The sequence below is a fragment of the Thermodesulfitimonas autotrophica genome, from assembly GCF_003815015.1.
Classification (GTDB): Bacteria; Bacillota; Desulfotomaculia; order Desulfotomaculales; family Ammonificaceae; genus Thermodesulfitimonas; species Thermodesulfitimonas autotrophica.
This window is the reverse complement of record NZ_RKRE01000001.1, coordinates 115,344-173,014: the sequence shown is the minus strand read 5'-3', so window position 1 is coordinate 173,014 and position 57,671 is coordinate 115,344. Positions and strand designations below refer to the sequence as shown.

General features: G+C 60.6%; 49 protein-coding genes, 1 tRNA gene and 1 riboswitch (1 of these 51 only partly in view). Of the genes, 22 read left to right on the top strand and 28 right to left on the bottom strand.

The genetic code is table 11. The features are described from left to right. Both EDD75_RS00855 and rodA read right to left on the bottom strand, forming a co-directional pair. Window positions 1-23, bottom strand: partial view of a class I SAM-dependent methyltransferase gene (locus tag EDD75_RS00855; protein ID WP_123926671.1) — the 5' end (the start) only. 661 nt of this gene lie to the left of the window's left edge; the window shows 23 of its 684 coding nt (coding positions 1-23); the start codon lies at window positions 21-23; the stop codon falls past the left edge of the window. Window positions 24-35: 12 nt separating this feature from the next. Next, the gene (rodA, locus tag EDD75_RS00850) at window positions 36-1,172 is read right to left on the bottom strand and encodes a rod shape-determining protein RodA (protein ID WP_123926668.1); all 1,137 of its coding nucleotides are present in this window, start codon (window positions 1,170-1,172) and stop codon (window positions 36-38) included. 283 nt (window positions 1,173-1,455) lie between these two features. Between rodA and EDD75_RS00845 the strand changes: the two genes are divergently transcribed. Beyond that, complete coding sequence (locus EDD75_RS00845) at window positions 1,456-2,358, top strand: manganese-dependent inorganic pyrophosphatase (RefSeq protein WP_123926665.1); 903 nt, start codon at window positions 1,456-1,458, stop codon at window positions 2,356-2,358. Between the two features lie 134 nt (window positions 2,359-2,492). On the opposite strand, the gene secG is transcribed toward EDD75_RS00845, so the two are convergent. From secG to EDD75_RS00785, 12 genes are all read right to left on the bottom strand, one after another. Beyond that, entirely contained in the window at window positions 2,493-2,720 is a 228-nt protein-coding gene (gene secG, locus EDD75_RS00840; protein ID WP_123926662.1) for a preprotein translocase subunit SecG, read from the bottom strand. 69 nt (window positions 2,721-2,789) lie between these two features. Then, on the bottom strand, window positions 2,790-4,070 hold the full coding sequence (gene eno / locus EDD75_RS00835) for a phosphopyruvate hydratase (protein WP_123926659.1): 1,281 nt from the start codon (window positions 4,068-4,070) through the stop codon (window positions 2,790-2,792). Window positions 4,071-4,103: 33 nt separating this feature from the next. After that, window positions 4,104-4,865: a triose-phosphate isomerase gene (tpiA, locus tag EDD75_RS00830; RefSeq protein ID WP_123926656.1), complete on the bottom strand. Its 762-nt coding sequence runs from the start codon at window positions 4,863-4,865 to the stop codon at window positions 4,104-4,106. 1 nt (window position 4,866) lies between these two features. Further along, window positions 4,867-6,057, bottom strand: a complete 1,191-nt coding sequence (locus EDD75_RS00825; RefSeq protein WP_123926653.1) for a phosphoglycerate kinase — start codon at window positions 6,055-6,057, stop codon at window positions 4,867-4,869. A gap of 69 nt (window positions 6,058-6,126) precedes the next feature. Further along, on the bottom strand, window positions 6,127-7,164 hold the full coding sequence (gap, locus tag EDD75_RS00820) for a type I glyceraldehyde-3-phosphate dehydrogenase (RefSeq protein WP_123926649.1): 1,038 nt from the start codon (window positions 7,162-7,164) through the stop codon (window positions 6,127-6,129). A 54-nt stretch (window positions 7,165-7,218) separates the two neighbouring features. Further along, window positions 7,219-8,625 (bottom strand): RNA polymerase factor sigma-54, encoded by a 1,407-nt coding sequence (gene rpoN / locus EDD75_RS00815; RefSeq protein ID WP_123926646.1) that lies wholly within the window; start codon window positions 8,623-8,625, stop codon window positions 7,219-7,221. Continuing rightward, complete coding sequence (gene whiA, locus EDD75_RS00810; protein ID WP_170157644.1) at window positions 8,622-9,548, bottom strand: DNA-binding protein WhiA; 927 nt, start codon at window positions 9,546-9,548, stop codon at window positions 8,622-8,624. Before whiA ends, rpoN begins: the two co-directional genes overlap by 4 nt. 137 nt (window positions 9,549-9,685) lie before the next feature. Continuing rightward, window positions 9,686-10,513 carry a polysaccharide deacetylase family protein gene (locus EDD75_RS00805; protein WP_245963015.1) on the bottom strand — a complete coding sequence of 276 codons (828 nt, stop codon included), beginning with the start codon at window positions 10,511-10,513 and terminating at the stop codon, window positions 9,686-9,688. A gap of 89 nt (window positions 10,514-10,602) precedes the next feature. Beyond that, complete coding sequence (xerD, locus tag EDD75_RS00800) at window positions 10,603-11,490, bottom strand: site-specific tyrosine recombinase XerD (RefSeq protein ID WP_123926637.1); 888 nt, start codon at window positions 11,488-11,490, stop codon at window positions 10,603-10,605. Window positions 11,491-11,626: 136 nt separating this feature from the next. Then, window positions 11,627-11,896: a hypothetical protein gene (locus EDD75_RS00795; protein WP_123926634.1), complete on the bottom strand. Its 270-nt coding sequence runs from the start codon at window positions 11,894-11,896 to the stop codon at window positions 11,627-11,629. A gap of 13 nt (window positions 11,897-11,909) precedes the next feature. Beyond that, on the bottom strand, window positions 11,910-12,572 hold the full coding sequence (spoIIM, locus tag EDD75_RS00790) for a stage II sporulation protein M (protein WP_170157643.1): 663 nt from the start codon (window positions 12,570-12,572) through the stop codon (window positions 11,910-11,912). A gap of 138 nt (window positions 12,573-12,710) precedes the next feature. Further along, a complete protein-coding gene (locus tag EDD75_RS00785; RefSeq protein ID WP_123926628.1) occupies window positions 12,711-13,817 on the bottom strand; it encodes a DUF3866 family protein in 1,107 nt (368 codons plus the stop codon). A gap of 105 nt (window positions 13,818-13,922) precedes the next feature. Here EDD75_RS00785 and EDD75_RS00780 point away from each other — a divergent pair, with 105 nt between their 5' ends. Continuing rightward, the gene (locus tag EDD75_RS00780) at window positions 13,923-15,704 is read left to right on the top strand and encodes an Rqc2 family fibronectin-binding protein (protein ID WP_123926625.1); all 1,782 of its coding nucleotides are present in this window, start codon (window positions 13,923-13,925) and stop codon (window positions 15,702-15,704) included. Window positions 15,705-15,738: 34 nt separating this feature from the next. Here EDD75_RS00780 and cbiQ read toward each other — a convergent pair whose 3' ends face one another. From cbiQ to EDD75_RS00760, 4 genes are all read right to left on the bottom strand, one after another. After that, window positions 15,739-16,674, bottom strand: coding sequence for a cobalt ECF transporter T component CbiQ (gene cbiQ, locus EDD75_RS00775; RefSeq protein WP_123926622.1), 936 nt, complete (start codon window positions 16,672-16,674; stop codon window positions 15,739-15,741). A gap of 17 nt (window positions 16,675-16,691) precedes the next feature. Next, entirely contained in the window at window positions 16,692-17,012 is a 321-nt protein-coding gene (locus EDD75_RS00770) for a PDGLE domain-containing protein (RefSeq protein WP_123926619.1), read from the bottom strand. Between the two features lie 26 nt (window positions 17,013-17,038). Then, a complete protein-coding gene (cbiM, locus tag EDD75_RS00765; RefSeq protein ID WP_123926616.1) occupies window positions 17,039-17,710 on the bottom strand; it encodes a cobalt transporter CbiM in 672 nt (223 codons plus the stop codon). 299 nt (window positions 17,711-18,009) lie between these two features. Further along, the gene (locus EDD75_RS00760) at window positions 18,010-18,837 is read right to left on the bottom strand and encodes an energy-coupling factor ABC transporter ATP-binding protein (RefSeq protein WP_123926613.1); all 828 of its coding nucleotides are present in this window, start codon (window positions 18,835-18,837) and stop codon (window positions 18,010-18,012) included. A gap of 195 nt (window positions 18,838-19,032) precedes the next feature. On the opposite strand from EDD75_RS00760, the gene EDD75_RS00755 reads away from it, so the two are divergent. Beyond that, a complete protein-coding gene (locus EDD75_RS00755) occupies window positions 19,033-19,941 on the top strand; it encodes a PLP-dependent cysteine synthase family protein (RefSeq protein WP_123926610.1) in 909 nt (302 codons plus the stop codon). 25 nt (window positions 19,942-19,966) lie between these two features. After that, complete coding sequence (locus EDD75_RS00750; protein ID WP_123926607.1) at window positions 19,967-20,860, top strand: PP-loop family protein; 894 nt, start codon at window positions 19,967-19,969, stop codon at window positions 20,858-20,860. A 40-nt stretch (window positions 20,861-20,900) separates the two neighbouring features. Here the strand turns inward: EDD75_RS00750 and paaI are convergent, their stop codons facing one another. After that, the gene (gene paaI, locus EDD75_RS00745; RefSeq protein WP_170157642.1) at window positions 20,901-21,332 is read right to left on the bottom strand and encodes a hydroxyphenylacetyl-CoA thioesterase PaaI; all 432 of its coding nucleotides are present in this window, start codon (window positions 21,330-21,332) and stop codon (window positions 20,901-20,903) included. Window positions 21,333-21,504: 172 nt separating this feature from the next. Between paaI and malQ the strand changes: the two genes are divergently transcribed. From malQ to treY, 4 genes are read left to right on the top strand one after another with little or no spacing between them, the layout of a single operon-like run. After that, on the top strand, window positions 21,505-23,538 hold the full coding sequence (malQ, locus tag EDD75_RS00740; protein WP_123926601.1) for a 4-alpha-glucanotransferase: 2,034 nt from the start codon (window positions 21,505-21,507) through the stop codon (window positions 23,536-23,538). Between the two features lie 20 nt (window positions 23,539-23,558). After that, window positions 23,559-25,388 carry a malto-oligosyltrehalose trehalohydrolase gene (gene treZ / locus EDD75_RS00735; RefSeq protein WP_245963014.1) on the top strand — a complete coding sequence of 610 codons (1,830 nt, stop codon included), beginning with the start codon at window positions 23,559-23,561 and terminating at the stop codon, window positions 25,386-25,388. Window positions 25,389-25,398: 10 nt separating this feature from the next. Further along, window positions 25,399-27,831, top strand: coding sequence for a DUF3536 domain-containing protein (locus tag EDD75_RS00730; RefSeq protein WP_123926594.1), 2,433 nt, complete (start codon window positions 25,399-25,401; stop codon window positions 27,829-27,831). Further along, a complete protein-coding gene (treY, locus tag EDD75_RS00725) occupies window positions 27,824-30,601 on the top strand; it encodes a malto-oligosyltrehalose synthase (protein ID WP_245963013.1) in 2,778 nt (925 codons plus the stop codon). The genes EDD75_RS00730 and treY overlap by 8 nt, the downstream gene beginning before the upstream one ends. A 20-nt stretch (window positions 30,602-30,621) precedes the next feature. Here treY and EDD75_RS00720 read toward each other — a convergent pair whose 3' ends face one another. Beyond that, the gene (locus EDD75_RS00720) at window positions 30,622-31,908 is read right to left on the bottom strand and encodes a glycosyltransferase (RefSeq protein ID WP_123926591.1); all 1,287 of its coding nucleotides are present in this window, start codon (window positions 31,906-31,908) and stop codon (window positions 30,622-30,624) included. Window positions 31,909-32,099: 191 nt separating this feature from the next. Then, window positions 32,100-32,286, top strand: a riboswitch (cobalamin riboswitch). Between the two features lie 164 nt (window positions 32,287-32,450). Here EDD75_RS00720 and EDD75_RS00715 point away from each other — a divergent pair. The 14 genes from EDD75_RS00715 to EDD75_RS00650 all read left to right on the top strand — a co-directional run bounded on the left by EDD75_RS00715 (window position 32,451) and on the right by EDD75_RS00650 (window position 48,780). Then, window positions 32,451-34,010, top strand: a complete 1,560-nt coding sequence (locus EDD75_RS00715) for an S-layer homology domain-containing protein (protein ID WP_123926588.1) — start codon at window positions 32,451-32,453, stop codon at window positions 34,008-34,010. Between the two features lie 17 nt (window positions 34,011-34,027). Then, the gene (locus tag EDD75_RS00710) at window positions 34,028-36,829 is read left to right on the top strand and encodes an S-layer homology domain-containing protein (RefSeq protein ID WP_123926585.1); all 2,802 of its coding nucleotides are present in this window, start codon (window positions 34,028-34,030) and stop codon (window positions 36,827-36,829) included. Between the two features lie 468 nt (window positions 36,830-37,297). Next, window positions 37,298-38,020 carry a DUF4430 domain-containing protein gene (locus EDD75_RS00705; RefSeq protein WP_123926582.1) on the top strand — a complete coding sequence of 241 codons (723 nt, stop codon included), beginning with the start codon at window positions 37,298-37,300 and terminating at the stop codon, window positions 38,018-38,020. Between the two features lie 99 nt (window positions 38,021-38,119). Next, window positions 38,120-39,049: an energy-coupling factor transporter transmembrane component T gene (locus tag EDD75_RS00700; RefSeq protein ID WP_123926580.1), complete on the top strand. Its 930-nt coding sequence runs from the start codon at window positions 38,120-38,122 to the stop codon at window positions 39,047-39,049. Then, a complete protein-coding gene (locus tag EDD75_RS00695; RefSeq protein WP_123926578.1) occupies window positions 39,022-40,704 on the top strand; it encodes an ABC transporter ATP-binding protein in 1,683 nt (560 codons plus the stop codon). Before EDD75_RS00700 ends, EDD75_RS00695 begins: the two co-directional genes overlap by 28 nt. Then, complete coding sequence (locus EDD75_RS00690; protein WP_123926575.1) at window positions 40,701-41,339, top strand: ECF transporter S component; 639 nt, start codon at window positions 40,701-40,703, stop codon at window positions 41,337-41,339. The genes EDD75_RS00695 and EDD75_RS00690 overlap by 4 nt, the downstream gene beginning before the upstream one ends. Further along, window positions 41,336-42,502: an outer membrane protein assembly factor BamB family protein gene (locus tag EDD75_RS00685; RefSeq protein ID WP_123926573.1), complete on the top strand. Its 1,167-nt coding sequence runs from the start codon at window positions 41,336-41,338 to the stop codon at window positions 42,500-42,502. The genes EDD75_RS00690 and EDD75_RS00685 overlap by 4 nt, the downstream gene beginning before the upstream one ends. Before the next feature lie 138 nt (window positions 42,503-42,640). Further along, complete coding sequence (locus EDD75_RS00680) at window positions 42,641-42,904, top strand: hypothetical protein (RefSeq protein ID WP_123926569.1); 264 nt, start codon at window positions 42,641-42,643, stop codon at window positions 42,902-42,904. Between the two features lie 6 nt (window positions 42,905-42,910). Then, on the top strand, window positions 42,911-43,105 hold the full coding sequence (locus EDD75_RS00675; RefSeq protein WP_123926566.1) for a spore coat protein: 195 nt from the start codon (window positions 42,911-42,913) through the stop codon (window positions 43,103-43,105). Window positions 43,106-43,412: 307 nt separating this feature from the next. Then, complete coding sequence (locus EDD75_RS00670; RefSeq protein ID WP_484421915.1) at window positions 43,413-44,645, top strand: phenylacetate--CoA ligase family protein; 1,233 nt, start codon at window positions 43,413-43,415, stop codon at window positions 44,643-44,645. Further along, window positions 44,642-46,414: an indolepyruvate ferredoxin oxidoreductase subunit alpha gene (gene iorA / locus EDD75_RS00665; RefSeq protein WP_123926557.1), complete on the top strand. Its 1,773-nt coding sequence runs from the start codon at window positions 44,642-44,644 to the stop codon at window positions 46,412-46,414. Before EDD75_RS00670 ends, iorA begins: the two co-directional genes overlap by 4 nt. Then, window positions 46,407-46,991, top strand: coding sequence for an indolepyruvate oxidoreductase subunit beta (locus tag EDD75_RS00660; RefSeq protein ID WP_123926554.1), 585 nt, complete (start codon window positions 46,407-46,409; stop codon window positions 46,989-46,991). Before iorA ends, EDD75_RS00660 begins: the two co-directional genes overlap by 8 nt. A gap of 19 nt (window positions 46,992-47,010) precedes the next feature. After that, on the top strand, window positions 47,011-48,312 hold the full coding sequence (locus tag EDD75_RS00655) for a phenylacetate--CoA ligase family protein (RefSeq protein ID WP_123926552.1): 1,302 nt from the start codon (window positions 47,011-47,013) through the stop codon (window positions 48,310-48,312). A 36-nt stretch (window positions 48,313-48,348) separates the two neighbouring features. Further along, window positions 48,349-48,780, top strand: a complete 432-nt coding sequence (locus tag EDD75_RS00650; RefSeq protein ID WP_123926550.1) for an ACT domain-containing protein — start codon at window positions 48,349-48,351, stop codon at window positions 48,778-48,780. Here the strand turns inward: EDD75_RS00650 and ytxC are convergent. The 8 genes from ytxC to EDD75_RS00610 form a co-directional block, all read right to left on the bottom strand. After that, entirely contained in the window at window positions 48,773-49,582 is an 810-nt protein-coding gene (gene ytxC / locus EDD75_RS00645) for a sporulation protein YtxC (protein ID WP_123926548.1), read from the bottom strand. The genes EDD75_RS00650 and ytxC overlap by 8 nt on opposite strands. A gap of 482 nt (window positions 49,583-50,064) precedes the next feature. Then, on the bottom strand, window positions 50,065-51,306 hold the full coding sequence (locus EDD75_RS00640) for a S8 family peptidase (protein ID WP_211328027.1): 1,242 nt from the start codon (window positions 51,304-51,306) through the stop codon (window positions 50,065-50,067). Window positions 51,307-51,757: 451 nt separating this feature from the next. After that, window positions 51,758-53,104 (bottom strand): S-layer homology domain-containing protein, encoded by a 1,347-nt coding sequence (locus tag EDD75_RS00635; RefSeq protein ID WP_123926546.1) that lies wholly within the window; start codon window positions 53,102-53,104, stop codon window positions 51,758-51,760. A gap of 1,080 nt (window positions 53,105-54,184) precedes the next feature. Next, complete coding sequence (locus EDD75_RS00630) at window positions 54,185-55,036, bottom strand: LuxR C-terminal-related transcriptional regulator (protein WP_245963012.1); 852 nt, start codon at window positions 55,034-55,036, stop codon at window positions 54,185-54,187. 301 nt (window positions 55,037-55,337) lie between these two features. Continuing rightward, window positions 55,338-55,413: transfer RNA gene (locus EDD75_RS00625), tRNA-Trp, on the bottom strand. A gap of 124 nt (window positions 55,414-55,537) precedes the next feature. Then, window positions 55,538-56,470, bottom strand: a complete 933-nt coding sequence (gene mdh / locus EDD75_RS00620) for a malate dehydrogenase (protein WP_123926540.1) — start codon at window positions 56,468-56,470, stop codon at window positions 55,538-55,540. 19 nt (window positions 56,471-56,489) lie between these two features. Then, window positions 56,490-57,278, bottom strand: a complete 789-nt coding sequence (gene tatC / locus EDD75_RS00615) for a twin-arginine translocase subunit TatC (RefSeq protein WP_123926537.1) — start codon at window positions 57,276-57,278, stop codon at window positions 56,490-56,492. A gap of 57 nt (window positions 57,279-57,335) precedes the next feature. Beyond that, a complete protein-coding gene (locus EDD75_RS00610) occupies window positions 57,336-57,554 on the bottom strand; it encodes a twin-arginine translocase TatA/TatE family subunit (RefSeq protein WP_123926534.1) in 219 nt (72 codons plus the stop codon). Window positions 57,555-57,671: the final 117 nt, after the last annotated feature.

Sequence of the window (57,671 nt, the reverse complement as noted above, 5' to 3'; positions counted from 1 at the left end):
GCGTACGCGTCGAAAAGCGCCACTTTACCACCGCGTTAAAAGATGATCTGCTGTCTGCGGACGTAAATGTTTTCGAGGAGCCCGATGGCGGCCAGGTTCGTAAGCAGGGCGCTGCCGCCGTAACTGAAGAGAGGCAGCGGAATGCCCGTTACCGGCATGATGCCCATGGTCATACCCACATTGACCAGGATGTGAAAAAGGAGCATCGTCACGATACCCGTGGCTAACAGCCGGCCGAAGGTATCCTTCGCGGCCGCCGCAATCTTTATCCCCCGGAAGATAAGCACGAAATAAAGCAGCAGCAGCGCGGCCGCCCCAACGAAGCCTAACTCTTCGCCGACCACCGAAAAAATGAAGTCTGTGTGTTGCTCGGGCAGGAAATTCAACTGGTTCTGCGTGCCGTTGTAAAGCCCCCGTCCCAACAGCCCCCCGGAACCGAGAGCAATCTGGGACTGAATCATGTGGTAACCGGCTCCCTGCCAGTCTTGCCAGGGGTTGAGAAAAATCGTCAGCCGCGTAACCTGATACTCCTTCAGGGGCAGCCAGACGCCGAACTTCAGGTGGGCCCAGATCCAGGCTCCGCTCCCCAAAAGCCCCGCGCTCCCTAAGAAGGCAAGCACGCTCGTCCGCGCGCCGGCCATATAGAGCATAGCGAACGTTATGGCGATAAAAACGAGCGAGGTCCCCAGGTCAGGCTGCTTGAGGATAAGTAAGAGCGGCAGGCCGACGTAAAGAAACACGGGCACCAGCTCCCGGAAGCTCCTGAGCTTTCCCTCCCGTCGGGCGAGAAAGTTTGCCAGCGTTACGATGATAATCAGCTTGGCGAACTCGGACGGTTGCAGCAGGAAGGGGCCAAGCCTGATCCAGCGCTGCGCCCCGAGGGCCGTATGCCCCACAAAGAGCACCGCCGCTAAGAGCGCTAAATTCACTATGTAAAGGGCCGTAGCGTAGCGCGGCAGCTCTTCGTAGCGCCAGCAGACCAGGAGGCCCGCCGCCGTGAAGCCGATGAGCGCCCAGAGCGCCTGCCGCTTCATAAAGAGAAAAGGGTCCGTTGCGGCAGGGTTTGTAACGTGGGTAGCACTCGAGATCGCCACCAGGCCGTAAAGAACAATGAGGATGGCCGTAACCAAAAGCGTGTAGTCAAGCGTGCGTAATATTTTTCTGGCGCGCAACCTATCACCCTGAAAATTATAATTTTTTACGCCGGGCGCAGACAACAGATAAATTTTCATTTCTTGCAGGAAAAATTGGGACGATAGCGAAAATATTCACTAACTATCCAACTCAGGCTCAGAAGCATAACCAATAAGGAGGTGACCACCAGCCAGTAAAAGCGCCAGACCTTTTCCACTTAAGCGTTCGCTTCCTTTTTTCTTGATGCCGCAGGTTCAGGGAAAGTTTGTGCCTGCAAGAACTACTTCAAAGAATTAGCGAAAAACGGGAGGTCCAAATACAATGAGTGAAGTTTACGTAATTGGCCATAAGAGCCCCGACACCGATACCGTCTGCTCGGCGATCGTTTACGCCGCACTCAAAGGCTACACCCCCGCCCGGCCGGGCGAGCTCAACGAGGAGACCGCCTACGTCCTCGACTACTTCAAGGTTCCGGCGCCGGTGCTCCTCGAGAACGCGGCGGGCAAAAAGCTGGTCCTTGTGGACCACAACGAGCCGGCACAGGTGGTCAACGGCGGCGACCAGGCCGAGATCATCGAGGTCATCGACCACCACAAGATGAATTTCGTCTGCAACAAGCCGATCTACGTCCATGTTGAGCCTGTTGGGAGCACCGCTACGGTCATCGCCAAGCAGTACATGGACAAGATCAAGACCAATCCTACCTGGGCCGGGCTCCTGCTCGCGGCAATTCTCTCGGATACCGTTATCTTTAAGTCCCCCACCACCACCGACGAAGACAAGGCGATTGCGGCAGAACTGGCCAAGGTAGCCGGCATCGCCGACGTCCAGGCTTTCGGCATTGATATCAAGAAAGCTAAAGCGAGCATTAAGGGCAAACCGATAGCCGACGTGATCCACGTTGACTTCAAAGATTTCGACTTCGGCGGCAAGAAGGTAGGCATCGGGCAGACCGAGCTTGTGGACATTAACGAGGCCTACGACCGGAAAGACGAAATCGTGAACTATCTCAACGAGCTAAAGGCTAACAAGGGCTACGCGATGGTAGTCTTCATCGCCACCGACATCATCAAGGAAGGTTCCGAGCTCTACTTCGCCGGCGACCCGGCGATGATGGAGAAGGCCTTTGGGGTCAAGCCTGAAGGGCCCTCCTTCTGGCTCCAGGGCTGCATGTCCCGGAAGAAGCAGGTTGCGCCGCCGTTGGAGAAAGCCTTCACTTCTTAAAGTAGATAGCGCGCAAAAGACGAAAATTCAAGCCCGCCCTTGCTTGTAAGGGCGGGCTTTTTTACTTAAAACCACAGGCTTTTCGAAAGGGCTAGCCTGTACCTTCCGCGCGGAGAGGGAAACCTGGCGCCTTCTTACCGCCAGATGACCAGCAGCAGGGAAAGCGCCCCGAAGAGAACCGCCACCCACACGGTCACCTTCGCGAGCCATTCGTCAAGCCCCTTCTTCTTGCCGAAAAGGCTTTCTGCTCCCCCGCCGATAGCCCCGGAAAGCCCGGCGGCCCGGCCCGACTGGAGCACAACCACAGTGATGAGCAACAAGCAGATAAGCACGTAAACGGCGGTCACAATCCCCTTGAGCATCAAACTCCCCCTTTAAGTCCGGCAGCATTATAGCATAGTTCCCCCGGGCTGGCAATCAGTTTTAAAATATCAAAAGCGCCGGAAGGCTGCCTTCCCTGCATAAACCGCCGCGTCGCCGAGCTGCTCCTCAATCCTGAGGAGCTGATTGTACTTCGCCACCCGTTCCGTGCGGCAGGGAGCACCCGTCTTGATCTGGCCAGCGCCGGTCGCCACCGCGAGGTCCGCAATGAAGGTGTCCTCCGTTTCGCCGGAGCGGTGGGAAATGACGGTGCTGTAACCCGCCCGGCGGGCCAGCGCAATCGTATCCAGCGTTTCGGTGAGGGTGCCGATCTGGTTGAACTTGATCAGGATCGAGTTTGCCACACCGAGGGAGATGCCACGGCTTAAGCGTTGCGGGTTGGTCACAAAGATGTCGTCGCCAACGAGCTGCACCGTTTTGCCAAGCCGCCGGGTCAAGGCCTCCCAGCCCTCCCAATCCTCTTCCGCCAGGCCGTCTTCAAGCGAAATGATGGGGTAACGCCCTATCAGGTCCGCATAGTACTCGGTCATTTCGGCCGCCGCCAAACTCCGCCCCTCACCCTCAAGGTAGTAGCTCCCGTCACGGAAAAACTCGCTCGCGGCCGGGTCGAGCGCAAGGGCGACATCCTCTCCCGGCTTATAACCGGCGCCCTCAATTGCCGCCACCAACAGCTTCAACGCCTCCTCGTTCGCCTCTAAGTAAGGCGCAAAGCCCCCCTCATCGCCAACGGCGGTGCTGAGTCCCCGCTCGTGGAGAATGCGGCGCAGGGAATGGTAAACCTCCGCTCCCATCCGCAAGGCGTCGGCGAAGGTGGGCGCCCCGACCGGCACGATCATGAACTCCTGAAGGTCAAGGTTGTTGTCGGCGTGCCGGCCCCCGTTAAGGACGTTCATCAGCGGCACCGGGAGAAGGTTTGCTCCCACGCCGCCGATGTAACGGTAGAGGGGCAGGCCGACCCACTCGGCCGCCGCCCGGGCCACCGCCAGCGAAACACCCAGGATCGCGTTCGCTCCTAGGCGGGACTTATTTTCCGTACCGTCAAGCTCGATCAGTGTTCTGTCGATTTCCCTCTGCTCGAGCGCGTTGAGCCCTACAATTTCGGCGGCAATCTCGTTATTCACGTGCTCTACCGCCTTAAGCACCCCCTTGCCGCCGAACCGCCCTTTATCCCCGTCCCGTAGCTCCACCGCTTCGTGGGTTCCCGTCGAAGCTCCCGAAGGTACGGCCGCCCGGCCTACCACCCCGTCTTCAAGCACCACTTCAACCTCTACTGTGGGGTTACCCCGAGAATCAAGAATTTCTCTGGCCAAAACCTCTTCGATAATGCTCAAATTTCGTCCCTCCTGTTCGGGATTCAGGTGAATTTATCTTCTTTTTGCCGCGTTAATGATCGCGGTAAAACTCTCTACCTTAAGGCTAGCGCCGCCGACCAGGGCGCCATCGATATCCGGCTGCACCAGCAACGCCGCCGCATTCTCCGGTGTTACGCTCCCGCCGTACTGGATTCTTATCCGGTCAGCCACCGCCGGCGTGTAGAGCCTGGCAATCAGCTCCCGGATAAAATGGTTTACTGCTTGGGCGTCTTCGGGGGCCGCATTCCTACCCGTACCAATCGCCCAAACCGGCTCGTAAGCAAGTACCAGGCTGGCAACCGCTTCACCCGCAACCCCCGCAAAGGCTCCCCGCACCTGCCGCTCGATAACCGCGAAGGTTTCCCCTGCCTCCCGCTCGGCCAAGCGCTCGCCCACGCAGACGATCGGCGTGAGACCGTGGCGGAGGGCGGCCTTAACCTTCCGGTTCACCGTTTCGTCCGTCTCGCCGAAGTACTGCCGGCGCTCCGAATGGCCGATGATCACGTAGCGGCAGCCCGCGTCGCGAAGCATGATGGGCGAAACCTCCCCGGTGTAAGCGCCGTAGTCCTCCCAGAAGAGATCCTGCGCGGCCACGCTGATCCGGGTTCCCGCAACCGCCTGGGCTACGGCTGCCAGCGCGGGAAAAGCCGGGCAGAGAACCACCGCCACGCCCGCAAAATCGCCGGCCGCCGCAAGCTGTTCCGCAAAGGCTACCGCCTCCGGAATGGTTTTGTTCATTTTCCAGTTAGCCGCGATCACTTGCTCCCGCGCCACTCTATCCCTCCTCTTTCTCCTGCAGAACAGTCACACCAGGAAGCTCCTTCCCCTCAAGAAGCTTCAGGGACGCCCCCCCGCCGGTTGAGACGTGGGTAATCTTGTCGGCAATACCCGCCCGTTTCACCGCCCGCACGGTGTCACCGCCGCCTACCACGGTGGTTGCCGTCGCCACGGGCAGGGCCCGGGCCACGGCGACCGTGCCCGCATCGAAAGGCGGCTGCTCAAAATAGCCGAGCGGACCGTTCCAGAAAACGGTCCTGGCCCTCGCAAGCTCCGCCGCAAAGAGCTTGACCGTCTCCGGGCCAATATCGAGCGCCATCCAGCCGCCGGGAACCGCGTTGACCGGGACAACCCGGTGGACCGCTCCCGGCACCTGGCTCTCCGCCACCACCAGGTCAACGGGGAGGACAAGCCTGCACCCCTGCCCGGCCGCCCGGGCAAGCAGGTTCGCAGCTACTTCGAGCTTGTCCGTTTCGACCAGCGAGAGCCCCATATCGTGCCCCTGCGCCGCTAGAAAGGTGTTGGCCATCCCGCCGCCTACAAGCATGGCTTCGACCCGCGCCAGCAGGTTTTCCAGAACGCCGATCTTGTCGGAGATTTTGGCGCCGCCGATTACGACGACAAAGGGGTGCTCCGGGGCGCTCAGAAGTTTCCCCAGCACTTCAAGCTCCCTTTCCAGCAGAAAACCGGCCACCGCCGGACGTAAAGCCGCGACGCCGACGACCGAAGCGTGCGCCCGGTGAACCGTACCGAAAGCGTCGTTAACGTAAATGTCACAAAGGGCGGCTAACTGCCGCGCCAGTTCGGGGTCGTTTTTCTCCTCCCCAGGGTGAAAACGGATGTTCTCTAAAAGCAGAACGTCGCCCGGACCGAGCGCCGCTACCGCTGCCTCCACCGCCGGCCCGGTGCACGCGTCGACCTTGTGGACCGGGCGCTGGAGAAGTTCGCCCAGGCGAACAGCTACCGGGTCGAGACGCAGCTCATCCACCGGGACCCCCTTCGGACGCCCCAGGTGGGAAACGAGGATCACCCGCGCCCCCTGCTCGCAAAGGTAACGGATCGTCGGCAGCGCCGCCTTCAGCCGCGCGTCCTCCGCTACCCGTCCCTCCTTGAGCGGCACGTTAAAATCGACCCGCACCAGCACCCTTTTCCCCGCTACATCAATATCACGGACCGTTTTTTTCGCCAAGCAAAACCCTCCCCGGACTCCTTTGCCTTGCAGCCTGGCGTATTCCCGTGGGCTGCCGCACTTTTAAGATTACTTTAGCCCTTTTTGCGCGATATATTCGGCCAGATCGACAAGCCGGTTCACATAGCCCCACTCGTTATCGTACCAGGCGACCACCCGCACGAGGTTGTCGCCGATAACCATCGTGGAGAGCCCGTCCACAATGGCCGAATGCGGGTCCCCGTTGTAATCGTGCGAGACAAGAGGCAGCTCGTTATAGGCCATGATGCCCTTGAGCTCGCCCGCGGCGGCTTCCTTCAGCGCCGCGTTCACCTCCGCCGCACTAACCGGGCGCGCCAGCTCCGCCACCAGGTCAACCACCGAAACGTTGGGGGTCGGCACCCGGAAGGCGAGGCCGTTGAGCCGGCCATCGAGTTCGGGAATGACCCGGCCGATGGCGCTGGCCGCTCCCGTGGTGGTGGGGATGATCGAAAGGTTGGCCGCTCGACCGCGGCGGAAGTCTTTATAGGGCATATCGAGAATCTGCTGGTCGTTGGTGTAGGCATGGATGGTATTCATGAGGCCTTTAACGATACCGAAGCGCTTGTGGAGGGTTTTGGCCACCGGGGCGAGACAGTTGGTGGTACAGGAGGCATTGGAGATGACGTGGTGCCGCTCCGGGTCGTAAAGCTCGTGGTTCACGCCCATGACGATAGTGATGTCCTCGTTCTTCGCCGGCGCCGAAATAATCACCTTCTGCGCGCCGCCCGCCAGATGTTTGGCCGCTTCCTTCCCGTCACGAAACTTGCCTGTCGACTCGATAACGATCGCCACCTGCATCTCCCCCCAGGGAATCGCGGCCGGATCCGCCTCGGAAAAAACCCGCACCTCCCGGCCGTCAAGCCGGAAACCTTGCTCGTAACTCGTCACGTCGCCGGGCAGCGTGCCGTGAACCGAGTCAAACTTCAAGCTGTAAGCGAGGTGTTTCATGAAATCGACTCCCGTAACCGCCAGCCGCCGCGTCTTGTGGTTAACCGCCACCACCTCAATCCCTTGCCGCTGCGCGGCCGCGCGCAGAAAGAGACGTCCAATGCGGCCAAAACCATTGATCCCTACCCTGACAGCCACCGAAATCAACCCCTTCCCAAAGGAATTTAGCGGTAACCCTGTTAGGATTTCTGCCTATCGTACCCGGTTTCGTCTCGCCGCGCTCCCGGGAATGCCAAGCTCGCTCCGGTACTTCGCCACCGTCCGCCGGGAGATGTTGATCCCCTGGCGCGACAAGCGCGCCGCAATATCCTTATCGCTCAGCGGTTGGCCTCTGGGCTCCTCACCTATCAGCTGCTTAATCAGCTCTTTAACCGAATGGGCGGAAACCTTCCCGCCGTCTGCCGCGCCCACCCCGCTACTTACGAAGAAGCGGAGCTTGAAAACCCCGCGGGGACACTGCAGGTACTTGTTCGCTATCGCCCGCGAAACGGTCGATTCGTGCAGCCCTACCGCTTCTGCAAGGTCCTTTAGGGTCAGTGACCGCAACGCTACCAGTCCCTCGTCGAAAAAGCCACGCTGCAGCTGAACCAGCGCCACCCCAATCCGGTAAAGGGTAGCCCCCCGCTTTTCTATCGCCTTGACCAGCGTGAGGGCCCGCTTCAACCGGGATAAAAGAAAAGACCGCGCCTCACCGGAAAGGTCTTTGCGGTTAAGGAACTCGCGGTAGGTCTGGCTAAGACGGAGCCGCGGGCCGGCGCTATCGTTAAGCAAAACGACGTATTCGTCACCCACCCGCTCGATGATCAGGTCAGGGACGACGTAGGGAACCGGACCGCCGGCAAAAATGCTTCCGGGTCTGGGGTTGAGCGAACGGATCTCTGCCGCCGCCGCAAGAATCTCGTCCGTCGAAACACCAACCAGCCGGGCGATGCGCGCAACCTCGCCCGCCGCCAGCGCCTCCAGGTGCTCCTCAATCAGCATCCGGCTGAGAGCACCCAGCCCGCGCCGCTCGGCCTGCAGGCGGAGGCACTCTTTTAAATCGCGCGCCCCTACGCCCGGCGGATCGAAGGACTGAACCAGCTGCACCATCCTTTCGGTTTCGTCTGGCGCAACGCCCAGCGCCGCAGACAACTCCGCCACACTAAGGGACAGGTAACCGGTAGGACTGATATTACCGATGATGTACTCGCCGATCAGCCGCTCCCGCGGCGAAAGGCGTAACATCCCAAGTTGCGCCAGCAGGCTTTCGTAGAGGGTTGGGCCGGCAGGGGAAAGCTCGGGTGCAAAATTGGCGGGTTCAACACCACCCGGGGCATAGCCGAGATCGCTCGCGTCACAAAAATATTCGAGCCAGTCCCCCACTTCACTCCGGCCCTCACCTGCCTCGTTTCGCTCCGCTTCGTTGCCCTCACTCCAGCTATCTCTGGAAGAGGCCGCCTCCTCTTCCAGCTCGACCAGAGGGTTTTCCATCAACTCTTTTTCGACGTAAGCTGATAGTTCTTGGGCCGAAAACTGCAAAATCTCCAGGTTCTCTTTTAGTTCGCTGCGCAAGACTAACCTCTGGCTCTGGCGCAGCCGGAGATCGTGCCGCACACTCATAAACCCTGCCCCCGCACCTGCTCGGCCTCCTGTGCCAGTCGCCGGGCAATGGCAGACAGGCGGCGCAGCCGGTGGTTGATACACGATTTCGAAACGGGCGGCCGCATCATCTCGCCCAGCTCCTTCAACGTCGCCTCGGGATGGGACAGACGCAACGCCGCTAATTCCTTTAGTTCCTGGGGTAGATTCTCCAGCCCGATCCGCGCGCTGATCAACTCGATTTCGTCCTTCCGCTGGAGCGCCGCCTCTACCGTCTTGTTGAGATTAGCCGTATCGCAGTTTACCAAACGGTTGACCCGGTTTTTCACATCCCGCAGAACACGCTGGTTCTCGAAGTCTAACAGCGCGCCCGAAGCACCCATTAACCGCAGGCAATCGCTGACCGCGCCGCCCTTCTTAAGGTAAACTACGTAGTTGTTCTTACGCACGTTAATCCGGCCGGTAAGACCAAATCCCGCGAGCAGCCGCAAAAGATCGCCGGCCAAGGCTTCGGAGGAAGCCACAAACTCTAGGTGGTACGAAGGGGCCTTGCCGCTGACCCAGCCCCGCCCGAGGAAAAGGCCGCGCAGATAAGCCCGCCGGCAGCACGCGCGCCGCACGAGGGCGCGCCGGATACCGGCAAGCGGGTGGCCGAAGCGGTCCGTCAGCCCCAGCGTCGCCATCGTCACCGCAAAGTCCTCCGGCAGCACCAGGCAGAACAGCCGCCTCCCGCGAAGCCGCCGCTGGTGCCGGACAATAAGGGTACCCTGCACGCCGAAAACGGCCCGCGCAAGGCGCAAAGCCTTCCGCGCCACCGCTGGATTCTCGGTGTGAATCTCGAGGCGGGGGCCCTCCGGCCGTTTTACCACCTGGCCGGCAGCCCGCGCCAGCCCGGCTAACTCGCTGCGGAGACAGCACGGGCGTTCCGCCGTAACTTGCGCCAACTCGCTTTTTGTAAGCAGCGAAAAGGATGGTGCGCTCTTCATTCCCGGTCGAAACTATTATACATCATAGGCAGCTAAAAAGCTTTAATTTCCGCCACCCGGGCAAAAGTTATCAGCCGGCACCAACTTCTCCCGGCTTAAACATCGTCCGCCGTCCCCTTAATGTAGCGATCGAGTTCATGAGCAAAGCGCTGCAGGCTGTACTTCCCAGTGACCCGGATCCGCTTGAGCGTGAAGGGGTTCGCGCCCGGGTAGTTTACCCCTTGCCGGCTGGTCACCGCGGTCTTGTAACCCGCCGCAGCTACAATGGCGGCCACCTGGGAGTTGAAATCCCCGTAAGGATACGAAAAATGCTCCACAGGCCACCCGAGTTTTTCCTCCAGGAATTTTTTCGCGCCGGCGATCTGCCGTCGCGCCTCTTCAGGGGGAATATGCGTCAGGTGTGGATGATCCAGCGTGTGCGCGCCGAAAGTAATGCCCTTCGCCCGCATCTCCCGGATCTCCTCCCAAGTGAGCATTTCGTTCCGTGGCTGCACACCCCGATCGGCATCAAAAAAGTTGTACCGCCCGACGGCGTGCGCGACCAAATAAATTGTTGCCGGGTAGCCGTACTCCGCCAAGATTGGTAGCGCGTAAAGGTAATTGTCGCGGTAACCGTCATCGAAGGTAATCACCACCGGTTTCGGCGGCAGCGACTTGACTCCTTTTAAAAAGGCTGCCGCATCATCAAGGCTTACCACCGTGTAGCCGTGCTCCCGCAGGTACCGCATCTGCGCCGCGAATTTTTCCGGAGAAACGCGCAGGCCTAGCCCGCCGCTTCGCGGGTCCGGCGTTACCTTATGGTACATTAGGATGATAAGGGCTTGCGGCGTGCCGGACACAGAGTATCCCGTTGGTCCAGCGCAGACAAGCCAAAGGAGAAGCAGGAGCAAAAAACCACCAAATGCCCACCAGACAGGGCGCAAGAAAAAACCCCCTCCTGGCATTACGAGATATTACCTAACCTATGAACCTACTATCATCCTGCAGGGCGGCGGTAAAGGCGTTCTTTCCCCTACGCCCGGGGATGGGCGAGTTCATAAATCTCGCGGAGCCGCCTCCCTGTAAGGTGGGTGTAAATCTGCGTGGTGCTAATGTCCGCATGGCCGAGAAGTTCCTGGACCACCCGCAGATCCGCACCGTTTTCGAGCATATGGGTGGCAAACGAATGGCGTAGCGTGTGGGGCGACAGGTTCTTGTTGATGCCGGCCGCCTGCGCATAGTGTTTGAGGAGCTTCCAGAAACCCTGGCGCGTCATCCGTTCGCCCCGCCGGTTGAGAAACAGGGCTTTGCCCCTGCATCTGCCGCAGAGGATCGGACGGCCCCGCCGCAGGTAGTCGCGGAGTGACTGCCGGGCAGCTCGCCCCACCGGCACCACCCTCTCCCGCGCCCCCTTGCCAAAGACGCGAACGTAGCCGGCCTCCAAATTGACACTGTCAATATCGAGGCCCACAAGTTCCGATACCCGGAGCCCACTGGCGTAAGCCAGCTCCAGCATCGCTCTGTCCCGCAAACCCGCCGGAGTATTGGGCCGCGGGGCGGTAAGGATCCTCTCCACCTCCTGCGGGGTCAGGACCCGCGGCAGGCGCTGGATCAGCTTGGGGGAACTGAGTTCTGCCGCCGGATCATCCGGAAGGTAGTCGAGACGGGTAAGAAAACCAAAAAAGGACTTAAGCGCTGCCGTTCGCCGGGCCACCGTTGCCGCGCTTAGGCCCATGCGCTGCAGCTCTAAGAGATAAGCGATCATCCCGTCTCGCAGGCCGGCCGGGACCGCGAAAGAACGTTTTTGTAAGAAGGTGAGAAAGTGCGCGATATCGGAACGGTAGGCGAGGATGGTGTTCCGGGCTAGTCCCCGCTCAACCCGGACGTAATCGAGAAACTCGTTAAGCCAGGTCTGAAGCACGGCACCGCTCCCTCTATCCCTTTTATTACCTTACTTCCGAAGCTGCAAATTACGGCAGCCCTGTAGTAAATTCGCGCCGTGGCGGCGGAACTCCTTCTTGCTGCCAAAGACAACCATATAGGCCTGGCAGCGCATATTACTGCAGTTCGCCGCGGTAATACCTTTTAAGCAGTTCTACCAGCCGGTCAAAAAAACTCCCACTCTGAACGATGGCCTCCTCTACCCTTTGCCCGGCCTGAACCGGTAGCCCGCTCGCTCCAGTATGCAGCGAGTCTCCGGCCGCCTTTTTGGGGATAAGCGTTTGAATAGGCCTGCCGGTTACAAAAAAGAGGAGAAGCAATAAAACGAACCCGGTCAGCGTTTTCCGGACCAGCCGGCGCCCGTGCGTAACCCAAAAAACAACCAAGGTATCCCTCCTGCTATTTTACAAGGGAAACTATCATCTGCGCCATTCCCGGAACCACGTACGCCTCTACCAACCCCGCCCCTACAGCCGCCGCCGCCAGCAACGCCATCAGTCCCGTGTAACGCAAGAACCACGGCAGAACCGCAACCTCTGAATTAAACCAGCGCTGCAGGAGCAACAGGGAGAAGGAAAACGAGGCTACCGCACCCACAACGAATACCACAAGCAGGATGATATTCTGCGGTAAGACCGCCGCCAGCAAGACTCCCAAGCCGTAAAGGCCCTTGCGGCAGACCAGGAAGCTACCGGTAAAACCGAGAGCGTAGCCGCGCAGCAAAAGAATCCCGGCAACGACCGGCATCCCGATCACCGTAAGCCCGGCAAGGTACATTGCGCCCAACGGGAGGGTGTTGCGAAGGGCGGCCCGGTGAAAAACGCTCCGCCGGTCCCGGCCGCCATCCACTATCACCGGTGCTATATACTCCTCAAGCCGCAGGGCATCCCGCGCGTCGAGCTGGCGGGCGTCCCGCGCCCCCCAGCCGCAACCCGCACCAAAGACCAGAAGGGCAAGGAAGTAGAAGAGCCAGCAGCGGCGCAAGGAGGAGAGCCAGAAACCCCGGCGGAGCTCGCCGACAGTGAGTATTGAGCGCAGCACAAGCCCGTAGCGTTGCCGCAACCGCACCCCTCCCGCAACCCGTTCGGTCCCCGCCCGTTTAAGCTTAAGCCGACTACTCTGCCCAAAATCTTATGCCGCTTATTTAGGCGATATGCCGTCACTGCCAATTCCCGGGCCGCTCAGGTTGCCCCTGCTTCTTCACGGTTCCGCCAAGGCAAATTCCGCGGCCACCAGGCCGGCGGCGCCCGCCGCGAGGAAGAACTCCGGGTCCATATCAAGACCGCGTCCCATTGTGCTCACCTGCAGCCCTAATTCGTCCAGCGCGCTAAAAACAGAAGTGGCGTCAACAGTCACCAGCCGGTGGCGCTGCGCTATTCCCGCCTGTTCGAGCTGCTCCCATACCACCTCTGCCCGCTCCGGCGCCAGCACCGGCACCGCCACGGTGGCTGGCGCTAGGGCCACCCGGCCAAGCGCCGTGATGGTATGGTGGCTCACCCCCCGGTGGCGCGGCCGCAAATCGGCGAAGCTCAGCCGCAGCGCGGCAACCGGTCGGCCGCCCAGGACATGGGCCGCGTTGACCACTTCGCCCTGTTCGATAGCGGTGGTGCCGAAGCGCGTGCCTGTTCCCACCACCCCGGGGCCCATCCCTACCACGATCACGTCCGCACCCGCCGCGTGCTTGGCAGCGAGCAAGCCGCTGTAAACGTTTACCGCTTCGAAATCCCCGCCAAACGCGTGCCCCACCGTCACCGTTGCCGCCAAGACGCCCTTCTCTTTCAACTCGCCTGCCGTTCGGGAAAAAGGAAGCGGCAGCGCCGCGCCGTCGGTCATCACGTAAACGAGGCGCAGGCGCCCCCGACCCTTCTGCCAGACTGCCGCCGCCACCGGCGCGAGCTGGCTGTGCAGCTCCAGCGCTACCACCGGAGTTCCGCCCAAGTTTTCCGTTTCCCGAAGTTTTTCGTGGTGCGAACTCTCCGGCTCTTCCACCGCTAACACCTTAATCTGCGCCGGCGTATAACGGAGCTTTATGATGTGGCCCGCCGCCGGAGCATCGAGCTCCGGCCGGGTCAGGTTGGCCACCACGAAGTGGTAGCCGCCGCTCCCCAGCCCTTTAGCTACGGCGGTCGTGTTAAGCAGCACTGCGTCTCCCGGACGCAACTCGCCGGTGAAGGCCGTATAGCCGACCGCCTTCTCCTCCCGGCCTTCCACCAGCACCGCCGCTTCTACCAGCCCCGGCCGGGAAGTGATAATCCTAAGGACCTTCCCCGGCCGCAAACGCACGAGTGGTCCCTGGTTCCCCTCCATTGACCGTCACCCTCTTCTCTGCTATACTACGCTTCGTAGCTCAAATTTCAGGAATACCCGGCCCCGACCCGGGGCCTCGTTTGCACCCAAAGGAGTCCGGATAATTTGCCCTTCGATGGTTTGACCCTCTACGCGGTAACCCGCGAGCTGAAGGAGCGGCTGACCGGCAGCCGGATCGAGCGCGTTTACCAGCCAGCGGCCCTCGAAGTAATCCTGGTCTGCCGCCGCTACCGGGAGAAGTACCACCTGCTCGCCGCCGCGACCGCTGACGCCGCCCGGGTTCACCTCACTGAGACGGACCGCCGCAACCCCGCCAAGATTCCCTTTTTCTGTTCTACCCTGCGGCGCCACCTCGAAGGTTGCCGCGTAAGCGAGGTCGCCCAGCCCGGCCTGGAGCGCATCTTACATCTTACCCTTACGGGGACCGACGCGGCCGGGCGCCCGGTCACTTACCGGCTCGTCGCGGAAATAATGGGCAAACACAGTAATATTATCCTCGTTGACGCCGCGGAAAACAAGATTCTCGACGCGATCAAGCGCTACTCCCACGCCCTCAGCCGCTACCGGGAGGTCCTCCCCGGACAGCCCTACGTCCCGCCGCCGCCTACCGGCAAAAAAGACCCCCGCGAACCAGGCGCGGAAGAATTCACCGTCGCCCTCACGGCGTATGGTCCGGCTACCGAAGTAGCCGCCGCCATTCAGCGCACCTACGAGGGCTTCAGCCTCTTTTCCGCCCGCGAGGTCGTCTGCCGGGCTGAACTTCCGCCCGACGTAACCCTTGGCGAGTGCGGCGTCTACGAGTACAGGCGGCTCTACGCCGCTTTCCGCGACCTGGTGACTGGCGTAACTCAAGGAACGGCCGTACCGGCGCTCGTTGTCGCGAACGGGCTGCCGGTCGATTTTGCGCCCTTCACCCCTGCCCAATACGGCGGCGAGCAAATTCAGGGGCCGCTTAACCGGCTTATTGATCGCTTTTACACCATCAAAGCCGAAATAACCACCTTCCGCACGCAAAAGCAACGCCTCATGGAGACCGTCAGCCGGGAAATAAAGCGGCTTAACCGTAAGTTAGATGAGGTCACGGTTCTCCTTGACGACCCCGATGCCGACCGCTACCGCCTTTACGGCGAGCTGCTCATGGCCAACCTTTACCGCCTCGAAGCCGGGGCCAAAGAGGCGCTGCTGGAAAATTTTTACTTACCCACTTTACCCCTGGTGGCCATCCCGCTCGACCCGGCGCTTACTCCGGCGCAGAATGCCCAGCGTTATTTTAAAAAATACGCCAAGGCCCGCGCCGCCCGTGCTTACGCCGCGCAGGAAAAGGAGCGGCTCGAGGAGGAACTCGCTTACCTATCGGGGGTGACCACCGCCATCGAGCAGGCCGGAGAGCTTAGAGACCTTGACGAGATCGCGGCGGAACTCGCCGAACAGGGGTATCTCCCCGCGCGGCCGCCCGCCCCGAAAGAAAGAAAAGCCCACCCGGTACCGCTGCAGCTTTCTTCCACCGAAGGCTACACTATCCTGGTGGGCAAAAATAACCGGCAAAACGACTATGTTACCTTCAGGCTGGCCGCCCCCGGCGACATCTGGCTGCACGCCCGCGGTGTCCCCGGCGCCCACGTCATCCTCAAAACCGGCGGGCAAGACCCTTCTCCTCAGGCGCTCGCCGAAGCCGCCGCCCTTGCGGCCTATTTCAGCCAAGCTCGCGGTGCCCGCAGCGTCCCGGTAGACTGGACCCGCCGCGCGAACGTCCAGCGGCCCAAGGGCGCGCGCCCCGGCTTCGTCACCTACACCAGCGAGAAAACCCTGTACGCCGATCCCGCTGCCGCCGCGGCCTTGCTGCACCGGTCTGGCGCAACTCCCGCTGCGCCCGACCCTACAGAGTAACTCTTTTCCGCCCGCCAGGCCGAACCGGTAAAAATCAGCAGCCGAGCCGGTCCCAAGAAAGGAGCAAAACCGCTACCACACCAACGCCGGCCAAGAAAAGCCCGTCCTGCAACCTAAACCGAAACGGACTTAGCAGCCGGGGCTCACCGGTATACCCTCGCGCAAGCATCGCCTGGTAAACTTCTTCGCTCAACCGCTGCGTTTTGGCGATAATGGTGCCGGCCGTGGCGCCGATGAAACGCCTTCCTGTCTTCCCCGTAGCGGGGCCGACAACACGGACTTTGTAAGCCTCAAAGGCTTCGGTGGCTATACGGAGGAAAAGAAAGATGTAGCGCAGGGTCATCTCCAGCGTAAGGACAAAGATTTGCGGCAAAAGGAAAACCCGCAGCGCTCTGAGGAGCGCCGGCCACGGCGTAGTCAGGGTAAGGATAAGGGCGAAAGAAACCGATGCCCCCGCCCGCAAAATAATAGTCGCCGCGCCCTGAAGGCCCTGGGCAGTAATAGCAAGGGGGCCGCCAAAATGGTACGGTCCCAGGTGAAGGTTTGCCTCGGGCACCAGCATCACCAGAGGCGTGCCGGGAGTGAACCAGTTGAAAACCGCCGGGAGAACCATGATCCCCGTAAAAAGAGGGACGAAAGAGACCCTTTTCAGGAAAACGCCCAGCGGCAACCGGCAGGCAGCGGCCAGCAAAAGCGTCAACAAGCAGGTCACAGCGAGCGTTCGGAGGCTCTGCTCGCACCCCACCACCCCGATCAGCACCACCGTGGCGAACACCTTCACCCGGGGGTCAAGCAGCTGGTAAAGCCCCGGCTTCCGGGCCATAGAGGTGGTGAAAAGTTCGTCTTCGAAGATGCGGGTCAGGTCCCGCAGGTTCTTTTCGATAAAGTCCGCGCCCCAGCGACGCCGGGGCGCGGCCTCTACAAGCGCTTCGGACGTTTCCTCGCTAAGCCAACGGGGAAGCGTATCCACAGCGTTTTTCCTCTTCTCTACTCATGCTCGCCCTTCGCCAGGGCACGGCCAATGAAGTAACTGAGAATAACGATTACCGCAAGCCCCACTACCGCCGAAATGATGTAACCAACGGCCTGCTGCGCAAAGGTCTTATCCAAGCCGGGGACGCTGTAATCAGGCAGAACCGCGTGCCAGGTTTCCCCTAGCTTCGCCAGACCCTGCGGCACCATACCTAACATTTCCTTAAGTTCGTCGGTCCCCCATTCACCCCACGCTGTCCCTTGAGCCAGAAGCCCTAAAGGAGAAAGGATGGTAAGGACCACGATCCAGAACCATAACTTCCGGTAAACAGGCACGCCCAAACCCCCCTCTGCTTTACGTTCTAAGCCGTAGCGTTATAAAAGAGAGACTCTTCGGCAGAGCGCTGCAGGTAATAGACCACGATTCCGGTTATAACGGCTTCAATCGGCCCAGCAACCGTAAGGTGCGCAAACATCATCGCCGGAATGGCTTGGGCAAGGCCGTACGGGCAATAAAGCGGCGCTCCGGCTGCGGTATGGAAAAGCGCTGGTTGGATACCGAACTCCACCGCGGCACAGAAGGCAGCGGCGTTAAGCCCCACGTAGCTCCCAATAACGCTTCCCAAGACGCGGTTTCGGCCACCGGCACTGATCGCCCGGTAAACGGCGTACCCTAAAAAGGGTAAAACAAAAGCCATATTAAAACAGTTAGCCCCGATCGCCCATACACCGCCGTCGCCAAAAATAAGCGCCTGAATGATCAAGGCAATCGATACGGCGATGCAGGCCGCCCAGGGACCTAAAACAATAGCGGCCAAGGTCCCGCCAACGGCGTGCCCCGTAGTCCCTCCCGGGATGGGCACGTTGAACATCATGATTACGAAGCTGAAAGCAGCAGCCAGAGCCAGAAGCGGCACCTGCTTACTTTTCAAGGTTTCCTTAACCTTTTTTACGGCCATGCCCCAGACCGGTACCATCGCGGCGTACATCACGACCGAAGTCGAAGGGCTTAAATAACCATCCGGAATGTGCATTTCATCCCCTCCCCAAAAGCCTTTTTGGTCGGTGCAAACGAAAATTCCTACTTAAACACCCGTGTCTTTGCTCACCCCCTTCAAAAACAAAAAGACCACCTTCCCGGGTTCTCCGGAACCCCACCGGTGGCCTCCGTGGCCGTAAAGCCAAACCGTTTAGGGAAACCCAGACGCCTTATCCGGGCGTCGTTTACCCCAGTGGCCTTCGCCTGCTCCGTGCAGACTTTTCGACAAATATCATTCTCGTTTATCCGGAAAAATCCTGCTCCCCCGCCAGAATGGGGCGCAATTTTCGCGCTTTATTCTTCCAGTCCCAAATGCACGTGCGGGTAAAGATGCTCCTTCCCCGTACCTAACTGGTGGAGGTGGTAATCTGGATGCACCAGGTTGGCCCGCAAAAGCAATTCGCGGTCGGCGAGAACCGCTTCCGGCTCCCCTGCCGTGACCAAGCCGTGGTCCTCGCCCAAAACCAGCACACGCTGGGCCAGCACCGGAACGGTTACCAACTCGTGGGTAGCGACTACGATCGTCTTGCCGACTTGAGAGAGCGCGCGCAAAAAATTGAGCAGCCAGTGTTGCGAGCGCGGATCAAGATTGGCGGTGGGTTCGTCTAAAAGCAGCACCTCCGGGTTAACCGCCAGCACCGCGGCCAGCGCCACCTTTTTCTTCTCCCCGTCCGAAAGCTGGTGCGGCGGGCGGTCGCGCAGGTGGGTAATCCCTAAAAGCGACAGCGTCTCGGCAACCCGTTCCTCGACCGCCACCTGCGAGAAGCCGAGGTGCAGCGGCCCGAAAGCCACCTCGTCCCGGACCGTCGGGCAGAAAAGCTGTGCCTCCGCGTTCTGCAGCACGAGACCCACCCGCCGGCGAAAAGCGAAGTTGAAGCCTTCGTTTTTAAAGGCGGCAGGTGTGAGCGCCGTCCCGAAGGCCCGCACAGTGCCGCTCGTAGGGAAAATAAGCCCCGCCAGCAGCTTCAGCAGGGTGGATTTCCCCGAGCCGTTAGGTCCGAGCAACACCAGCCGCTCGCCCCGGAAAACTTCAAGGCTGATATCTTCGAAGACCGGCCGCTTCTGGTTGTAAAAAAAACTCACGTTTTCAAGCGTAAAGATGCGCTCTTTATCCTGTCGCAAGAGTAACCTCCTTATTTTCTTTTCAGTTTAACACCACCTCCAGCCAAAAGAAACCCTCCGTAACGATTGAAATAAGGGTCAACTTAAGGAGATTTTCGCTTCTGACTTGACAGATGCCAGTAGGATTATCTAAGCTGGTGCAAGAGCGGTAACCGTACCCACGACGCAACGAAACAAGCCACGGAGGCGAGATAAATGAGCATCTTAACGGCTATCGGCAACACGCCGCTGATCGAGCTCGTTAACCTGCGTCCCAACCCTAAGGTGCGGATTTTCGGCAAGTTCGAGGGGGCCAACCCCGGCGGCTCGGTTAAGGACCGCCCGGCGTACTATATGATCAAAAAGGCCGAGGAATCGGGAGAGCTGACCCGCGACAAGATAATCCTTGAACCGACCTCAGGTAATACCGGAATTGCCCTCGCGATGATCGGCGCCGCCAAGGGCTACCGGGTCACCCTTTTTATGCCGGAGTGCGTTAGCAGCGAGCGGCAGCGGACCCTGCAGGCTCTCGGCGCGGAGGTGATTCTCACCCCGGCCAAAGAGGGGACAGACGGGGCGATCAAGCGGGCGACCGCACTCCTCGAAAAGGAGCCGGAGCGTTACTATATGCCTAACCAATTTGCCAATCCTTACAACGTGTTCGCGCACTACGAGACTACGGGACCGGAGATTTACGCCCAGACCAACGGCGAAATCGACGTCTTTGTCGCCGGCATGGGGACTACGGGTACGCTGATGGGTACGGGAAAATACTTAAAGGAAAAGAAGCCGGGCGTGAAAGTTGTGGGGGTGGAACCAACGGTGGGGCACGCCATTCAGGGGCTGAAGAACATGACCGAATCCACCCCGCCGGAAATCTACGACCCGCGCCAACTCGACGCCAAGATCGTGATTGAGGATGGCGAAGCCTTCGAAACAACCAGGCTGTTGGCAATCCGGGAAGGTATTTTCGTAGGCATGTCGAGCGGTGCTGCCATAGCGGCAGCCCTCCGGCTGGCCAAAGAAATGGAAAGCGGTATCATCGTGGCCATCCTCGCCGACCGGGGCGACCGGTACTTAAGCACCACCCTCTTCCGGTCGATATGCGCCAAGTGCCCGCCGTAAGTCTCGCCAGGTCAAGGTGAGCAAAATGAAGTGTCGCGTTTGCAGAGGAGAGGCTTTCGTCAAGCTGCCGGCGCATAACGCTGCCTTTTGCCCGGAGCATTTCGACGCCTTTTTTCTCCGGCAGGTCGCCCGGGCGATTAAGAAATACCGGATGTTGCCTCCCGGGGGACGGGTGGTAGTAGCCCTATCTGGAGGTAAGGATTCCTTAGTCACCGCGCTGGTGCTGCACCGCCTCGGCTATCAAGTCGAGGGGCTTTTCGTTGATCTGGGAATTCTGGAGGGAGATTTTTCTCCCGCTTCGCGGCAAGCCTGCGAAGAGTTTTGCGCTGCCCACGGGGTACCGCTTAGAGTCTACAGCTTGGCGGCGGAATTCGGCCGCGGCATCCCGGATATCGCGCGGCGCTACCCGCGAATCTGCGCCCTCTGCGGGGTGACCAAGCGCCACGTCATGAACGAGTACACGCTGGCCGTCGGCGCCGACGCCCTCGCCACTGGCCACACGCTCGACGACATGGCCGCGGCGCTTTTTGCTAACCTCCTGCGCTGGGACCTCCACTACCTGGCGAAAGGGCTACCCGTCCTGCCGGCGGAGGAGGGCTTTGCCAAAAAAATTAAACCCTTGGCGCTCCAAGCCGAAAACGAAATCCGGGCTTTTGCCGCGCTTCACGAGATTCGTCCGGTGGAGGCAGTATGCCCTTACGCTGCGGAAGCCAAATTCAAGCGCTATAAGCGCGTGCTCAACGAACTCGAAGAAAAGTCGCCCGGGCTTAAACGCGCTTTTTACGAAGGCTACACGCAACAGGCGCACCGCTTTAAAGAAGAGACCGCCCGCCCGCCGCTCGTCACTTGCGCGGTTTGCGGCCTTCCCGCTACCAACAGCCCCTGCACTTTCTGCCGGATCTGGCGGGATGCAACTTAAGCGTGAAAGTGGCCGCGGCTTGCCCCCGCGAAGACGGGTTTTAGCCTTTCTTAATATACGCTATCCCCCGGAAAAGGGCGATCAACCGCCCCTCATCATCTTCGACGGTGACCCGGTAATGGGTGAGCCGCCCGCCCCGCGACTCCTCCACCGCCCGCGCGGTCAGCACCGCGCCGGCAGTGGTTGCCCGCAGGAAGTCGATATCGGCGTGGATGGCAAGGGCCGTAGCCCCGTAGGCGTTGCTGGCGAGGCCGAAAACCGTGTCGGCAAGGGCGAAAATCACCCCGCCGTGAGTGACCCCCGCAAAGTTGAGCATCTCCTCCCGGACGCGGAGCGTAGCCTCCGCGTACCCGGGTGCCAGGCGCGTTACCGCGACGCCGAGAGCTTTCGGGAAGGGATCCCCTTCGACTAAAGTGCGGTAAAGGTCGCCGCCTTGTTCCGTTACTTGGTCAGCTGGTGGTTTGTTAGACATAGATTTACTTTTTCGCGACCGCCGGGCTAAATCCTCCCAACTATGTCCCATAAGTAGCAGGAATGAGACCACTAAGATAGAAGATACCTCCCCAAAAGCGCGTCCGGGTCCTTCTCTGAGGAATAATAAATCGGGGCGAACTCGCTTTTTACCAAGGGCGTTGGTTTAAGGAATGAACCGAACCGAGTGGCGGCAGTTACGTTACTTGGCGCGACTTTGCGGCGTCGAAACCGCCTACCACGACGTGACGGGCGTGCGGCGGGAGGCTTCACCGGAAGCGCTGCTGGCAGTGCTCCGCGCCCTCGGGGTCGCGCTGGCAACGCCAGCCGAGGCAGGCGCCGCGATCCGCGAGTTGCGCCTGCAGAAAGCGCGCCGTGCTTGCGAACCGGTAACGGTCGTCTGGGGGGAAGCGCCACTGCGCCTGCAACTCTGCCTGCCTCCAGAGCAAGCGGAAAGCCGCGTGGCCACCTCCCTCTCTCTTGAAGACGGCACCGTCCTATCTGCCGCCCTCGACCTTGCCACGTTGCCCCGGCGCCGGTGCCTGAAGGTGGCGGAAGAAGAGTTCGTAGTCAAAGAACTGGTCCTCCCCGTGAAACTACCACCCGGCTACCACCGGCTGCACCTTAGTCTTCCGGGGCGCGTAACAGAGACGCTCGTCGTTAGCGCACCAGTTAAGGCCTACACCTATCCAGAAAAAATCTGGGGGGTTTTTGTACCACTCTACGCCCTCCATTCGGAGCGAAGCTGGGGTGCAGGTGACTTCACCGACCTCGAAAACCTGGTCGGGTGGGTTCAAGGTTTAGGCGGGCAGCTCGTCGGAACCCTCCCGCTCCTTGCCGCTTTCCTCGACGTTATTTGCGAGCCCAGCCCCTACCTGCCCGTGAGTTGCCTCTTCTGGAACGAGTTCTACCTTGACGTGACGCGTATCCCCGAACTCGCCCATTGCCCGCCCGCGCGGGAACTCTTGGCGTCACCCGCCGTGCGTGAGGAGCTGGCGGCATTCCGCCAAAGGCCGCTTGTAGCGTACCGCCGCGTAATGGCCCTCAAGCGGACGATCTTAGAACTACTCGCCCGCTGCCTGGAGGCTCTGCCGGCGCGGCGCGCGGCGCTTGAGCAATGGCTCGCCGCCAAACCGCAAGCCCGCGACTACGCCCGCTTCCGGGCAGCGGTTGAACAGCAGCACCGCCTCTGGCCCCAGTGGCCCGCGCACCTGCAGGCCGGGCACTTAACCGAAGGCGATTACGACCCCGACGCCGCGCGCTACCATCTTTTTGTCCAGTGGCTCACCGAAGAGCAGCTTCAGTCCGTCGCCGCTAAAGCCAAGGAAAGCCCGCCTGGTCTCTACTTTGACCTACCCCTCGGCGTCCACCCGGCAGGGTACGATACCTGGCGGGAACGCGCTCTCTTCGTCCCTGGCGTAGCCACCGGCGCCCCGCCCGACCCCTTCTTTGCTGCCGGACAAAACTGGGGCTTCCCGCCGCTCCATCCCGAGCGTCTCCGCGAAGAAGGTTACCGCTACTTCATCGCCGCGCTCCGCCACCAGCTGCGCTACGCCGGTGCGCTCCGCCTGGACCACGTAATGCGGCTGCACCGTCTCTTCTGGATCCCCGCAGGCTTCCCTGCCGCCCAAGGTGTTTACGTGCGTTACCGCGCAGCAGAGTTCTACGCCATCCTCACCCTTGAAGCACACCGTTACCAAGCCGTAATTGTCGGGGAAGACCTCGGCACCGTGCCCCCCTATGTCCGCACCGCAATGGCCCGTCACGGCATAGGCCGGATGTACATCTTGCCTTTCGCGCTAACGGGTACCCCCCGCTGGCCGCTCAACCCCGTCCCCGCCGGGGCCCTCGCCGCCCTGAATACCCACGACATGCCGCCTTTCGCGGCTTTCTGGCAGCAGGATGGGCGCGCTCGCAGCACCCTACCATCCTTTCTCGCCGCGAATAACTTTCTCCCGGAGCCGACCGACGCGCCGGCAGCCATCCTCGCCGGTTGCCTCTCTTGGCTGGCGCAAAGTCCCGCCGGCTGCCTTTTAGTCAACCTCGAAGATTTATGGGGCGAGACGGCGCCGCAGAACGTCCCCGGCACGACCGCCTACCCCAACTGGCAGCGCAAGACCCGTTATCCCTTTGAGCAATTCAGCCGGTCCCCCGAAGTGCTGGAGATACTACAAAGGGTGAACCTTCTGCGCAAGGAGGGGGATTAGCGCTGGCCGCAGAAGTTACGTTGGGCGCCACCTACCTCGGCGAAGGCCGGTGCCGCTTCCGGGTTTGGGCCCCCTACGCTGATACTGTGGCGCTCCACATCGTCGCGCCGGAAGACCGGATCGTACCCCTAAACCGTGCCCCGCGGGGCTACTACGAAGCGGTAGTTTCCACCGTGCCGCCCGGCAGCCGCTACTTTTACCTCCTCGACGGGAAGAAGGAGCGGCCCGACCCCGCCTCGCGGTACCAGCCGGAAGGCGTGCACGGTCCTTCAGCGGTGGTGGACCTCACGCGCCAACCCTGGCCGGACGAAAGGTGGCCGGGCCACCCGCAAGAGGAGCTGATTTTCTACGAACTCCACGTGGGTACCTTTACCCCCGAAGGAACTTTCCAAGCGATCATTCCCTATCTCCCGGAACTGGCGGCACTCGGGATCACCGCGGTGGAGCTGATGCCGGTGGCCCAGTTTCCGGGAAGCCGCAACTGGGGCTACGACGGCGTCTATCCGTTCGCGGTCCAGAATACCTACGGCGGCCCCCACGCCCTCCGGCAGTTCGTTGCCGCGTGCCACCAGCAAGGTTTGAGCGTTTTCCTCGACGTCGTTTATAACCACCTCGGGCCGGAGGGAAACTACTTAGGGGATTTCGGGCCCTACTTCACCGACCGTTACCAAACACCGTGGGGTCGCGCAATAAACTTCGACGGGCCCGGAAGTGACGAAGTGCGCCGCTTTTTCATCGAAAACGCCCTCTACTGGGTGACCGAGTTCGCCGTCGACGGGTTGCGCCTCGATGCGGTCCACGCCATTTTCGACCAGTCCGCGCGCCACTTTCTCGAAGAACTGGCCGCAAGCGTCCGCCAGGCCGCGGCCAAGCGCGGCCGCCGCGTCTACCTCATCGCCGAAAGCGACCTCAACAACGCCCGCCTGATCCGTCCCCTTGTCGTTGGCGGCTACGGGCTCGACGCCCAGTGGAGCGACGATTTCCACCACGCCCTCCACGCTCTGCTCACGGGGGAAGCAAACGGCTACTACCGCGATTTCGGGCAGGTGGAGCACCTGGCCAAAGCCTTCCGCTGCGGGTTCGTCTACACCGGCGAATATTCTGCCTACCGGGAGCGCCGTCACGGCGGCGCCACGGAACTCTGCGCGCCAAAACAGTTTGTTGTCTTTGCCCAGAATCACGACCAGGTGGGCAACCGCGCTCTTGGCGAGCGTCTAAGCACCCTGGTGTCCTTCCCCGCGCTCAAGCTCGCGGCAGGGGTGGTTCTGCTTTCGCCCTTTTTGCCGCTTATCTTTATGGGTGAAGAATACGGCGAGACCGCGCCATTTCAGTATTTCACGAGCCACACCGCTCCGGAGCTTGCTGCCGCTGTCGTAAAAGGGCGCCGCGCGGAGTTCGCGCGTTTTGGTTGGGCGGCAGTCCCCGACCCGCAGGACGAAGCAACCTTCCGGCGGTCACGCCTGCACCGGGAGCAACTACAGGAGGACCAGCCCCGCGCCCTCTTCGCCTTTTACCGGGAACTGATCCGCCTCCGGCGGACCCTGCCGCCACTTACCAACCCCTCTTGGGAGCAAATGGCCGTGACCGCGTTCGAGCACGAGCGGGTCCTCCTTGTCCGGCGCTGGAACGGGGCCACGGAAGTAGCCCTCATCTTCTCCTTTAACCCCGAACCCCAAACCGTTACCTTACCGCTACCGGGCGGTCCGTGGGAAAAACTCCTCGACGCCGCGGCAGCAACGTGGCTCGGACCTGGGGCGCCAACGCCCGTAAGTTTTTGGTCGGAAGGGGCCGCCTCGCTCCCTTTAAGCGCCTACGCCTGCGTAGTTTTGGGACAAGTGCGAGAGGAGTGAATAAAAGCAAATGGAGCGTTACGTCTGCATTCACGGCCACTTTTACCAACCACCGCGGGAAAATCCCTGGCTGGAGGACGTCGAACTGCAGGACTCCGCTTACCCTTACCACGACTGGAACGAACGGATCACCGCCGAGTGCTACGAGCCGAACACGGCCTCCCGTCTGCTTGACGGCTACGGCCGGATAAAAAAGATCGTGAACAACTACGCGAAGATTAGCTTCAACTTTGGCCCCACTCTGCTCGACTGGCTGGCCCGGAAAAAACCCGACGTTTACGCGAAAATTATCGCCGCGGACCGGGAAAGCAAGGAGTATTTCGCGGGCCACGGCTCGGCTCTCGCCCAGGTTTACAACCACGTGATTATGCCGCTTAGTAACCAGCGCGATAAGTACACCCAGGTCCGCTGGGGCATCCGCGACTTCGTCCACCGGTTCGGGCGGCAACCGGAAGGGATGTGGCTCCCAGAAACCGCGGTGGATCTCGAGTCGCTCGAAATACTCGCTGCGCACGGCATCCGCTTTACAATCCTTTCGCCCTACCAGGCCCGGCGGGTGCGGAAAACAGGGGCGACCGCCTGGGAGGAAGTTGGGCCCGGTGGCGTCGACCCTTCAATGGCTTACCGCGTCAACTTACCCGCATCCGGGCGCTCCCTCGCCGTCTTCTTCTACGACGGGCCGATCTCCCGCGCCGTCGCCTTCGAGCGCCTACTCGCCAGCGGCGAGAATTTCGCCCACCGCCTCCTTACCGGCTTTACGACCGGGCGTACCTGGCCGCAGCTCGTAAACATCGCCACCGACGGCGAAACCTACGGCCACCATTTCCGCCACGGCGATATGGCCCTCGCCTACGCTTTGAACTATATCGAGACCAATAACCTCGCCCAGATCACCAACTACGGTGAGTACCTGGAAAAGCACCCACCGACCCATGAAGTCGAAATCGCGGAAAATAGTTCCTGGAGCTGCAGCCACGGGATCGAAAGGTGGCGGAGCAACTGCGGCTGCAACTCCGGCCTACACCCGGGTTGGAGCCAGGCGTGGCGCGCACCGCTCCGCAGCGCCCTCAACCACCTGCGCAACGCCGTCGCTCCCAGGTTCGAGGAACTGGCCCGCCAGTTCTTAAAGGACCCCTGGGCGGCCCGCGACGACTACATCAGCGTGATCCTCGACCGGACGCCAGAAAATGTTGCCGCGTTCCTCGCGCGCCACGCCCTGCGGCCACTGACCCCCGCGGAGGAAGTGACCGTGCTCAAGCTCCTCGAGCTGCAGCGCCACGCCATGCTGATGTTCACGAGCTGCGGGTGGTTTTTCGACGAAATTTCGGGAATCGAGACGGTTCAGATCCTGCAGTACGCCGCCCGGGTAATCCAGCTCGCCGAAGAGCTCTTTGCCACCCGCTTCGAACCTAGGTTTCTCGAAATCCTGGCGGAAGCCAAAAGTAACCTCAAGGAGCACCGGGACGGGGCTCACGTCTACGAAAAATTCGCTAAGCCGGCAATGGTTGATCTGCCCAAAGTAGGTGCCCACTACGCCATCAGCTCCGTCTTTGAAACCTACGACGCCGAATCACGGGTTTATTGCTACACAGTAAACCGCCGCGACCACCAAACGTCCGAAACCGGCAAAGTCAAGTTAGTGGTGGGTCAGGCGGCAATAACCTCCGACATCACCCATGAATCAGCCGACCTCAGTTACGGCGTGCTCTATCTCGGTGACCATAACGTCCACGGCGGTATCCGCCCGCACCGGGACGACGGAACTTACCAGGAAATGGTAACCAAAGCAAAAGACGCCTTCGACCGGGCCGACTTTCCGGAAGTCCTCCGCATCCTCGATAGCTACTTCGAGGGTGCCACCTTCTCGCTCAGGCAGCTTTTCCGCGACGAGCAACGCCGCATCTTGAATATGATTCTTGATTCCACCCTTAAAGAGATCGAGGCGGATTACCGCCGCATTTACGAGCACCACGCGCCGCTGATGCGCTTCCTCAAAGACCTCCGGATGCCGCTCCCGCAGGCGCTTTTTACCACCGCCGTGTTTGTAATCAACATGAGCCTGCGGCGCGCGTTCGCCACGGAGCCGCTCGACCTTGACCAGATCAACACGCTGCTCCACGAAGCGCATCTGCTGGAGGTGCCGCTTGATGCCGCCGGACTCGGTTATACTCTCGCCCAGACGCTCGAGGCTATGGCCCGGCGGCTTAAGGCCGACCCCACCAACCTCAACCTGGTGCGGGAACTCGATTCAGCCACCGACCTTGTTCGCTTCTTCCCCTTCGAAGTCAACTTATGGGCAGTCCAAAACATCTACTACGACTTGCTGCAGAACGTCTACCCCGCCCTGCGCGAAAAAGCGGCCAAAGGTGACCCGGAAGCCCAAGAACTCGTGGCCCACTATGACAACTTAGGCGAAAACCTCCGGATGCAGCGTGATGTTTAAGGTGGCTGGGGGGCGCGTTCCTGGCGCAACCTACCGGATCCAGCTCGGCCCGCACTTCGGGTTTAGCGAAGCTGCGGCGCTGATCCCCTACCTCGCCGCTCTCGGCATCACCGACCTCTACGCAGCACCGATCTTAGAGGCGCGCGCTGGAAGCACCCACGGCTACGACGTCACCGATCCGACCCGCGTCCGCGCGGCACTCGGCGGCGAAGAGGGGTTCCGCCGGCTGGTAGCGGCCTTGAAAGCGCACGGGCTCGGGCTGCTGCTCGATATCGTTCCCAACCACATGGCGGCGAGCCCCCAGAACCCTTGGTGGGCCGACCTCCTCCGGCATGGCCAAGCTTCACCATACGCCCCTTTTTTCGACATCGACTGGGACCCGCCGGCACCGGACTTGCGGGGAAGGGTTTTGCTGCCCGTGCTGGGAGCGCCGTTTGGCGAAGAGCTGGAAAAGGGGGCGCTGCAGCTCGCCCTTCAAGAAGAGGGTTTTTACGTCTGCTACCACGAACAGGCCTTTCCCTTATCTCCCGAAACCGCCGCACTGATCCTGCCCCCGCCCGAAGCGGAACTACCGGAAGACGCCGCGGCCCTGCGCCGCGCGAGCCGTGAGGTTATAAACGCGCAACTGCGGTGCTTGAACGGCACACCGGGCAACCCGGAGAGTTTCAACCGCTTAGAGGCGATCTTAGCGCAGCAGCATTACCGTCTCGCCTGCTGGCGGCTCGCCAATTCAGAAATTAACTACCGCCGCTTCTTTGATGTAAGTGAATTGGTGGGCGTGCGGGTCGAAGACCCAGCTGTTTTTGAGGCCACCCACAGGCTTCTCCTCCGCCTGGCAGCTGAAGGTAGCGTTACCGGTTTCCGCATCGACCACATCGACGGGCTCTACGACCCCTACGCCTACCTCCACCGCTTGCGCGAGAAACTGGTGGCCCTGGGACTGGAGAACTTCTACCTGGTGGTGGAAAAAATCCGCACCGGCGACGAAGAACTCCCCGGAAACTGGCCGGTTGCCGGCACCACCGGCTATGACTTTCTCAATGCGGTGAGCGAGCTTTTCGTGGACGAAAGAGGGCTTGCCCACTTAGAAGAGACTTACCGGGAGGCAACGGACAGCGCAGATTTTAGCGAAGTGGTTTACCGGTGCAAGCGGCTGGTCCTGGATAGGCTTTTCGCCAGCGAGACTGCAACCCTCGCCCAAGACCTGTGGCTTCTGGCCAGAAAAGACCGCTACGGCTGGGATTTGCCGCTCGCGGCGCTCAAGGAGGCCTTAATTGACCTTACCGCCTCCCTTCCTGTTTACCGCACCTACGTCCGCGGTTACCCGGTAGCCGCCCGTGATAAGCGCTACATCGAAGAAGCCTGCGCCCAGGCGCTGCGCCGCTCGCCCCACCTTGCCGTCGCGCTCACTTTCCTGCGGCGCCTGCTGCTGCTCACCGACTGGCCCCGGTTATCGCCGGCGCAACAAGAGGAGCACCGCCACTTCGTAATGCGCTGGCAACAACTCACGGGCCCGGTAACCGCTAAGGGTTTTGAAGATACGGCCCTTTACCGGTACAACCGGCTCCTCGCGCTCAACGAGGTTGGCGGCGATCCCGGAACATCCGGGCTTGCGGTAAGTGAGTTTCACGCGCGCAACGCGGCGGTCCTGCGTCGCTGGCCCCACACCCTCAATGCCACCTCTACCCACGATACGAAGCGAAGTGAAGACGTGCGCGCCCGGCTTAGCGTCCTTTCAGAAATCCCCGCAATATGGGTAGAAAAATTCAAATTATGGCAGCAGTGGAACCGACGGAAGAAACCGGTAGTTAAAGGCCGTCCCGTTCCTGACGCTAACACGGAGTGGTTCATCTACCAGACGCTCCTGGGCGCCTGGCCGCTGGACGAGAAAGAAGAGGCGGAATTTAAGGTTCGGCTCGCGGCTTACGTTACCAAGGCCGCCCGGGAAGCAAAGGTCCGCACTGAGTGGCTTGACCCCGACCCGGAGTACGAGCAGGCCTTGAGCGAGTTTCTCACGGCAATCCTGGCCCCCGAATCCGGCAACCTTTTCCGCGCCGACTTTGAGGCCCTTGAAGAAACAGTCGCTTACTACGGCGCCTTGAACTCCCTCGCGCAGGCTCTCCTCAAGATCGCCACGCCCGGAATCCCCGACTTCTACCAAGGAACGGAGGTCTGGAATTTCAGCCTGGTCGACCCCGACAACCGGCGCCCGGTAGATTTTGCCCGGCACAGCGCTCTCTTGCAGGGCTTGCAAAAGGACGAAAAAAGCCGCAGCAAGTTAAGCTTGGTGCAGGAGTTGCTGGCTTCCTGGAAAGACGGGCGCATCAAGCTTTACACTATCTACAAAGCCCTCCACTTCCGCCGGGACCACTTAGAACTTTTTTCCGGTGGCGCCTATCTCCCGCTCACCGTCGCCGGCTTACGGCGGGAGCACGTTTGCGCCTTTATCCGCCAAAAAGGGAACCAGTGGGTCGTAGTAGCGGTGCCGCGCTTGCTAGTGCGGCTTCAGCAACAGTCCCGCACCGGCCTGAGAAATCCCGAAGCACCAGCACTGCCCGCACGGCAACCACCGCTGGGAGCAGCAACCTGGAATGACGACCGCCTCCTTCTCCCGGAAAGCGCCCCGGAAGAATGGTATAACATTTTCACCGGGGAGAGCTTGCGGTACGTTCCCTCGCCCCACTGCGGCTCCACCCCTGAAGGGGGACACACTCTCTACCTGGCGGATGTTTTTCGTTCTTTTCCGGTAGCCCTTTTAACGGCAGATTAAAAACTTGCGCCGCGCAAAACTCACCGCAGCAGGTTCTTCACGAGCATCAGCTCGTCCCAAAGGCCCCTGGTAATAAGGAAGCGTTCCCGCACCGTCTCGCGGGCGCGCCGCCCCATAACCTGCGCCTGCACCGGGTGTTCAAGCAGATAGAGGATGCGCGCCGCCATCTCGCGGATACCCGCTTCGCCCGGAGCGACGAGGAAACCGTTGTAGCCGTCGGCGATCTGGGCGGGGATACCGCCAACATTAGTGGCCACAACCGGTTTCTCTTTCCACATCCCCTCCGTAACCGTAAGGCCAAAGCCTTCCTTTGTCGAAGGTTGCAGAATCACCGTAGCGGCCCGCTGGAGCGCATTGATCTCCCGGTGGCTATCCGGGGGCAGGTTGAGCAAGCAAACATCCGGCACCTTTTTAACCTCTTCCGCCAGCGCCGCGAAAATCCGTTCGTTTTCCGGGTCGTCGCTCGCTGTCCCGCCGACGAAGAGGAGCTGACACTCCTTCTGCCGCCGGACCTCTTTAAAGGCCTCCAAAGCGTACCAGTGCCCCTTGAAAAGATCAAACCGCGAAACGAGCAAGATGAGCGGCTTTTGAGTAGGATCGGCGAGGCCGTACTTATCCAAAACCTGCCGGATTTCTGTCTCACTCAGCTCCCGGTTTTTCTCGGAAAGGGGATCGATGTACGGCAGGATGATGAAGGACTGAACCTGCCAATTGGGGATGTAAGACATCGCGGAGAAAATTGCCGCGTCGTAAAGCTCCACCAGGGGCTTTAGAAAATCAACCATCAAACAACCCTCTTTGTCAATCTGGATGTGGCACCGCCAGAGCCATTTCTGCCGCCGCCGCACCTCCGGAGGCACAAAAGCGATCAGCCCCGCCGGCTGGGGATCATGAATCAGAACTACATCTGCCCGCTCGTCAAGCAACCGGTAATTGGCCCGGTTAGTCTCCCAGTACGCCTTAACCCCCAGGATATCGATCGTTCCCGGCCGGCCCTGCAAGAAATTATGCAATTGCTTGGTAAAATTGAAAAACGCCAGGTCACCGGTGATAACTTCCCAGCTCACGTCAAGACCCAGCGCGCGCTCCAGCGGGATGAGGGAACGGAGCATCTCCGCCACCCCACCGCCGAGCCGCGTGGAGTTGACCTGCTGGAAGCGCACCCCGCGCAGCTCCTCCCCGAGCCGCAGCAGGTCCGCAATTATTTCCTCCCCGGCAAAGGCCGCATAGGCCTCAAGAGTCTCTGTTGTTGCCGAAAGAAAATCGCTTGCTTCTTTCTCCACCGGGAGTTCCTTAGGAAGGGCCATAATTTCGGTTTGTCCACCTCTTAATAAAGCAAATTCTCCTGGGGATAACCGGCCGGAATTCCCCACCTACATTAATATAATCGAGTGTTACTCTCTTTTCTACAGGAAAATTCTCTATCCCAGCCCGGCCAGCGCCCACAGATTTCAGCGATGGACAGCCCCCAAACGGTATGGTAATATTATGGCCAAAAAAGGCAACCGCCGGAACGGGTCCTTTACCGGACGGTAAAGGTTAAAAGGGAAGCCGGTGCAAATCCGGCGCGGTCCCGCCACTGTGAGGGGGAGCCGCCGCACAAAAGGCCACTGGGCTTGAACCCGGGAAGGCGTGCGGCGGCGGTGAGCCCGAGCCAGGAGACCTGCCCGTTTCGCCAGACCAACCCAACCTACGCGGATAGGGAGGTGGTTTCTTTGTCTCCGGCAGCATCCTGCCTTAGCCCCAATGTTCCTTTCGGGTGATGCACTCTATTTCCTTTAAACTCTCGCAGTTAAAGGTGGTATGGAACGTGAGAAACGGCCCGTGGAAGGGGTATTGCGCTGCCTTTTTGGCGGTTACCTGTCTTTTTACGCTCCTGATCGGGTTAGCGCCCGGGGCAAACGGCGCCGAAGCACTCCCTTCGCTCCCCACCGCCCAGGCGGTGCGCTTTCTCGCCAACGAGTACCGGCAAAACGGCTTCCGGAATGCCGACGCCGGCGTAGGGGCCTACGCTTTTTACATTTTGAAGCAAGCCGGCGTGGACGTGAGCGGCTGGCGGCATAACGGCGTGACACTCACGGCAGCGGTGCTGAACGGCATCGAGCAGGATCTGGCGCGGGCGCAGGCGGCACGGGCGAAGACCCTCGCCCAGGACCTGGCAGCGGCCTGGGCGCTGGGGCGGGAAGACTTGGTGGACCGGCTCCTGCAGGCGATCAAAGAGAGGCAGACCGGCCAGGGCTTCGGGGAGAGCGGCCCGCTGAGCATTTATAGCAACATGCCCGCTTGCGAGATCCTGGCGCGGACCGGGCTGATCGCCCAAGTGGATGCCGGGGCGGCAAAACGCTACATTTTAGAAAGCCAGTACCGTGAACCGGACGCGCCGCCCTGCGGAAGCTGGGGTTCCGCTGACGGTGCAGGGTTCTACGCCGACTTTATGGCGACGGCGGAAGCGGTGCGGGCGCTCCACTATTTGGACTCCGGCAAGAACGACGCCACGGTACAGGCAGCGATTTACCACGGCATAGAATGGCTGCGGCGGCAGCAAAAGCCCGACGGGAGCTTCGTCGCCGGGATGGACGACCCGGTGATCGACACCTGCGAAGCGATCGTGACGCTCAAGACGCTCGGTATTGATCCCGCGAGCTGGCGGAGCAGCGCCGGGAAGAGCCCGGTTGATTACCTGACGGAAAAGGCGCTGAACCCCGACGGCAGCCTGGGCACCTCAGGTAACGCGATGGACGCCACCTGGGTACTCTGGGCCTCGCTGGCGCTGCAAAGCGCGGCCGCGCCGCCGGCCGGGACGCAGGGCGGCACCCAAACGCCGGGCCCTCAATCCTTTAACGATTTGCGGGGCCACTGGGCCGCGGCGGCCATCGGCCGCCTGGCCGCCGCAGGCATCGTTGCGGGCTACCCCGACGGAACCTTCCGGCCGGCGGCACCGGTGACCCGCTGCCAGGTAGCCGCCATGCTGGTGCGCTTGTGGCAACCGGCACCGGCTACGGTTGCCGATTTAGAGCGCCTGCGGACTAAATTCCGGGGCGCCGCCCAGATCCCCGCCTGGGCGCAGGAAGCGGTAGCGGTGGTCTTGCGGGAAGGACTAATGGCGGGTTACCCCTGCTCCGGCAGTTTCTGCTTCGCCGGAGCAAGACCGGTAAGCCGCGGGGAGATGGCCGTCTTAGCGGCACGGCTGTGCGCGAAGAAAGGCGGCGCGCTCAACCCGCAGCCGCTCACCTTCACCGATGCGGCGGCGATCCCGGCCTGGGCGCGGGAGGCGGTCGGGGCGGCCTGCGGCGCGGGTCTGATTTCCGGCTACCCCGACGGGAGCTTCCGGTTCACTAAGTCCGTTACCAGGGCGGAGGCAGCCGTTCTTTTAAGCCGCCTAGCGGCATTATTAGGAGATAAAACGTGAAATTTGGAGGGATAGCGATGCCTATAAAGCGAAAAGCGGGGCGGAAGCTCTGCCTTTTGTTAACCCTTTTGCTGTTGGTGAACCTGCTGCTGCCCTGCGGCGGCGTCCAGGCAAGCGCGGCGACCGCACCGGCCGACAGCGCGGTGCAGTTCCTTTACAACGACTACCAGCAAAACGGGTTCAAGAATAGCGAATACAGCGTGGGCGCCCACGCCTTTTCCGTCCTAAAGCAGGCCGGGGTGGACGTGAGCGGCTGGGTCTATAACGGAACCAGCCTGCCGGACGCGGTCTACAACGCCGTTTACAGTGACCTCCAGGCGCCCGGGAACCTCTCGGCTAAGCTTTTAGCGCAGGATCTGGCGGCCGCGCAGGCGTTAGGGCGCGCGGATTGGGCGGACCAGTTGGCCGGCGTGTTAAAAGACCGGCAGAGCGTTAACAGCGTCTACGGCTTTGATCTGGGAGAGTGGAGTATCTTCAGTAATATGCCTGCCTTCGACCTTTTAGGCCTGGCGGGCAAGATCGGGGTCGTGGACGCGGCCTACGCGGAAAGCTACATCTTAGGGACGCAGAACACCACGGCGGAAAGCGTCGTTTACGGCGCCTACAGTTGGGGCTGCACGTGGAGTGGCACTTACTACCCCGATTTTATGACCACGGCCGAAGCGGTAAGGGCGCTCCACTTCCTGGACCCCGCCGGAAGCGATTCCTCAGTCCAGACCGCGATCTCCAACGGCCTGACGTGGCTGCGCCAGCAGCAAATGGATGACGGGAGCTTCGTTGCCGGGATGGACGACCCGCTCGTCGACACCTGCGAGGCGATCCTCACGGCCAAGGCGCTCGGTGTTGATCCCGCGAGCTGGCAGAGTAGCGCCGGTAAAAGCCCGGTTGACTACTTAATGAGCAGCGCCGTCAACCCCGACGGCACCTTGGGCAGTTCGAAAAACGCGATGGACGCTACCTGGGCGCTCAGCGCACTAAACAGCCTTGGCATTAAGCCGACTGTATGGCGGTTCTTCACCGACCCTAACAGCCTCACGCTCAATCAAAACGAAACGAAAGACCTCAAGGCCGTCTGGCAGGACACCTACGGCCAGCACGACGTAACCGCTTACGCCGCCTGGTCGGTGCGCGATACCGCCATCGCTACCGTGGATAATAGCGTTTACAAGGGCCGCGTCACCGCCCGCGCAGCCGGCGCCACCACCGTGAGCGCCGTTTACGGGGGTCTGACCGCTAGCGCTACCGTTACCGTGAAGATCCCGGTCAGCGGCGGCGCCCCCGCCGTGATCACCCCCGGCCTAGCGGTCGTCGGGATGAACGGCGAACTCCTCTTCGGTCCGGCCTACGTCGCAGTCACGCCGGGCAACAAGTGGGGGCTGACACCGCTCGGGCTTTTGGACGCCTCCGGTCTTTCCTACCACACCTCGGACTGGGCCTGGGGGATTCTCGTAGACGCCATCGCCGGCCAGGCCAACAGCGGGATGGCCGGCTGGATGTACGCCGTCAACGGGCAGATCCCGGCGGTGGGGCCGGAAAAATACAGCCTGAAAGACGGCGACCGGGTGATCTGGTACTACAGCAAGAGCATGGAGCAGCAGCCGCCCAAGTGGGAAGAGCTGCTCGCCCGCACCGGAGGCGGGAGCTACCAGGGTCCGAACCTCCCGGCCCCGGTGAATGACAGCGCGGTGGATGCGGCGCTGGCGAAGGCCACCGCTACCGGCCGGACCGAACTTGCCGCCGGCAGCGGCGAAAACACGCTCACCCTTACCCCCGACCAGTTCGCCAAAGTAGCAGCGGCGGCGAAGCCGCTCGCGGTGAGCATCCAGAAGGTAGCCCTCCTGCTTCCCCCCCAGGCGCTTAAAGCCGTAGCGGGCGAAGTAGCGGCCGCGGCGCGCCTCCAAATCCAGGCGCAGGAGCTTTCCCCAGCAGAAACCCAGTCTCTTGCTGCCGCGCTGCCGGCAGCAGAGAAGCTGGTCGGCGCGGTTTACGACTTAGCCCTCCTGGCTACCGATAATCAGGGGAAAACGAAACCCCTTTCCTCTTCCCCTGCTTGTTATCTCACCTTGCCCGTGCCCGAAGCCGCAAGCGAAGCAGCAGCAGACGGGTGCCTCCAGGCCGCCTATTACAACGACGCGAAGAAAAGCTGGGAGAAAATCGGCGGCGTCTACGATCCGGCCGGGAAGTGTATTTACTTCCGGACCGAACACCTCAGCAAGTACGCCCTCGTGGAAGATACGGTAGCCAAAACCTTTGTTGATGTTAAGAACCACTGGGCCGGAAAGCAGATCGCCTTCCTCGCCAACCGGGACCTCGTTGCCGGGGTGGACAAAGACCACTTTGCCCCGGAAAGGGCGCTCACCCGGGCTGAGTTCACGGTGCTCCTCGCCCGGCTGGCGGGACTGGCACCTGCCCCCGCAGGCGCGGCCCGCTTCGCCGACGTACCGGCCGCTGCCTGGTACCGCGGCATGGTAGGTGCCGCGGTGGAGGCGGGTCTGGTTGCTGGCCTCAGCGATAGCGCCTTCGGTCCCGGCAAACCCATCACCAGGGAGCAGATGGCGGCCATGCTCGCCCGCTTCTTAACGCTAAAGAAGATGGCGGCGCAGCCCGGCACGGAAGAAGTCCCGGCGCTTCTCGCCCGCTTCGGTGACGCCGCCGGCATCTCTTCCTGGGCGCGGACCGCTGTCGCCCTGTCGGCCCGCGAGGGGCTGCTGACCGGGCGGGCGAACGCCCGGTTCGCGCCGCAAGGTAAGGCCACCCGGGCCGAGGCGGCAACGGTTCTTTACCGGCTCCACCAGCGATTACACCAACCCTCTGAATAGGATGCCGGTTAACCTGCAGGGCGGCGGCTAAGCCGCCGCCCCTACCGGGTTGCCGCCGCTGAAACCTTAAAGGGTCGCGTGTAGCGATTACGTGCCAATTCGGTCTTTTATAAACGTCGAGCAGACCGGGCTATCCGTATCAGTCTGAATCTATTCTGGGGAGTGGCTCATGCGGGCCGAAGGCCCCGCACGAGCGAAAATTTGAAAATGAGTTGCGGCTTAAGAAGGCGGCGGCACCTGTTTCAGCTTCCCAGCGAACACTTGAGACGCGCGGCAACCAAACTAAGCGACGACGAGCAGCGGAGGCGGGTCTGCGGCCACGGACGGCCGCAGAGGGCAACCACGGCACGGACGCCGTGTTTGCCCGGTGCCTGCCGGAGCGCGAGGAGGAGCGTTAAGTTTGGTCCGCGCGGTGAACGTGTGAGCGGGAGCGAAACAGGCTGACCCAGCCGCCGGCGTTGGCGATAATTGGTCATTTCCGAAGGAGGGGTTTTTACGCGGCGGGTTTTCACTTATCTTATCGCCGCAACCGTGATCCTGCTCGGCGCGCTCGGGCCGGCCTTTTACCTGCACAAGGTCCTGCCGCCCCACCCGCCGGCAAAGGCGCCCACAGAGCGCGTAGCCCAGGCTCCGGCCGCCCGTAGCCCGGAAGAAGGCGCCGGGCAGACCCAAAAGGCCGCCCCAGCGGCGGGCCAGGCGGCAAACACAGGTAAGCAAACCGGCCAAAGCACCACCGGCACGCCGGCGCCTCTCTCTAAAACCGCTGCGCCGGACAGTCCCGCCCAAAACGAAGGCGAACCATCCCCGCCGGAGAAGGCTCCGGCGCCTCCGGCGGCGCCGGTTGGCTGCCGGGTGGGAGTAGCGGTGGTCGGTAAAAACGGGGAACTCCTCTTCGGCCCCGCGACGGTGACGGTAAAGCCGGATAACCGCTGGGGGGTTACGGCGCTAGGAGCGCTTGACGCCACCGGCCTGCCTTACGCGATGAAACCGACCTGGCCCGATTTTGTGGACGCGATCGCCGGCCAGGCCAACAGCGGCATGACCGGCTGGATGTACGCCGTCAACGGCGAGGTCCCAATGCATATGGCCGACAAGCACCCGGTGAAGACGGGCGACCGGGTGATCTGGTGGTACAGCCGGAGTATGAGCCAGCCACCGCCCCGGTGGGAGGATTTAGCCGGGCAGAAGTAAAGGGGCGGCCCATACGCGCGTTCAGGCCGCAGCAAAACGGGCGAAAATAGCCGCCAACGCAAGCAATAAGCAGGTAAAATACCTGCAAAGGAGCAGGAGATGTTTACAGAGCTTTTTTACCGGGATAAAGGACTTTTCCTCCAGAGCCTCCACCCGGCCACGGTCTTGGTTTACCTTACGGTGCTGCTCATCCTGGCCCTGGTCTTCGCCAACCCGCTCTACCTCCTGGCTCTGTTCCTCCTCCTGGCGCTTTTGATCAGGGAAGCGGACGGCGTGCGGGCCTGGGAAGGTTTTTTGCGGGCCGGCGTCTTTCTGATGCTGGTGATCATGACCGTCAATCCCTTAGTGATCCGAGCCGGCAAGACGATCATCTGGCACGGCCCGCAGGTGCCTTATTGGGGCAGGCTCGACGTTTCCCTGGAGGCCCTCTATTTTGGTGCTGTCGCAGGTCTCCGGCTCCTGGTGATGCTGAGCATCTTCTGCCTTTACAATCTGGTGCTCAACCCGGACCGGCTCCTCAACCTTTTTTCCGGAATCGCCGGCCGGTCGGTCCTACTTATCACCTTGGCCACCCGCCTGCTGCCCGCGATGGCCCAAAACCTGCAGCGGACCGCCGCGGTCCTGCGGCTGCGCGGCGTTGACATAGAGGCGGGCGGGCTGCGGCAAAAGGTGAAGGGTTACGCCTGCCTTTACAACATCCTCCTCCTCTCCTCCCTCGAAGACGCGCTGGCGGTCGCCGAATCGATGCAGGCGCGGGCCTTCGGCAGCGGCCGGCGCTCGGTTTACCGCCGGAACACCTTCCGGCCCAGGGACACCCTCTGCACCGGCGGGAGCCTCTTGGCCTTGCTTGCCGCCTGCTGGGGCTGGCGGTCCGGCTACGGCCGGTTTACCTTTTACCCAGAGGCGGATTACCTGATTAAAGACGGGGCGACCCTCGGCGTGCTCGGCGTCGTCCTCCTTTATCTTTCGGTGCCGCTTATTCTGAGTGCGGGGTGGAAGCGTTGCCGCTTTTTACGCTCGAAAATCTGAGCTACTGGTACCCGGAGCGCGAAAAACCGGCTTTGAAGGAGCTCAACTTCGCGATCGAAGCGGGCGAGTTTCTCTTGGTCACGGGCGGCTCCGGTTCGGGTAAGTCCTCGCTGGCCAGGGTGCTGGCCGGGCTGATCCCCGACTTTTACGGGGGGCGGATAGCGGGACGGGTGCTCTTCCGCGGCACGCCGCTAAAGAATCTCGACCGGCGCAAGCTAGCGCGGGAGGTCGGCATCGTCTTCCAGGACCCGGAGCAACAGATCATCCAGACCCAGGTAGAGGCGGAGATCGCCTTCGGCCTGGAGAACTTAGGCCTCCCCCGCGAAGAGATGGCGCGCCGGATCGCGGAGGTGTGCGGGTTTATGAACCTGACCTCGCTGCGGGAAGCCTTTACCCCCACCCTCTCCGGCGGGCAGAAGCAGAAGTTGGCGCTCGCCGCCGTGCTGGCGATGCAGCCCAACGTGCTCATCCTCGACGAGCCCACCTCACAGCTCGACCCGGTGGCGGCGGAGGAGATCCTGAACCTCGTCAAGCGGCTCAACGAGGAGATGGGCCTCACGGTAATCCTAATCGAGCAGCGGTTGGAGCGGTGCTACCATCTTGCCGACCGGGTTCTGATTATGGTGGCAGGGGAAATCGCCTGCGCCGGCACGCCGGCCGAAGCGGCCCGGGAAGCGGCGAAAGAGGGGTTGCCCTTCCTGCCGCCGGTGGCCAGGCTCTTCGCCGGCCTCGCCTTCAGCCCGGTCCCGGTGACGGTGAAGGAAGGGCGCCGCCTTTTACGCACCCGCCTTGCCGGCGCAAAACCGGTGGGGAATCACGCCCCCAAACCGCAGCCCGCAGGACTGCGCGACCGGGAAAGCGTCGTGCACCTGAAAAACGTATGGTTCACCTACCCGGAGGGGCGGGAAGCCCTGAAAGGGGTAAACCTGACGGTGGACGCCGGGGAATTCATCGCCCTCCTCGGCGAAACCGGCGCGGGCAAGACCACCCTGCTCCGGTGTATGGCTGGGCTGCTTGCGCCGGGCCGGGGTAGGATCAACGTTTTGGGCCGGGAGCTGCGCCGTGACGGCTACAAAGAGATCATGCGGTTTGTGGCCTACCTCACGCAAAACCCGAACGACTACCTTTTTCAAGACACCGTAGAAGAGGAAGTGCGTTTCACCGCCAAAAACTTAGGGCTGGAGAGCGAGGCGGCCGTGGCGGCGGTGATAGAAAGGCTGGAGCTCCAGCAGCACCGCCGCCGCAACCCCCGGGACCTAAGCGGCGGGGAGCGGCAGCGAGTGGCGTTGGCCGCGGTGCTGGTGACCCGGCCCCGCCTCATCCTCCTCGACGAGCCGACCAGGGGGCTCGACCTGCACCTAAAGGCCAAATTGGGCGACTTTTTGCGCCAGGAGGCTGCCGCGGGCAAAGCGGTGGTGGTAGTGACCCACGACGTGGAGTTCGCGGCCGAATTCGCCACCCGGATCGTTCTGCTGGCCGAGGGCCGGGTGGTCGCCGACGGCGAAAAGCACGCGGTGCTGGGTCAGTCCTTCTTTTACGCGCCGCAGACCGCCCGGCTCTGCCGGGGGATTTGCGACGGGGTGCTGACCCCCGCCGAGGCACAGGAGAGGCTCTTGCCCCTTTTGGCTGGCGCGTGTTTGGAGGAAGAGAGATGACGGACAACTGGGCCCTTTACACCACGCTTACCGGCATCCTCGCCGCCGGCCTACTTTTGTTGGGGGCAGGGAAAAAGGGATTTGACTCCCGGCAGGTCGCCGTCCTGGCGGTTATGTCCGCCCTCTGCGCCACCGGCCGGGCCGTGACCGGCATCGGGCTGCTCTTCTTGCAGCCGACGATGTTTTTGGTGGCGCTAACCGGTTTTGTCTTCGGGGCCCGGAGCGGCTTCCTCGTCGGCGCGTTGACCCCTTTGATTTCCAACTTTTTTATGGGCCAGGGCCCCTGGACCCCCTGGCAGATGCTCTGCTGGGCGCTCGTCGGCCTCTCCGGCGGCATCCTGAGCGCGGTCTTCCCCCGCGCCGGAAACAGGACGCTGACCCTCCTCTGCTTCTTCTGGGGCTACCTTTACGGCGCCCTTATGGATATCTGGCAGTGGAGCGTCTTCGTCCGGCCCCTGACCCTGAAGAGCTACCTGCTCACCTGGGCGGCCGGCGCCGGCTTCGACTCGCTGCGGGCGCTCGGTAACCTCCTCTTTTGCGCCGCCCTCGGCGGCCAGACGCTCAGGATCCTGCGCCGTTTCCGGAAAAGGATGGCGGTGCAGTATGTCGCGGAGCTTTCGGGAGGTAAAAGATGAAAAAGTGGTGGCTAGCGCTTTTGGCCCTCCTTCTTCTCGCCGTGGCCGGCGGCTTCCTCCGGACGGAACGGCTACGGGTGGCCGCCCAGCCGCCCACGGTCGTGTGGTCCCGGACCTTCGGCCCGGGGGAAGCGCGTTTTGCGGCGCCTACCCCAGACGGCGGCTGCATCCTGACCGGCTGGATCGCCGCCGGGGCAGCGGACACCGATCTTTTTATCGCGCGGACCGACCGGGACGGGAACCTGCTCTGGTTGAAAAGGTTCCGGGGTTATGGCTACAGTTGCGGCTACTGCGTGCAGCCCGCCCGCGGTGGCTTCATCGCCGTTGGCGAAACGAAGGCTAAATCCGGGTGGGACCACGACCTCTACGTCGTCCGGGTGGGAGAAAACGGCGCACCGGTCTGGGAGCGGACCTTCGGCGGCCGGCGGTGTGATTACGGCTGGTCGGTGGTAGAAACCGAAGACGGCGGCTTCCTTATCGCCGGCGGCACCGAATCTTTCGGCCACGGCCTCTATGACGTCTACCTGCTGCGCCTGGATGCTACCGGGGCGAAGCGTTGGGAAAAGACTTACGGCGGCAAGGGGTCCGACTGCGGCTACGCCCTGGCGCTGCTCCCGAATGGCTGTCTTATTGCCGGCAGTACCGAATCGTTCGGCGCGTCCGGCACCAGGATCTACCTGCTGCGGACTGACCGGGACGGGAAGCTACGCTGGCAGAAAAGCTACGGCGAAAGCTTGGTTTACGGCTGGTCACTGCTGCGGACGGACGACGGTTACGTAGTCACAGGCGAGCAGGAGGTGGCCGGAAAGAATGGCAGCCGGCTGGCGGCCTACCTTATAAAACTGGACCGCCACGGCAGAATGCTCTGGGAAAAGACGTACGGCGCAGGGTCCAGCGCCGCTTACGCCGTCTGCCGGACCCGAGACGGCGGCTACCTCATAGCGGGCAAAACGGAATCACCGCCGGGAAGTTACGCGATTCTGGTCGCCAAAACAGATAAAAACGGCGCGCACCAATGGGAAAAGACGCTACCCGGTACCGGCTGCAGCAGTGCCTACAGCATTTTCCAGACAAAAGACGGCGGCTACGTCCTGGCCGGACGGAGGGGCGCGAAAGAGGGCGGCAGCGCGATCCTGCTCCTGAAATTGGGTCCCCCGAAATAGGTCCCCCCGTTTTACTGTTACGCCGCAACCTTACAATATTTCTTTAAAAAGGCGGGCAGAAAATCCCGGCCCCCGGTTATAACGCAGCTCAACCGGAGCAAAATAACTATTGCCAGAACCAAAAGGGGGCTGGAAAGGATGTTGCTAAAACTTTTCCGCATTCTCAACGAAAAAAAGCCGCAACTCCGCGAGTTTGACCCCACAACCATCCAGCGGATCAGGGAAGGCGCCTACCTGACGAAACTCATCGCCGAGACACAGGTTGCCGCCCGGAAATGCGAGTTTTTTGCCGGTAACGCTGTGGATGCCGAGGTACGCACGGCCTTCGAAGAAGAGGCCAAGCTCCTCCGCGAAGGCGCTCGTAGCCTTCAGCAATACTACGAAGCCATGACTTTGGAGTGAACGCCCGTGAAGTTTTCCGACATGGACATGCTCCAAGACTACGAAAAAGACTGCCGGATGGCCGCTATCGCTTACACTTTGGTCGTCACCGAGATTCTAGACCCCGACCTCCGTAAACTCATCGGAACCCTGGCTCAAAGCGCCGCCAGGTCCCAAGAGAAATTCGCTAACCTCATTTTGAGAAAAGGGGACCGCCCTTAAATCGCGCGCGCACCCGGAGCATCCTACGCCTGTTACCGGCCTTCGCCCCAATCCCCCTGCCGCTCCGCTCCAAGCAGGCTTTCTATCTCGCACCATTGCCCTCCGTGCGCCATACCGACCTGGAGTTTCTCCTCTACGCCTCCAAAAACCTTTTGTGGTATAATTAAGCCAACTCGTTAACAGATTTGCTTTTCCTAATGACTAACAAACCGCACGGAGATGATGCCGTATCATCTGGGACCGCAAATACGAAACGCTTTCCCGTGAGGAACTGCAGCGACTCCAGCTTGCGCGGTTAAAGGAACAGGTGGCCCGGGTTTACGAGAAAGTCCCTTACTACCGGCGCTGCATGGAGGAAGCCGGCGTCCGGCCGGAGGATATCAGATCCCTCGACGACCTTGCCCGCCTCCCTTTTACCACTAAAGACGACCTGCGGCAAAATTACCCCTTCGGGCTCTTCGCCGTACCGCTCGACCGCGTTATCCGTATCCACGCCTCCTCCGGCACCACGGGGAAGCCTACCGTCGTAGGCTACACAAAGAAGGACCTGCGCACCTGGGCGGGGCTCATTGCCCGCATTGTGACTATGGCCGGCGTCAGACGCGGCGATATAGCCCAGGTTTGCTTCTCTTACGGTCTCTTCACCGGGGGCTTCGGGCTGCATTACGGCCTGGAACGCGCCGGGGTTACGGTTGTGCCCGCTGCAGCCGGCAACACGGAACGTCACATCCGTCTGATGCAGGATTTTGGGACTACCGTCATCGTCGGCACGCCTTCTTACGCCTTGTACATGGCCGAGGTTGCCCGGTCGCTGGGGGTCGACCCGCGCCGGGATTTGAGGGTGCGCCGGGGTCTTTTCGGTGCCGAACCCTGGTCGGAGGGAATGCGCGCCGAAATCGAAGCCGCCTGGGGGATAAAAGCCTTTGATAACTACGGCTTAAGCGAAGTAATCGGTCCCGGCGTGGCCGGCGAATGCGAGGAGAAAAGAGGGCTGCACATCAACGAAGACCACTTCCTGGTGGAGGTGATCGACCCGGAGACGGGCCGGCCCTTACCGCCGGGGGAGCGGGGCGAGTTGGTCTTCACCACGCTAACCAAAGAAGCCTTTCCGGTTATCCGCTACCGGACACGGGATATCTCCCGCCTCATGTTCGAGCCGTGCCCCTGCGGCCGGACAACCATCCGGATGGAGCGGGTGACGGGGCGGAGCGACGACATGCTGATCATTAGGGGAGTTAACGTTTTCCCCTCCCAGATAGAAGAGGTGATCACCAGCACCCCGGGCCTCGCTCCTCATTACCTGATCATTGTAGATAAAAAGGGCTACCTGGATGAAATCGAGGTTCAGGTAGAACTTTCCCCCGAAGGCTTTTCCGACCGCTACGAGGATCTGGCCTCCCTCGAAGAGCAGCTTCGCAACCGGCTGCAGGCCACCCTTTCCCTCACGCCGCGGGTCAAGCTGGTTGAGTTCGGCTCTTTGGAACGAACAACAGGAAAAGCCCGGCGGGTGATCGACCGGCGCAAGGAGGCTGCCAAATGAAACTTTTAAGCGGCAACGAAGCACTCGCCCGGGGCGCGTACGAGGCAGGGGTCCGGGTGGCGGTAGCCTATCCCGGAACGCCAAGCACCGAAATCCTCGAAAATATTGCCCGCCACTACCCCGACATCTACGCCGAGTGGGCACCCAACGAAAAAGTGGCGCTTGAGGTAGCGATTGGCGCCTCTCTTGGCGGCGCGCGGGCGCTGGTCGCCATGAAGCACGTCGGCGTAAACGTAGCTGCCGACCCGCTCCTCACTCTCGCCTACACCGGAGTTAACGCGGGTCTGGTGCTCGTCTCCGCCGATGACCCCGGAATGCACAGCTCCCAGAACGAGCAGGATAACCGCTTCTACGCCCGCTTCGCCCAGATACCCCTTCTTGAACCGGCCGACAGCCAAGAGGCTAAGGATTTCGTCCGGCTAGCTTTTGAGATAAGCGAAACCTTTGATACGCCCGTAATGCTGCGCACAACTACCCGCGTCGCGCATTCGAAAAGCATGGTGCGGAAAGAAGACCCGCTTATCCCACCCCTCAAGCCTTACCAAAAAGATTTCGTTAAATACGTGATGGTCCCGGCCAATGCCCGCCTGCGCCACGCAACGGTCGAAGAACGCCGGGAAAAACTCCGGGAATTCGCCGCCAATACCCCCATCAACCGGATCGAACCTGGGGATCCGCGCGTCGGCATTATCACCAGCGGTGTCGCCTATTGCTACGTCAAAGAAGCTTTTCCCTGGGCCTCCGTGTTGAAGTTAGGGTTGAGTTACCCTTTACCGCTAACCCTGGTTCGCACGTTTGCGGCGCGAGTGAAAAACCTGTACGTAGTCGAGGAGCTTGAACCGTTCCTCGAAGAGCAAGTCGCCGCCGCTGGTATTCCGGTCCGCGGCAAGGCGCTCCTTCCCCGGACGGGCGAACTCTCCCCTGCCTTAGTAGCGCAGGCTCTCTATCAGGATGCCGCCTTTGCGACCGTTGCCCGGGAGTACGCGCCCCCTCCGGCCCCCACTCCCGAACCACCGGCTCTGCCCTTACGCCCGCCGGTCCTTTGCCCGGGTTGCCCGCACCGGGGGCTTTTCTACGTTCTGAAAAGCCTCAAACTCAACGTGATGGGCGATATCGGCTGCTACACCTTAGGCAGCCTACCTCCCCTCGCGGCCATGGACACCTGCATCTGCATGGGGGCCGGCATCGGCATGGCCCACGGGATGAGCAAAGCCAGACCAGATAGCGCCGCGCGAACGGTAGCGGTGATTGGCGACTCCACCTTCGTTCACTCCGGCATCACCGGCCTGATCGACATCGTCTATAACCAGGGAGTGGGTACCGTAATCATCGCCGATAACCGGACCACGGCGATGACCGGCCACCAGGACCATCCCGGCACCGGACAGACGGCACGGGGCGAGCCGACTAAAGCCCTGGATTTCGCGAAACTGGCCCGCGCCGTTGGCGTTACCCGGGTTAAGGTGGTGGACCCGCTCGACCTCGCCGCCACCAAAAAGGCGATCCAGCGGGCGTTAAAAGCGCGCGCCCCGGTAGTGGTGGTGGCCAGTCGCCCGTGTGTCCTCCTATCCCGTCCAGCACCTGCTCCGGTGCCGGTGCGACCTGATGCCTGTCGGGGCTGTAAGCGCTGTTTGCAGCTCGGCTGCCCAGCGCTCTCTTTGCCCGCAGGCCGGGTAGCCGTCAACCCGCACCTCTGCATCGGCTGCAGCCTCTGCGCTCAGGTATGTCCTTACGGTGCCATCGGAAAGGGGGACGGGCAAGTTGGCTGAGGTCACCAGCATTTTGATTGCCGGCGTTGGCGGCCAGGGCATCATTCTCGCCGGAAAGGTTATCGGCCAGGTGGCCGTCCTGGCTGGCCTTGACGTAAAAACATCAGAAATCCACGGGATGGCCCAGCGGGGTGGCAGCGTCATCACCCACGTCCGGTTTGGCCCCCGCGTCTATTCCCCGGTTATCGATCCGGGAACAGCCGATCTGCTGTTGGCGTTTGAAAAACTCGAAGCCCTAAGAAACCTCGGGTTTCTCAAATCCGGCGGTACCGTTATTCTTAACAACCAGGTTATCGAACCGCTACCGGTACTATTGGGCAAACAAAAATACCCCGAAGCGGTTGAAGCGCAGATCGCTGCCCGCTTCAACCTCATTTGCCTCGACGCCCTGGCAGAAGCTGCCGCGTGCGGGAACCCGCGCGCCGCGAACGTTGTACTACTCGGCGCCCTGGCCCACCGGCTCCCGTTTTCTTACCCCGTTTGGGAAGAAGCGCTAGCGGCAGTTGTTCCCGCACGCTACTTGGACATCAACCGCCGGGCCTTCGCCCGCGGCTTTGCAATCGCCGAAAAGCTCTAACGTATGGAGGTATTACGCTATGTGGAACCCCGCAGTCGAAACGATGCCCCGCGAGCAACTCCGCGAGCTCCAGCTGCAGCGGCTCAAAGAAACAGTCCGCCGCGCGTACGAGAAGGTGCCGTTTTACCGGGAAAAATTTAAAGCCATCGGGCTTGAACCGGGAGACATCAAGTCGCTCGATGATCTCGCCCGCCTACCCTTCACCTTCAAGGACGACCTGCGTAACAACTATCCCTTCGGTCTTTTTGCCGCGCCCTTGAAGGAAATCGTTCGCATTCACGCCTCTTCCGGAACCACAGGAAAACCAACCGTAGTTGGTTATACCCGCGAAGACATCGCTACGTGGGCAGAGGTTGTAGCTCGTACCCTTGGCTCCGTTAACACTACTCCTGACGACGTGGTGCAGGTGGCTTACGGTTACGGTCTCTTCACCGGCGGCCTCGGGCTCCATTACGGCGCGGAGAAGCTCGGGGCCACGGTGATCCCGATCTCCGGCGGTAATACCAAGCGCCAGATCATGCTGATGCAGGATTTCGGCACCACCGTACTTTGCTGCACCCCCTCCTACGCCCTCTACATCGCCGAAGTCCTTCGGGAGAGCGGTATCCCGCGGGAAAGCCTCCGGCTCCGGGCCGGTCTTTTCGGTGCCGAACCCTGGTCGGAGAACATGCGGCGGGAAATCGAGGAAAAACTTAAAATAGACGCCATCGACATTTACGGTTTAAGCGAAATCATCGGCCCCGGTGTAGCCAGCGAATGCCTCTGCAAGAACGGCCTTCATATCTGCGAAGACCACTTTATCCCCGAAATCATCGACCCCGCAACCGGAAAGGTCCTGCCGCCGGGAGAGCAGGGAGAGCTTGTCTTTACCACGATCACCAAGCAGGGCTTCCCGGTCATCCGCTACCGCACCCGCGACATTTCCCGGCTCATCGACGAACCCTGTCCCTGCGGGCGAACGCATATCCGGATGGCCCGCGTCACCGGGCGCACCGATGACATGCTCATCATCCGCGGTGTCAATGTCTTCCCGACCCAGATCGAAAGCGTCCTCCTCTCTATCGGCCAGACCGAGCCGCACTACCTGCTCGTGGTGGACCGGGAAAAGTCCCTCGACACCCTCGAAGTCTGGGTTGAGGTTTCCGAAGCCCTCTTCCGTGACGAGGTAAAAGGGCTTGAAGAACTCGAACGGCGCATCCACGACGAGATTGAAAGCGTGCTCGGGATTTCGGTTAAGGTAAAACTCGTGGAGCCCAAAACCATCCAACGCAGCGAAGGCAAGGCTAAACGTGTCTGGGATAAGCGCGACCTCTTAAAGTAACCGGATGCAACCACAATAAAAACGGAGGGATGCAAGATGGCTGTCAAGCAGGTATCCGTCTTTCTCGAAAACAAGAGCGGCCGGCTCGCTGCCGTCACCCGGCTCCTGGCGGAAAAAGGCATCAACATCCGGGCACTGGCCATTGCCGACACTTCCGACTTTGGCATCTTACGCCTCATCGTCGACCAACCCGATAAAGCCTACCAGGCCTTAAAGGAAGGCGGCTTCACCGTTTCGGCTACCGAAGTTCTCGCCGTAGCCGTTCCCGACCGGCCGGGCGGCCTGGCTCCTGCCTTAAGCGCTCTGGAAGCCGCCGGCATCAACATCGAGTACCTTTACGCCTTTGTCGCCCAGTGCGCGAACCAGGCGCTGGTGCTCCTCAAAGTAAATGACACGGCCAGGGCCATAGCGGCTTTAACCAAGGCTGGCTTTAAGGTTCCGGAACCGGAAGAAGTTTACGCTATTTAGATCGTTTACCACGGCAAAACCGGCACCCAGAACAAAGGCGGACGCGGAAAACCGCGTGCATAATTTTTGTCGCCGGTAGCGAAGGCGTATACCGGTGAAAAGTGACCTTCACGGCCCCCATCTCCAGTAGCGACCCGATGAGCAGGTCTTCGTGATCCCAAGCGTCAGAAGGAGGTACCGGTATCGTTTTGAGCGCCCGGCCGCGCCCGTCGCACAAAAGGAAGCCGCCGGCTGCGGTATTTAAACAGTGAACGGAACGGTTACCATTAAGGCGACGGCGCCGGAAGGAGCGCAAATAAGAAATAAATTCCCGCCACTCTTCTTCGAAAAGTATATCGTCGGCTACCTGCCAGACGATCTGGTTGACCAAAGGGTCGATTTGCCGGAGCCGAAAGTGTAAAAGGCCCTGCAAATCGACCCAGTTCGCTTCTTTTATGTACTCGCGCACCACTTGCCCCACAGCCGCCGCCACGGGGGACAGAAGCGCCTGCTCTTGCTCAAGCCGCTGCTTAACTACTTCAGCTATTCTGGACCCGCTATAGCCCCGGTGACGTAAGAGCCCCGCTGTCCGGCTTTCTAAAAGGTACCGGGACAGGAAATCTCCTACCACGCGAGCAAGCCGCAAGCGGAGATAGCGCTCGTCATTCTGGTTCTGGAAGAGTACCTTAAGCCGGAAGATACCGCTACCGGCCTCCCCAAGGCGGCAGCGCAATCGCTCCCGCCGGAGCAGTCTCACTTCGCTTCGTAAGACGCCCAAGAAATCCCGCCGGAAACTGCGGGTTATACAGAAGACGATTTCCACTCCTTACCCCAACTCCCGAGATTTACGCCGCAATCTATGCGTCCAGAACAAAAAATAGCCACCGGTACAGGAGTACTTCCCGAGAACAAAAGTTATGCGCCAGGGGGCGAATCTTTAAAGTAGGAATCCGCCAGTCGCAGTTGGGTCCATTATGATGGTGTAAAATTGGTGGGGCTTTAAGCAGGAGAGCCATCCCTCCCTCTGGCAGATAAGAAATGTCACAATCTCAACCACCAAGAGGGATAAAGGATGGCTCACTACCTTAAAAATGGACGTTCAACCTTATACTGACAGACCTTTGGGGTCCCTTCAGCGTTCAACGTTCAACGTTTATAGAAGATTAATGCACAAGCAATTAATTTTCATCCCCGGTGGCGACGATTAATCGTCGTGAACGACTACCCCGAAAATACCATTTTTCATCCTTCGTGGTGCCGCTATTAAGCGGCATGGGGGATTCCCTACTATACCGCCCGGGCTCTCTACCATACCGCCTGGGCCGCGTTTACCCGTCCGTAAGCCCAGTAAAGGCCCGTTCCCGGGATCTTATCCGCCGTGCTCTCAACGCGCGTCCGCACCGCAAGGTTGCTGGTCCCGTACGGCGTACTCCAGACAAGCGCCGCTACACCTGCTACGTGCGGGGTAGCCATCGAGGTTCCGCTCAGCAACCCGTAATCGGCCACCCCGAAATAGCTGCCAATAGCGCTGGCATGGTTGGGCAGGGTGGAAAGAATGTCTACCCCGGGCGCCGCCACATCAACCCACTTACCGTAATTAGAGAAGGAAGCCTTCTGGTCATTCGCGTCCGTAGCGGCGACGGCGATACAGTTCGCGTAATAGGCAGGGTAGAGTGGCTTAGCCGTGTTATTATTGCCCGCCGCGGCCACCAGCACCACCCCCTTGCGCCAAGCGTAATTCACCGCATTTCGCAGAGTAATAGAAGGCAGCGTACCGCCGAAACTCATGCTGATGACTTTTGCGCCGTTGTCCGCCGCCCAGACAATCCCAGCGGCGATTCCGCTGTAATAGCCGTTCCCCGTATCGTCCAGCACCTTCACGTTCATCAGGCCGCACCCGTAAGCCACGCCCGCTACACCGAGCCCGTTATCGGCGGCGGCGGCCGCGATGCCGGCGCAGTGGGTGCCGTGCCCGAACAGGTCGTCAACCGTCGTGCTAGTGCTGAAATTCGCGTTGGCCACGATCTTCGCCGCTAACTCCTCGTGATCCTGATCGATGCCGGTATCGAGAATGGCAATTTTTACCACCGGCGATCCCGGCACCACATCCCAAGCCTCCGGAGCATCGATATCCGCGTCGGGCGTACCTCCGGTCTGGCCAATGTTATTTAACGCCCACTGCTGGCCGAAGTACGGGTCATTGGGAATGCCAACAGCGGTGGCCACATAATCCGGCTCGGCATAGTCGACCGCGCTCTCAGCCTTGTAAGCCTTTACCTTCTCGTTAACCGAACCCGCAGGCACCGCCACCACCTGCACGCCTAACGCCGGAATCTCCCCGACCACCCGGCCGCCGTGCTTCGCGTGCACCCGGCCTTTCGCAGCCTTGTCCACACCCTCCTTAAACTTCACCAGCACCCGGTCCGGCGCGCACGCTCCGTCCCCCGCACCCGCCAGCGGTTTAGCAACCATCGCCAAGGCGGGTCCCGTAAACGCAACGAGACTTAAAATCAAACCCAGAACAAGGCAGTTACGCAAGAATCGCATTCAAAACCACCTCCCCTGAAAAATAAAAAACAGACGTAAAACAGCCACCCCTGCCCCCGGCTCTTCAAACAGCGCGCTGCTTTCATCCCCCCTTTACCGCGTTTTCCGAGCTGAAGAAACGTTGCCGGCTGAAGCCGGTCAGGGGGATAAACGAACCCCCACCGGCAGGATAAGCCAACCTAAATCCTAAATATGGAGGAACAGCCAAATTCTTACCCTGATGCTTCGCTGCCGGCCGGAAATTTTCCTGCCATATTTACCTAAAATCTTTCTCCCCCGGCGGGGGCAGTGCCTCCCCCACCGATGAGTACTTCTTACAGCACAACCCTTCTGTCAAGAGAGTAATTCTCGAAATTTAAGCTAACTGTCCCCCTTTCTTTGATCAGGGATATCTCAGAACCGTCAGGCTCCGGTCTTTTCCAGACCGGAGCCTGCGCTTTTTTACGTCATTCTACTTTTGCTCCGGTGCGTTTCCTTCCCCTGCCGGGGGCAGCGTGACCTCCGGCGCGTTCGCCGCCTCCGGCGGCAAGACCACCGTTATCCCGCCGCCGTACGCGTAATCCGTGAGGTGCATCACCGTCTCGATCGCCTCCAGCGGGTTCGGCTGTCCGCCCATCGTCTCTTTATACACGGCTACCGTTTTGAGGTCGCCGCCGTAGAGGAGAAGGTCCTCCTTGCCGATGTAGAGCCGCCCCCAGTAGGAGATGGCCGGGAAAAAGTCGGCCGTCGGCATCATTTTCTGCAGCCCCTCGCCGCCCTTGCCCAGTGCCTTCAGGAAGAGGGCGGGGTCGTCCACCCGGCCGTAGGCCCCGATCTCGTAAACCTCCCGGTTGCCGACTTTTGTCGTCCCGAGCAACTGGTAGTGGAGGTAAGGTCTCAGCTCCGGCGGCAAAACCTGGTTGCGCGTGTTCGCCATGGCCTCGGTGAATGCCTGCCCGAACTCCTGCGGGAACCGCTGCCAGACCTTCTTCCCCGTCTGCAGATCGGTAAGGCCGAAGTAGACGTTGCCGTCAACCACATAAAAGTCACTGGATAGCGACACCGGCTTGCCTTCTATCACCGTATCAAGCCGGCTCGTTGACGCTATATTCCCCGGTGCCTGGAAGGTAGTGGTAGCCTCTATGTGTGCCGATCCCACTTCAAGGTTAACGCCGGGGCGCAGCCGCGTGGCGATATCCATGGTCGTTTTGCCCCGAAAGGCGGTCACCTTGGCCATAGCCGCCGCACTTTTCTCAACGATTGCTGACGCCTCCGGGTCGCTGCCGAAGACCCGGCTCAGGAAAGCCGCCGCCTCAGCAACGGTGAGCCTTTCCTCCGGCGCGGCTGCTGCCGGGGCGATTCCCTGGCTATACATCCAGTTGTAAAGCGAACCTGCCCAGTGGCCCTGCGGCAGGGGACCCGCCTCAGGGGCACTGATGGTGGTGAAGAGGCCGAAGGTCCGCGCCACGAGGACCACCGCCTCGGTGCGCGTCACCGGTCTTTCCGGCTGCAAGGTGCCGCCGGGATAGCCGCTCATAATGCCTTTTTCTTTCAGCGTAGCCACCGCTCCGGCGTACCAGGCGTCAGGGGCCACATCTTGTGCCACCTCGCCTTTCACCTGGCTTTGCGGGATCGCGGCCGCCTCCACCAGCATCGCCGCAAAATCAGCCCGCGTTGCCAATTGTCCCTCCGCCGGCGGCTGCGGCAGAACGGAAAGCAAATCGTCCGCCGAGACCGGGCCAGCAGCCAGCGCCGCCGGCACCCACAGGAAGATCGCCAACAGCAGCGGCAACAATGCCACAGAAACCCGTCGCACCATTTTTTTACCTCCCCAATGCTTAGTTTTTGGGAACGCTCTCTTAACGAAATTTTGGCTGCCCAACCACCCCCCCCGCTTGCAGAAGATGATTCAGCCTGCAAAGGCCGCCCCTTTGGGGACCGCAGCGAGAAGCTGCTGCTTCTCCGGGTACCGGGCGCTTTTTGACGCTCCCGCTGTCGCTTAGATATAACTTACCATTGCCGCTTGTCTGGTCTTCTATGGGGGCAGCATACAGTATAGCCGGCCCAAGTGGGGATCCTCATAGCTATCGCCTCCGGATAGCCTTAAGACTAACATAAACTGACAACGGGAATAAAATAACGAATATAACCAGTAGCCAATCAGCCTTAGTTTTTTTAACATAAAAGCTTCGTTCCTTAAACCAACTTGAATAATACCACCGTATCCGCAACCCCAAAACAGGCTGCGGATACAGCAGAAAACCGCCATATTGACTTAATCTCTATACATTCACTCCATTAAGGTCAATAACTTCGAAAGCCCAAACCCCTCCCAGCGTTGAGTACGTTATAACGTATATATCAACGAGTGTATTAGTTTTTGCTGTTGTAGGTGCGTATATGTCGGCGCTCGCAAACCAATCTTACGGCTGGGCAATAACATCATTGGTTGCGTTAGGGGTCACTGGACTTCCGTTTTGAACCGCCAAGGGAGCTTCCCGTTGCACCGCCCGGCACGCTAACATCCTGAGCAAATGCGCCACTAGTTGTTACCAGAAGCATTAGGGAAAGCACGAGCAAACATAGTACCCACCGAAACAGGCCGCACGATTTTAACATTCGCTGTTCCTCCCCAACTCTCAAATCCGTTACCAGAGTTAACCTTCCTGCTATGAAACTTCTCGCCGAAATCCCTTAACGAAACTTTCCCCCGGTACCATCACTTAAAACTTCCTGCTCCCGCTTTTTACCACAGCATAGCCTGCCGACCCTTGCGTGTCTATTACCCCTTAGGGGGTATTTTTATGACCCCTTGGTGGGTACCCACAAACCAGGTCAGCGGTAGATAGCCTTTTTGCCTATAAGCTTAGTGGAGGCGTAGTGTATAGGAGCGTCGGTTTTAATAAAGAGAACGGTTGCGAAGCCTGCGCAGAAATTCGCGTGGCTCTTGAACGCCTAACTTACGGTAGATATTCCGGCGGTGTTTTTTGACCGTTTCCAGACTCAAGTAGAGCTTTGCGGCGATTTCCTGGTTGGTAAACTCAAGAATTAAATGCTCAAGAATCTCCCGTTCCCGCGGCGTGAGTTTTTCGGCCACCTCCGGCGGCAGTCGAGATGGCGCAGGAGCGGCACCATTTCTCTGGCGGGCGCGAAGCTCCGCCTGGAGAAATCCGTCCTCTATCCGGGCCACCAACGTCTGCAAGTGCGCCGTGGCCAGACCTAACTCTTTCTCGGCGTGCATTGAAATATCGAGGTAGCCGACGGTTCTGCCGACAGGATCCTTCACCGGGCTGGCGACGCACCACCAGTCTTTGAAAAGCTTGCAGTAATGTTGTTCGCCTCTGATGGCTACGAGGCGCTGGTGCTCCCGCGCCAGTGCTAAGGCGTTCGTGCCGCAGCTTTCCTCGGTGAAAATGGTGCCGGGCTTGACGCCAACTCTTTCGGCGGCAGCCAAAACTTCCGGCGCGGCGAAGATTTTGAGCGCCACAAGTTCCGGATCGCAGAGGATGTAGATGTAATGCCTTTGCGGGCCAGCACAGCAGACGGGGGTGATGACCCGGCCGGCTAAAGCGATAAGCGACGGATTAGCTTTGCAGCGGGAATTGAGGGCGGTTTGGGGCAAAATATACCGGGGTTTTACCAGCTCAGACGGCACACCTGCTGCGCGGCAGCGGGCGTACAAGGCTTCTAACCACGACGCTGAGCAGAGATAGATGCTGTAGTCACCTTTTTCGGGCGGAAAGGGCGCCACCAACCACACCCCCACCGAGACAAAGGGAAGTAAGTATCTACACCTTATATCCGACTGATACCGGGTAAATTGCGGAGCTTATGGTTTATTATCTGCTGGTTTGATCAACAATTCGCCAAATGGCTCCAGCTTCCTGCAAGGTTTGGCCGAAAATTTCCGCCGGAAGGAAGTTAGGTCGGGCTGGGAGAGTTTTCAACCGGTGGGATCCCCGGAGCCACAAACGTTGTTCAGTGCAACTCCGAGCGCAAAATAATAACGGCGAGTTTTCCCGGTTCCGGAACTCGCCGTTTCTCGCTTTTTCTGGCGGGGGAGGCAGGACTCGAACCCACAATCTTCGGTTTTGGAGACCGCTGCTCTACCAATTGAGCTACTCCCCCGCAGCACCCAACAACATTATAATGTGCGCCCTCCCCGAAGTCAACGCCTTGAAGCGCAACCGCACACCCTCTGTAGATTATCGCTCACCGCAACCAAAAAGTTACTCTTTACGCTTTTTAAATGCTAATTTGACTTTAATTTCGCCAGCGTCTCCCGCACTGCCGCAACTGAAGCCTTAAAAGCCGCTAGCTCCGCCGCCTCAAGGTCGATCTCCAAGACCTTTTCCACCCCGTTGCTCCCGATGATTGCCGGAACACCGGCATAAACGTCGCTTTCACCGTACTCCCCGTTCAGGTAGGCCGCAACCGGAAGGATGCGCCGCTTGTCCCGGAGAATCGCCTCCACCATTACGGCCACCGAAGCTCCTGGAGCGTAATAGGCACTCCCTGTCTTCAGGAGTTCTACGATCTCGCCGCCACCGTAGCGGGTCCGGTGCGCAATCGCCTCCAAGCGCTCGGGCGGGATAAGCTGGCTAACCGGTATGCCGCCGGCATAGGCGTAACGCATGAGCGGCACCATCTGATCACCATGTCCTCCGAGGACCAGAGCAGTTACGTCTTCGAAGGAAATGCCAAGTTCCAGCGCAATAAAGGTCCGCAGGCGCGTGGTGTCGAGCACGCCGGACATCCCGATTACCCGGTGCGGTGCAAAACCACTCGCCTGGTAAGCTAAGTAGGTCATCACGTCAAGCGGGTTGGTCACCACAATGACAATTGCCGCCGGCGCAAAACGGGCGACCTGTTTTGCTACCTCGCCAACGATACGCGCGTTTATCTGCACCAGGTCTTCCCGGCTCATTCCGGGCCGCCGCGCGATACCGGCGGTAATCACCACCACATCCGAATCTGCCGCATCTTCCCAATTATTTGTGCCCGTGATGCGGCAATCGAAGCCGGCAACCGGTGCAGCCTCCATCAAATCGAGGGCCTTACCTTGAGGCATTCCCTCCACCACGTCCAGCAACACTACGTCGCCAAGCTCCTTCACCGCCACCCAGTGGGCCGTTGTAGCGCCAACGTTACCGCTGCCTACAACCGTAATCTTGCTCCGGTGCATTCTGTTCCTCCTCGCCTGGTTAGGTATTGGAAACGGGCAGCACGCCCTCGTCTCTCTCCTCTTCCGCCTCCTCGCGCGCCCGCCGGCGGGCCGCCGCGCGCTCGGTTAACCTGACAACGATAAGGCTTGCTTCGTAAAGCGCGTAAAGCGGCCCCGTCATCATCAGGCAGGTGATCATATCCGGTGTCGGCGTAATCGCCGCGGCGATTACCACGGTACCAAGCAGCGCGTACTTACGCTTTCGCGCCAGAAACGCGCTCGACACGAGGCCGAGGCGGGCCGCCACAAAGCTTATCAGGGGTAGCTCAAAAATGAGCCCGAAAGGTAACAGTAAATAAATCGCAAAGGAGATGTACTTATCGATGGTAAGCATGGGAACAAGTTGCGAGCCCGTAAACTTAAGCAGAAAGGCAACCGCGAGTTTAAAGACCCCGAAGAAACCGAAAATTACGCCACCCATAAAGAGAAAAAACGACCCGAAGACGAAAACCACGAAGTAGCGCCGTTCGGCTTTATCCAGCGCCGGGGCCACAAACCGCCAGACCTGCCAGAGGATGACCGGAAGAGCGACAAGGAAGCCCATAAATAGAGATAGCTTGATCCGCACCATAAAGGCTTCGGTTACACCCGTAACCACCGGCTTGTAACCGGCACTCGTAACCGGCCCTAACAGCACGCCCATAATCTGGTCGCTAAACGCGTAGGCACCGGCGGCACAAATAAGCACCGCCACGAGTGAGATGAGTAACACCCGGCGCAGCTCTTCCAGGTGCTCGATGATAGTCATCTCTTTTTGCGGCTCAGCCATAAAAGCCTCCTCTTCCTCCGGTCTCGCCAGGCCTTAACGGCCGGAACGAAGCCCGTTTCAACTTTCTTTCAGGTTTTTCCTTACTTCCTCCACCTCTTTTTTGACCTCTTCAACGTCCGCGGTAAGGTCCTCCGCTATCTCCCGGGTGGAGCGCCTGAACTCGCGGATTGTCTTCCCTAAAGACCGCCCAACCTCCGGCAGTTTACTGGGGCCAAAAATTAGGAGCGCAATCGCGAAAATCAGAATCAGTTCGGGAACGCCGATACCTTGAAACACCTCTGCCCGCCTCCTTCCTTAAAAATGCTTGCTCACCTTCAAATCCCGGCCGCTGTTGCTTCCGTAAATCCCGCGGAAGCACGGCCGCGGGACCAGAACCCATACGAAAAAATTCGG

Bases quoted from the DNA above. Each gene is read 5' to 3' on its own strand.
- treY (WP_245963013.1), top strand. From the start codon at position 27,824: ATGTTTAAGGTGGCTGGGGGGCGCGTTCCTGGCGCAACCTACCGGATC.
- EDD75_RS00750 (WP_123926607.1), top strand. From the start codon at position 19,967: ATGAAGTGTCGCGTTTGCAGAGGAGAGGCTTTCGTCAAGCTGCCGGCG.
- EDD75_RS00845 (WP_123926665.1), top strand. From the start codon at position 1,456: ATGAGTGAAGTTTACGTAATTGGCCATAAGAGCCCCGACACCGATACC.
- EDD75_RS00755 (WP_123926610.1), top strand. From the start codon at position 19,033: ATGAGCATCTTAACGGCTATCGGCAACACGCCGCTGATCGAGCTCGTT.
- EDD75_RS00640 (WP_211328027.1), bottom strand. From the start codon at position 51,306: ATGCGATTCTTGCGTAACTGCCTTGTTCTGGGTTTGATTTTAAGTCTC.
- cbiM (WP_123926616.1), bottom strand. From the start codon at position 17,710: ATGCACATTCCGGATGGTTATTTAAGCCCTTCGACTTCGGTCGTGATG.
- EDD75_RS00690 (WP_123926575.1), top strand. From the start codon at position 40,701: ATGACGGACAACTGGGCCCTTTACACCACGCTTACCGGCATCCTCGCC.
- EDD75_RS00700 (WP_123926580.1), top strand. From the start codon at position 38,120: ATGTTTACAGAGCTTTTTTACCGGGATAAAGGACTTTTCCTCCAGAGC.
- EDD75_RS00730 (WP_123926594.1), top strand. From the start codon at position 25,399: ATGGAGCGTTACGTCTGCATTCACGGCCACTTTTACCAACCACCGCGG.
- malQ (WP_123926601.1), top strand. From the start codon at position 21,505: ATGAACCGAACCGAGTGGCGGCAGTTACGTTACTTGGCGCGACTTTGC.
- EDD75_RS00680 (WP_123926569.1), top strand. From the start codon at position 42,641: ATGTTGCTAAAACTTTTCCGCATTCTCAACGAAAAAAAGCCGCAACTC.
- EDD75_RS00710 (WP_123926585.1), top strand. From the start codon at position 34,028: ATGCCTATAAAGCGAAAAGCGGGGCGGAAGCTCTGCCTTTTGTTAACC.
- EDD75_RS00685 (WP_123926573.1), top strand. From the start codon at position 41,336: ATGAAAAAGTGGTGGCTAGCGCTTTTGGCCCTCCTTCTTCTCGCCGTG.
- EDD75_RS00720 (WP_123926591.1), bottom strand. From the start codon at position 31,908: ATGGCCCTTCCTAAGGAACTCCCGGTGGAGAAAGAAGCAAGCGATTTT.
- iorA (WP_123926557.1), top strand. From the start codon at position 44,642: ATGAAACTTTTAAGCGGCAACGAAGCACTCGCCCGGGGCGCGTACGAG.
- tatC (WP_123926537.1), bottom strand. From the start codon at position 57,278: ATGGCTGAGCCGCAAAAAGAGATGACTATCATCGAGCACCTGGAAGAG.
- EDD75_RS00650 (WP_123926550.1), top strand. From the start codon at position 48,349: ATGGCTGTCAAGCAGGTATCCGTCTTTCTCGAAAACAAGAGCGGCCGG.
- paaI (WP_170157642.1), bottom strand. From the start codon at position 21,332: ATGTCTAACAAACCACCAGCTGACCAAGTAACGGAACAAGGCGGCGAC.
- mdh (WP_123926540.1), bottom strand. From the start codon at position 56,470: ATGCACCGGAGCAAGATTACGGTTGTAGGCAGCGGTAACGTTGGCGCT.
- rpoN (WP_123926646.1), bottom strand. From the start codon at position 8,625: ATGAGTGTGCGGCACGATCTCCGGCTGCGCCAGAGCCAGAGGTTAGTC.
- secG (WP_123926662.1), bottom strand. From the start codon at position 2,720: ATGCTCAAGGGGATTGTGACCGCCGTTTACGTGCTTATCTGCTTGTTG.
- EDD75_RS00635 (WP_123926546.1), bottom strand. From the start codon at position 53,104: ATGGTGCGACGGGTTTCTGTGGCATTGTTGCCGCTGCTGTTGGCGATC.
- EDD75_RS00785 (WP_123926628.1), bottom strand. From the start codon at position 13,817: ATGGAGGGGAACCAGGGACCACTCGTGCGTTTGCGGCCGGGGAAGGTC.
- EDD75_RS00655 (WP_123926552.1), top strand. From the start codon at position 47,011: ATGTGGAACCCCGCAGTCGAAACGATGCCCCGCGAGCAACTCCGCGAG.